At 39.0% G+C, this 57671-nt stretch carries 51 protein-coding genes, 11 tRNA genes and 3 rRNA genes (2 of these 65 running past the window's edge); 57 read left to right on the forward strand and 8 right to left on the reverse strand.

The window, feature by feature from the left end; genetic code table 11:
• Positions 1 to 529 carry the 3' portion of a KinB-signaling pathway activation protein gene (locus tag NST66_RS26610; protein ID WP_028412721.1) on the forward strand. 92 nt of this gene lie to the left of the window's left edge, so 529 of the gene's 621 nt are visible here — the last part of the coding sequence; the start codon falls outside the window, past its left edge; the stop codon is at positions 527 to 529.
• 44 nt (positions 530 to 573) lie between these two features.
• On the opposite strand, the gene pdaB is transcribed toward NST66_RS26610, so the two are convergent.
• Complete coding sequence (gene pdaB, locus NST66_RS26615; protein ID WP_098627195.1) at positions 574 to 1338, reverse strand: polysaccharide deacetylase family sporulation protein PdaB; 765 nt, start codon at positions 1336 to 1338, stop codon at positions 574 to 576.
• Between the two features lie 591 nt (positions 1339 to 1929).
• On the opposite strand from pdaB, the gene NST66_RS26620 reads away from it, so the two are divergent.
• The 13 genes from NST66_RS26620 to rocF all read left to right on the forward strand — a co-directional run bounded on the left by NST66_RS26620 (position 1930) and on the right by rocF (position 8704).
• Positions 1930 to 3481: ribosomal RNA gene (locus NST66_RS26620) — 16S ribosomal RNA — on the forward strand.
• Positions 3482 to 3706: 225 nt separating this feature from the next.
• Positions 3707 to 6642 (forward strand): 23S ribosomal RNA (locus NST66_RS26625).
• 109 nt (positions 6643 to 6751) lie between these two features.
• A 5S ribosomal RNA gene (rrf, locus tag NST66_RS26630) occupies positions 6752 to 6867 on the forward strand.
• Together the 16S, 23S and 5S rRNA genes with 9 tRNA genes alongside form the textbook arrangement of a ribosomal RNA operon.
• 9 nt (positions 6868 to 6876) lie before the next feature.
• Positions 6877 to 6951 (forward strand) — tRNA-Asn (locus tag NST66_RS26635).
• A 3-nt stretch (positions 6952 to 6954) separates the two neighbouring features.
• A tRNA-Glu gene (locus NST66_RS26640) sits at positions 6955 to 7029 on the forward strand.
• Between the two features lie 23 nt (positions 7030 to 7052).
• Positions 7053 to 7128 (forward strand) — tRNA-Val (locus NST66_RS26645).
• Positions 7129 to 7132: 4 nt separating this feature from the next.
• A tRNA-Thr gene (locus NST66_RS26650) sits at positions 7133 to 7208 on the forward strand.
• Between the two features lie 8 nt (positions 7209 to 7216).
• Positions 7217 to 7300: transfer RNA gene (locus NST66_RS26655), tRNA-Tyr, on the forward strand.
• Between the two features lie 7 nt (positions 7301 to 7307).
• Positions 7308 to 7382, forward strand: a tRNA-Gln gene (locus tag NST66_RS26660).
• A 4-nt stretch (positions 7383 to 7386) separates the two neighbouring features.
• Positions 7387 to 7459, forward strand: a tRNA-Lys gene (locus NST66_RS26665).
• Positions 7460 to 7468: 9 nt separating this feature from the next.
• Positions 7469 to 7543 (forward strand) — tRNA-Gly (locus NST66_RS26670).
• 22 nt (positions 7544 to 7565) lie between these two features.
• Positions 7566 to 7641 (forward strand) — tRNA-Ala (locus NST66_RS26675).
• A gap of 163 nt (positions 7642 to 7804) precedes the next feature.
• Positions 7805 to 8704 carry an arginase gene (rocF, locus tag NST66_RS26680; RefSeq protein ID WP_028411907.1) on the forward strand — a complete coding sequence of 300 codons (900 nt, stop codon included), beginning with the start codon at positions 7805 to 7807 and terminating at the stop codon, positions 8702 to 8704.
• An 83-nt stretch (positions 8705 to 8787) separates the two neighbouring features.
• On the opposite strand, the gene NST66_RS26685 is transcribed toward rocF, so the two are convergent.
• Positions 8788 to 8949 (reverse strand): aspartyl-phosphate phosphatase Spo0E family protein, encoded by a 162-nt coding sequence (locus tag NST66_RS26685; protein WP_013054968.1) that lies wholly within the window; start codon positions 8947 to 8949, stop codon positions 8788 to 8790.
• A 163-nt stretch (positions 8950 to 9112) separates the two neighbouring features.
• Between NST66_RS26685 and sigW the strand changes: the two genes are divergently transcribed.
• The 12 genes from sigW to NST66_RS26745 all read left to right on the forward strand — a co-directional run bounded on the left by sigW (position 9113) and on the right by NST66_RS26745 (position 25729).
• Positions 9113 to 9676: an RNA polymerase sigma factor SigW gene (gene sigW, locus NST66_RS26690; RefSeq protein ID WP_013054969.1), complete on the forward strand. Its 564-nt coding sequence runs from the start codon at positions 9113 to 9115 to the stop codon at positions 9674 to 9676.
• Between the two features lie 14 nt (positions 9677 to 9690).
• Positions 9691 to 10296 (forward strand): anti-sigma factor family protein, encoded by a 606-nt coding sequence (locus tag NST66_RS26695; RefSeq protein WP_013081391.1) that lies wholly within the window; start codon positions 9691 to 9693, stop codon positions 10294 to 10296.
• A 191-nt stretch (positions 10297 to 10487) separates the two neighbouring features.
• Entirely contained in the window at positions 10488 to 11309 is an 822-nt protein-coding gene (gene cdaA / locus NST66_RS26700) for a diadenylate cyclase CdaA (RefSeq protein ID WP_013054971.1), read from the forward strand.
• The gene (locus tag NST66_RS26705) at positions 11302 to 12858 is read left to right on the forward strand and encodes a CdaR family protein (RefSeq protein WP_028411906.1); all 1557 of its coding nucleotides are present in this window, start codon (positions 11302 to 11304) and stop codon (positions 12856 to 12858) included. The genes cdaA and NST66_RS26705 overlap by 8 nt, the downstream gene beginning before the upstream one ends.
• 28 nt (positions 12859 to 12886) lie before the next feature.
• On the forward strand, positions 12887 to 14233 hold the full coding sequence (gene glmM, locus NST66_RS26710) for a phosphoglucosamine mutase (protein ID WP_028411905.1): 1347 nt from the start codon (positions 12887 to 12889) through the stop codon (positions 14231 to 14233).
• Between the two features lie 430 nt (positions 14234 to 14663).
• On the forward strand, positions 14664 to 16466 hold the full coding sequence (gene glmS / locus NST66_RS26715) for a glutamine--fructose-6-phosphate transaminase (isomerizing) (protein ID WP_028410402.1): 1803 nt from the start codon (positions 14664 to 14666) through the stop codon (positions 16464 to 16466).
• 862 nt (positions 16467 to 17328) lie between these two features.
• Entirely contained in the window at positions 17329 to 18045 is a 717-nt protein-coding gene (locus tag NST66_RS26720) for a YebC/PmpR family DNA-binding transcriptional regulator (protein ID WP_013054976.1), read from the forward strand.
• Positions 18046 to 18203: 158 nt separating this feature from the next.
• Positions 18204 to 19757 (forward strand): SH3 domain-containing protein, encoded by a 1554-nt coding sequence (locus NST66_RS26725; RefSeq protein WP_340843749.1) that lies wholly within the window; start codon positions 18204 to 18206, stop codon positions 19755 to 19757.
• A gap of 160 nt (positions 19758 to 19917) precedes the next feature.
• Entirely contained in the window at positions 19918 to 21810 is a 1893-nt protein-coding gene (locus NST66_RS26730; RefSeq protein ID WP_028411903.1) for a PTS mannitol transporter subunit IICBA, read from the forward strand.
• Between the two features lie 60 nt (positions 21811 to 21870).
• On the forward strand, positions 21871 to 23961 hold the full coding sequence (locus NST66_RS26735; RefSeq protein ID WP_098627247.1) for a BglG family transcription antiterminator: 2091 nt from the start codon (positions 21871 to 21873) through the stop codon (positions 23959 to 23961).
• A 5-nt stretch (positions 23962 to 23966) separates the two neighbouring features.
• Positions 23967 to 25154 carry a mannitol-1-phosphate 5-dehydrogenase gene (locus NST66_RS26740; protein WP_340843750.1) on the forward strand — a complete coding sequence of 396 codons (1188 nt, stop codon included), beginning with the start codon at positions 23967 to 23969 and terminating at the stop codon, positions 25152 to 25154.
• An 89-nt stretch (positions 25155 to 25243) separates the two neighbouring features.
• Entirely contained in the window at positions 25244 to 25729 is a 486-nt protein-coding gene (locus tag NST66_RS26745) for a VOC family protein (protein ID WP_034271333.1), read from the forward strand.
• Positions 25730 to 25765: 36 nt separating this feature from the next.
• Here NST66_RS26745 and NST66_RS26750 read toward each other — a convergent pair whose 3' ends face one another.
• Positions 25766 to 26302: a L,D-transpeptidase gene (locus NST66_RS26750; protein ID WP_033580795.1), complete on the reverse strand. Its 537-nt coding sequence runs from the start codon at positions 26300 to 26302 to the stop codon at positions 25766 to 25768.
• A 277-nt stretch (positions 26303 to 26579) separates the two neighbouring features.
• Here NST66_RS26750 and mscL point away from each other — a divergent pair, with 277 nt between their 5' ends.
• From mscL to NST66_RS26800, 10 genes are all read left to right on the forward strand, one after another.
• Positions 26580 to 26975 carry a large conductance mechanosensitive channel protein MscL gene (gene mscL, locus NST66_RS26755; RefSeq protein WP_028411898.1) on the forward strand — a complete coding sequence of 132 codons (396 nt, stop codon included), beginning with the start codon at positions 26580 to 26582 and terminating at the stop codon, positions 26973 to 26975.
• A gap of 195 nt (positions 26976 to 27170) precedes the next feature.
• On the forward strand, positions 27171 to 29240 hold the full coding sequence (locus NST66_RS26760; protein WP_098627249.1) for an LTA synthase family protein: 2070 nt from the start codon (positions 27171 to 27173) through the stop codon (positions 29238 to 29240).
• 195 nt (positions 29241 to 29435) lie between these two features.
• Positions 29436 to 29978 (forward strand): helix-turn-helix domain-containing protein, encoded by a 543-nt coding sequence (locus NST66_RS26765; RefSeq protein WP_028411896.1) that lies wholly within the window; start codon positions 29436 to 29438, stop codon positions 29976 to 29978.
• Positions 29979 to 29998: 20 nt separating this feature from the next.
• Positions 29999 to 31108: an ABC transporter ATP-binding protein gene (locus NST66_RS26770; RefSeq protein ID WP_028411895.1), complete on the forward strand. Its 1110-nt coding sequence runs from the start codon at positions 29999 to 30001 to the stop codon at positions 31106 to 31108.
• Positions 31098 to 31898 (forward strand): ABC transporter permease, encoded by an 801-nt coding sequence (locus NST66_RS26775; RefSeq protein ID WP_028411894.1) that lies wholly within the window; start codon positions 31098 to 31100, stop codon positions 31896 to 31898. Before NST66_RS26770 ends, NST66_RS26775 begins: the two co-directional genes overlap by 11 nt.
• A gap of 1 nt (position 31899) precedes the next feature.
• Positions 31900 to 32706, forward strand: a complete 807-nt coding sequence (locus NST66_RS26780) for an ABC transporter permease (protein WP_028411893.1) — start codon at positions 31900 to 31902, stop codon at positions 32704 to 32706.
• Entirely contained in the window at positions 32703 to 33776 is a 1074-nt protein-coding gene (locus NST66_RS26785; protein ID WP_028411892.1) for an ABC transporter substrate-binding protein, read from the forward strand. The genes NST66_RS26780 and NST66_RS26785 overlap by 4 nt, the downstream gene beginning before the upstream one ends.
• Positions 33777 to 33994: 218 nt before the next feature.
• The gene (locus NST66_RS26790; RefSeq protein WP_154992511.1) at positions 33995 to 35107 is read left to right on the forward strand and encodes an acyltransferase; all 1113 of its coding nucleotides are present in this window, start codon (positions 33995 to 33997) and stop codon (positions 35105 to 35107) included.
• Positions 35108 to 35252: 145 nt separating this feature from the next.
• Positions 35253 to 35930, forward strand: a complete 678-nt coding sequence (locus tag NST66_RS26795) for a response regulator transcription factor (protein WP_028411890.1) — start codon at positions 35253 to 35255, stop codon at positions 35928 to 35930.
• Positions 35923 to 37158 (forward strand): sensor histidine kinase, encoded by a 1236-nt coding sequence (locus tag NST66_RS26800; protein WP_033580797.1) that lies wholly within the window; start codon positions 35923 to 35925, stop codon positions 37156 to 37158. The genes NST66_RS26795 and NST66_RS26800 overlap by 8 nt, the downstream gene beginning before the upstream one ends.
• A gap of 16 nt (positions 37159 to 37174) precedes the next feature.
• Here NST66_RS26800 and NST66_RS26805 read toward each other — a convergent pair whose 3' ends face one another.
• The 3 genes from NST66_RS26805 to NST66_RS26815 are packed head-to-tail and all read right to left on the reverse strand — an operon-like array spanning position 37175 to position 39502.
• A complete protein-coding gene (locus NST66_RS26805; RefSeq protein WP_228123023.1) occupies positions 37175 to 38065 on the reverse strand; it encodes an RnfABCDGE type electron transport complex subunit D in 891 nt (296 codons plus the stop codon).
• Positions 38046 to 38975 carry an FAD:protein FMN transferase gene (locus NST66_RS26810; RefSeq protein WP_230624707.1) on the reverse strand — a complete coding sequence of 310 codons (930 nt, stop codon included), beginning with the start codon at positions 38973 to 38975 and terminating at the stop codon, positions 38046 to 38048. The genes NST66_RS26805 and NST66_RS26810 overlap by 20 nt, the downstream gene beginning before the upstream one ends.
• Positions 38976 to 38989: 14 nt before the next feature.
• Positions 38990 to 39502, reverse strand: coding sequence for an FMN-binding protein (locus tag NST66_RS26815; protein ID WP_033580799.1), 513 nt, complete (start codon positions 39500 to 39502; stop codon positions 38990 to 38992).
• Positions 39503 to 39795: 293 nt separating this feature from the next.
• Here NST66_RS26815 and NST66_RS26820 point away from each other — a divergent pair, with 293 nt between their 5' ends.
• From NST66_RS26820 to uvsE, 4 genes are all read left to right on the forward strand, one after another.
• Positions 39796 to 40878, forward strand: a complete 1083-nt coding sequence (locus tag NST66_RS26820; RefSeq protein ID WP_013054995.1) for a D-alanine--D-alanine ligase — start codon at positions 39796 to 39798, stop codon at positions 40876 to 40878.
• Positions 40879 to 40975: 97 nt separating this feature from the next.
• On the forward strand, positions 40976 to 42358 hold the full coding sequence (locus NST66_RS26825) for a UDP-N-acetylmuramoyl-tripeptide--D-alanyl-D-alanine ligase (protein WP_033580800.1): 1383 nt from the start codon (positions 40976 to 40978) through the stop codon (positions 42356 to 42358).
• Positions 42359 to 42554: 196 nt separating this feature from the next.
• On the forward strand, positions 42555 to 44066 hold the full coding sequence (locus NST66_RS26830) for a DEAD/DEAH box helicase (protein ID WP_028411884.1): 1512 nt from the start codon (positions 42555 to 42557) through the stop codon (positions 44064 to 44066).
• A 94-nt stretch (positions 44067 to 44160) separates the two neighbouring features.
• Positions 44161 to 45132 carry a UV DNA damage repair endonuclease UvsE gene (uvsE, locus tag NST66_RS26835; protein ID WP_033580801.1) on the forward strand — a complete coding sequence of 324 codons (972 nt, stop codon included), beginning with the start codon at positions 44161 to 44163 and terminating at the stop codon, positions 45130 to 45132.
• A gap of 8 nt (positions 45133 to 45140) precedes the next feature.
• On the opposite strand, the gene NST66_RS26840 is transcribed toward uvsE, so the two are convergent.
• Positions 45141 to 45743, reverse strand: coding sequence for a rhomboid family intramembrane serine protease (locus NST66_RS26840; protein ID WP_028411882.1), 603 nt, complete (start codon positions 45741 to 45743; stop codon positions 45141 to 45143).
• A gap of 64 nt (positions 45744 to 45807) precedes the next feature.
• Between NST66_RS26840 and acpS the strand changes: the two genes are divergently transcribed.
• The 14 genes from acpS (at position 45808) to NST66_RS26910 (ending at position 56711) form a co-directional block, all read left to right on the forward strand.
• The gene (gene acpS / locus NST66_RS26845; protein ID WP_028411881.1) at positions 45808 to 46173 is read left to right on the forward strand and encodes a holo-ACP synthase; all 366 of its coding nucleotides are present in this window, start codon (positions 45808 to 45810) and stop codon (positions 46171 to 46173) included.
• A 58-nt stretch (positions 46174 to 46231) separates the two neighbouring features.
• The gene (locus NST66_RS26850; RefSeq protein ID WP_033580802.1) at positions 46232 to 47290 is read left to right on the forward strand and encodes a LolA family protein; all 1059 of its coding nucleotides are present in this window, start codon (positions 46232 to 46234) and stop codon (positions 47288 to 47290) included.
• 113 nt (positions 47291 to 47403) lie between these two features.
• Positions 47404 to 48594, forward strand: a complete 1191-nt coding sequence (alr, locus tag NST66_RS26855) for an alanine racemase (RefSeq protein WP_033580803.1) — start codon at positions 47404 to 47406, stop codon at positions 48592 to 48594.
• 200 nt (positions 48595 to 48794) lie between these two features.
• Positions 48795 to 49076: a CopG family ribbon-helix-helix protein gene (locus NST66_RS26860; RefSeq protein WP_013055003.1), complete on the forward strand. Its 282-nt coding sequence runs from the start codon at positions 48795 to 48797 to the stop codon at positions 49074 to 49076.
• A gap of 4 nt (positions 49077 to 49080) precedes the next feature.
• Positions 49081 to 49431 (forward strand): type II toxin-antitoxin system endoribonuclease NdoA, encoded by a 351-nt coding sequence (gene ndoA, locus NST66_RS26865; RefSeq protein ID WP_013055004.1) that lies wholly within the window; start codon positions 49081 to 49083, stop codon positions 49429 to 49431.
• Positions 49432 to 49588: 157 nt separating this feature from the next.
• Positions 49589 to 50425 (forward strand): RsbT co-antagonist protein RsbRA, encoded by an 837-nt coding sequence (locus NST66_RS26870; protein ID WP_013055005.1) that lies wholly within the window; start codon positions 49589 to 49591, stop codon positions 50423 to 50425.
• A 2-nt stretch (positions 50426 to 50427) separates the two neighbouring features.
• Entirely contained in the window at positions 50428 to 50784 is a 357-nt protein-coding gene (locus NST66_RS26875; protein ID WP_013055006.1) for an STAS domain-containing protein, read from the forward strand.
• Between the two features lie 3 nt (positions 50785 to 50787).
• Positions 50788 to 51189, forward strand: coding sequence for an anti-sigma regulatory factor (locus NST66_RS26880; protein ID WP_013055007.1), 402 nt, complete (start codon positions 50788 to 50790; stop codon positions 51187 to 51189).
• 13 nt (positions 51190 to 51202) lie between these two features.
• Positions 51203 to 52213: a PP2C family protein-serine/threonine phosphatase gene (locus NST66_RS26885; protein ID WP_013055008.1), complete on the forward strand. Its 1011-nt coding sequence runs from the start codon at positions 51203 to 51205 to the stop codon at positions 52211 to 52213.
• A 59-nt stretch (positions 52214 to 52272) separates the two neighbouring features.
• Positions 52273 to 52605 carry an anti-sigma factor antagonist gene (locus NST66_RS26890; protein WP_013055009.1) on the forward strand — a complete coding sequence of 111 codons (333 nt, stop codon included), beginning with the start codon at positions 52273 to 52275 and terminating at the stop codon, positions 52603 to 52605.
• Positions 52602 to 53087 (forward strand): anti-sigma B factor RsbW, encoded by a 486-nt coding sequence (gene rsbW, locus NST66_RS26895; protein ID WP_025753516.1) that lies wholly within the window; start codon positions 52602 to 52604, stop codon positions 53085 to 53087. The genes NST66_RS26890 and rsbW overlap by 4 nt, the downstream gene beginning before the upstream one ends.
• Entirely contained in the window at positions 53053 to 53847 is a 795-nt protein-coding gene (gene sigB / locus NST66_RS26900; RefSeq protein WP_013055011.1) for an RNA polymerase sigma factor SigB, read from the forward strand. Before rsbW ends, sigB begins: the two co-directional genes overlap by 35 nt.
• Positions 53847 to 54452, forward strand: a complete 606-nt coding sequence (locus NST66_RS26905; RefSeq protein ID WP_033580804.1) for a PP2C family serine/threonine-protein phosphatase — start codon at positions 53847 to 53849, stop codon at positions 54450 to 54452. The genes sigB and NST66_RS26905 overlap by 1 nt, the downstream gene beginning before the upstream one ends.
• Before the next feature lie 84 nt (positions 54453 to 54536).
• Positions 54537 to 56711: a Tex family protein gene (locus tag NST66_RS26910; protein ID WP_251440926.1), complete on the forward strand. Its 2175-nt coding sequence runs from the start codon at positions 54537 to 54539 to the stop codon at positions 56709 to 56711.
• Positions 56712 to 56768: 57 nt separating this feature from the next.
• Here NST66_RS26910 and cmpA read toward each other — a convergent pair whose 3' ends face one another.
• A complete protein-coding gene (gene cmpA, locus NST66_RS26915; RefSeq protein WP_013055014.1) occupies positions 56769 to 56885 on the reverse strand; it encodes a cortex morphogenetic protein CmpA in 117 nt (38 codons plus the stop codon).
• Between the two features lie 109 nt (positions 56886 to 56994).
• Here cmpA and NST66_RS26920 point away from each other — a divergent pair, with 109 nt between their 5' ends.
• From NST66_RS26920 to NST66_RS26930, 3 genes are all read left to right on the forward strand, one after another.
• Complete coding sequence (locus tag NST66_RS26920; protein ID WP_028411875.1) at positions 56995 to 57444, forward strand: SprT family protein; 450 nt, start codon at positions 56995 to 56997, stop codon at positions 57442 to 57444.
• Between the two features lie 134 nt (positions 57445 to 57578).
• Positions 57579 to 57653: transfer RNA gene (locus tag NST66_RS26925), tRNA-Asn, on the forward strand.
• Between the two features lie 3 nt (positions 57654 to 57656).
• A tRNA-Ser gene (locus NST66_RS26930) sits at positions 57657 to 57671 on the forward strand; it runs 76 nt beyond the window's last position.

Raw genomic sequence — 57671 nt, forward strand, 5'->3', positions numbered from 1 at the left:
GGAATACGGTCACTTATTTCAACAAGGAAAGATAGGAGAAATTGTTGCTGTTTTAACATGGCTCGTAGGCGTAGGGTTTATTTTTAGTTTAATTAGCCAAATGGGGTTCTTTGCATATTTAACTATTCACCGATTTGGGCTGGGAATTTTTAAATCTGCATCTCTTTGGAAATCGGTTCAAATTGTATTTGTTTTATTTGTATTATTTGACGTTGCTTATTTTCGATATAAGTTCTTTCAACAAGCGGGAGAAGGCATAGGTAAGTATATTTTGTTAAGCGTTTTCTTGTTAGCGGTGGGGTTGTTAGTGGCGTATGCAAAGAAAAAGCAGACGAATAAAGAGGCTTTTGTACCAGCGCTGTTTTTTATGATTGTTGTAACGACAATTGAATGGTTCCCAGCGCTGCGAACGAATGAAGAAAGCTGGCTTTACCTTATGTTGTTTCCACTTCTAATTTGTAATATGTATCAACTTCTTATTTTGCCGAAACTTCTTACGCACGCAAGAATAGCAAAAGCAGACAAATAGTATATTTGTCTGCTTTTGCTTTCCATATACAGTGGGAATAAATCTTAGCGGATATCTTTTACTTGGGTTTTTGAATTTGAAATTAATGTTGAAATACTTACGTTTGAGACTTTTTTATTTTGTAATGAATCCTTGATATATGGAATAGCCTTTGCTGTTTGTTGAGCGGAGTCAGACGCGTGCAGCAATATAATATCTCCCCCGTCTAAAGGCTTTGTAACATTCGAGACAATTTTTTCAACCCCTGGATTTGTCCAGTCTTTAGAATCAATGCTCCAGTGAACAGTAGTATATCCTATATCTGCTGTTAATTTTAAGATGTCTTTATTAAATTGCCCGTTAGGAGGACGAAGAAGGTGAACATCTTTAAGGCCTAGAGAATCAAAGACTTTCTTTGATTTTGCAAGATCCTGTCTAATCTCATTAGGTTTTAGGCTTGTATAAGAAGTATAGTCATAGCCCATTGTGCCAATTTCGTGACCTTCTTTCTTAATGCGCTCTACAATATCTGGGTGACGTTCAGCCCATGAAGCAGATAAAAAGAAAGTAGCATGTTCAATATGCTGTCTTTTTAGTTCATTCAGAATGGGAATAGCTCTTTCATCTCCCCAGCTGATGTTAAAGGTCAGAGCAACTTCCGGATTTTTATCATCCGCCTTATAAACAGCTCTTGGACCGTTATCCGTTGAAAACACGGGAAAGTGAAACGTCTGCTGAGCATAGAGAAAAAAACTTGTAAAAAACGCAGCAACTACGATAAGCATGGTCTGTTTGATTCTTTTGGCTCGAATAGTATAAAACATATTCATTTTGTCACCTCATTTAATAAGTAGTACTTGTCTAATTTGTATGCGTTTTGTCTACAATTAATAACAGGTAAGGAAAAGAACAACTGATTTTATTTTGATGTGTGAGAATCAATGTCGCAAAAAGCAGGTGAATCAATGAAAATTTGTTTATTTAATCAGGTGGAGTGTTTAGAGTTAGAAGCACTACTTAGAGAAGAAATAAAGAGATCAAACGTTGCTTTTCAACAAAGTTTGAATCATGTAGTTCTTGAACGAAACATTCAAGAAAAGTATCAAATCCTTTCAAAGATCTTGCTAAGATTCGGCGAAAGCAGGGAAGTAAATAAGATTTTTTGATAAAACGAAAAAAACTTTTCAAAAAGTGTTGACTTTTATATAGTACAGATGTTAAATTATTAAATGTCGCTGATGAGTGATTGGAAAACAATCGCAATTCATCAGAAATAAAATATTAAAAAGTTGTTGACAAATGAAAGACAACTTGTTAATATAAGAAAGTCGCTCAAGAGCGGCGGTTGAACTTTGAAAACTGAACAAAGCGACAAACGTCAACGTTAATTTTTATTTTTTAAAATGAGCAAGTCAAACATTTCTTCGGAGAGTTTGATCCTGGCTCAGGATGAACGCTGGCGGCGTGCCTAATACATGCAAGTCGAGCGAACTGATTAGAAGCTTGCTTCTATGACGTTAGCGGCGGACGGGTGAGTAACACGTGGGCAACCTGCCTGTAAGACTGGGATAACTTCGGGAAACCGAAGCTAATACCGGATAGGATCTTCTCCTTCATGGGAGATGATTGAAAGATGGTTTCGGCTATCACTTACAGATGGGCCCGCGGTGCATTAGCTAGTTGGTGAGGTAACGGCTCACCAAGGCAACGATGCATAGCCGACCTGAGAGGGTGATCGGCCACACTGGGACTGAGACACGGCCCAGACTCCTACGGGAGGCAGCAGTAGGGAATCTTCCGCAATGGACGAAAGTCTGACGGAGCAACGCCGCGTGAGTGATGAAGGCTTTCGGGTCGTAAAACTCTGTTGTTAGGGAAGAACAAGTACAAGAGTAACTGCTTGTACCTTGACGGTACCTAACCAGAAAGCCACGGCTAACTACGTGCCAGCAGCCGCGGTAATACGTAGGTGGCAAGCGTTATCCGGAATTATTGGGCGTAAAGCGCGCGCAGGCGGTTTCTTAAGTCTGATGTGAAAGCCCACGGCTCAACCGTGGAGGGTCATTGGAAACTGGGGAACTTGAGTGCAGAAGAGAAAAGCGGAATTCCACGTGTAGCGGTGAAATGCGTAGAGATGTGGAGGAACACCAGTGGCGAAGGCGGCTTTTTGGTCTGTAACTGACGCTGAGGCGCGAAAGCGTGGGGAGCAAACAGGATTAGATACCCTGGTAGTCCACGCCGTAAACGATGAGTGCTAAGTGTTAGAGGGTTTCCGCCCTTTAGTGCTGCAGCTAACGCATTAAGCACTCCGCCTGGGGAGTACGGTCGCAAGACTGAAACTCAAAGGAATTGACGGGGGCCCGCACAAGCGGTGGAGCATGTGGTTTAATTCGAAGCAACGCGAAGAACCTTACCAGGTCTTGACATCCTCTGACAACTCTAGAGATAGAGCGTTCCCCTTCGGGGGACAGAGTGACAGGTGGTGCATGGTTGTCGTCAGCTCGTGTCGTGAGATGTTGGGTTAAGTCCCGCAACGAGCGCAACCCTTGATCTTAGTTGCCAGCATTTAGTTGGGCACTCTAAGGTGACTGCCGGTGACAAACCGGAGGAAGGTGGGGATGACGTCAAATCATCATGCCCCTTATGACCTGGGCTACACACGTGCTACAATGGATGGTACAAAGGGCTGCAAGACCGCGAGGTCAAGCCAATCCCATAAAACCATTCTCAGTTCGGATTGTAGGCTGCAACTCGCCTACATGAAGCTGGAATCGCTAGTAATCGCGGATCAGCATGCCGCGGTGAATACGTTCCCGGGCCTTGTACACACCGCCCGTCACACCACGAGAGTTTGTAACACCCGAAGTCGGTGGAGTAACCGTAAGGAGCTAGCCGCCTAAGGTGGGACAGATGATTGGGGTGAAGTCGTAACAAGGTAGCCGTATCGGAAGGTGCGGCTGGATCACCTCCTTTCTAAGGATTTTTACATGACGTACGTTTTGACACTTTGTTCAGTTTTGAGAGTTCAATCTCTCAATTATAGAAAGCACACTACTTTCTTCTTATTAGATAAGAAGAATTTTGGTTGCGATTGTTCTTTGAAAACTAGATAACAGTAATTGCTGAGGAAAAGTGAAACTTTTCTTTAATCAAACCAATAAATAACACAACTTTATGTTGTACCATTTATTCGCTAATGGTTAAGTTAGAAAGGGCGCACGGTGAATGCCTTGGCACTAGGAGCCGATGAAGGACGGGACTAACACCGATATGCTTCGGGGAGCTGTAAGTGAGCTTTGATCCGGAGATTTCCGAATGGGGAAACCCACTGTTCGTAATGGAACAGTATCTTTATCTGAATACATAGGATATTGAAGGCAGACCCGGGGAACTGAAACATCTAAGTACCCGGAGGAAGAGAAAGCAAATGCGATTTCCTGAGTAGCGGCGAGCGAAACGGAATTAGCCCAAACCAAGAGGCTTGCCTCTTGGGGTTGTAGGACACTCTATACGGAGTTACAAAGGAACGAAGTAAATGAAGCGACCTGGAAAGGTCCGTCGAAGAAGGTAACAACCCTGTAGTTGAAACTTCGTTCCCTCTTGAGTGGATCCTGAGTACGGCGGAACACGTGAAATTCCGTCGGAAGCTGGGAGGACCATCTCCCAAGGCTAAATACTACCTAGTGACCGATAGTGAACCAGTACCGTGAGGGAAAGGTGAAAAGCACCCCGGAAGGGGAGTGAAAGAGATCCTGAAACCGTGTGCCTACAAGTAGTCAGAGCCCGTTAATGGGTGATGGCGTGCCTTTTGTAGAATGAACCGGCGAGTTACGATCCCATGCAAGGTTAAGCTGATAAGGCGGAGCCGTAGCGAAAGCGAGTCTGAATAGGGCGTTTAGTATGTGGTTGTAGACCCGAAACCAGGTGATCTACCCATGTCCAGGGTGAAGTTCAGGTAACACTGAATGGAGGCCCGAACCCACGCACGTTGAAAAGTGCGGGGATGAGGTGTGGGTAGCGGAGAAATTCCAATCGAACCTGGAGATAGCTGGTTCTCTCCGAAATAGCTTTAGGGCTAGCCTCATGTTGTAAGAGTCTTGGAGGTAGAGCACTGATTGGACTAGGGGCCCCCAACGGGTTACCGAATTCAGTCAAACTCCGAATGCCAAAGACTTATCCATGGGAGTCAGACTGCGAGTGATAAGATCCGTAGTCAAAAGGGAAACAGCCCAGACCACCAGCTAAGGTCCCCAAGTATACGTTAAGTGGAAAAGGATGTGGAGTTGCTTAGACAACCAGGATGTTGGCTTAGAAGCAGCCACCATTTAAAGAGTGCGTAATAGCTCACTGGTCGAGTGACTCTGCGCCGAAAATGTACCGGGGCTAAACGTATCACCGAAGCTGTGGATTGACATCTTTGATGTCAGTGGTAGGAGAGCGTTCTAAGTGCAGCGAAGTCAGACCGTAAGGACTGGTGGAGCGCTTAGAAGTGAGAATGCCGGTATGAGTAGCGAAAGACAAGTGAGAATCTTGTCCACCGAATGCCTAAGGTTTCCTGAGGAAGGCTCGTCCGCTCAGGGTTAGTCGGGACCTAAGCCGAGGCTGAAAAGCGTAGGCGATGGCCAACAGGTTGATATTCCTGTACCACCTCCCCGCCGTTTGAGTAATGGGGGGACGCAGTAGGATAGGGTAAGCGCGCTGCTGGATATGCGCGTTCAAGCAGTTAGGCTGATGAGTAGGCAAATCCGCTCATCATAAAGGCTGAGCTGTGATGACGAGGGAATTATAGTACCGAAGTTCCTGATTCCACACTGCCAAGAAAAGCCTCTAGCGAGGCGGGAGGTGCCCGTACCGCAAACCGACACAGGTAGGCGAGGAGAGAATCCTAAGGTGATCGAGAGAACTCTCGTTAAGGAACTCGGCAAAATGACCCCGTAACTTCGGGAGAAGGGGTGCTCTGGTAGGGTGTATAGCCCGAGAGAGCCGCAGTGAATAGGCCCAGGCGACTGTTTAGCAAAAACACAGGTCTCTGCGAAGCCGCAAGGCGAAGTATAGGGGCTGACGCCTGCCCGGTGCTGGAAGGTTAAGAGGAGGGGTTATCCTTTGGGAGAAGCTCTGAATCGAAGCCCCAGTAAACGGCGGCCGTAACTATAACGGTCCTAAGGTAGCGAAATTCCTTGTCGGGTAAGTTCCGACCCGCACGAAAGGCGTAACGATCTGGGCACTGTCTCAACGAGAGACTCGGTGAAATTATAGTACCTGTGAAGATGCAGGTTACCCGCGACAGGACGGAAAGACCCCGTGGAGCTTTACTGTAGCCTGATATTGAATTTTGGTACAGCTTGTACAGGATAGGTAGGAGCCTGAGAAGCCGGAGCGCTAGCTTCGGTGGAGGCGTCGGTGGGATACTACCCTGGCTGTATTGAAATTCTAACCCGCGGCCCTGATCGGGCCGGGAGACAGTGTCAGGTGGGCAGTTTGACTGGGGCGGTCGCCTCCTAAAATGTAACGGAGGCGCCCAAAGGTTCCCTCAGAATGGTTGGAAATCATTCGTAGAGTGTAAAGGCACAAGGGAGCTTGACTGCGAGACCTACAAGTCGAGCAGGGACGAAAGTCGGGCTTAGTGATCCGGTGGTTCCGCATGGAAGGGCCATCGCTCAACGGATAAAAGCTACCCCGGGGATAACAGGCTTATCTCCCCCAAGAGTCCACATCGACGGGGAGGTTTGGCACCTCGATGTCGGCTCATCGCATCCTGGGGCTGTAGTCGGTCCCAAGGGTTGGGCTGTTCGCCCATTAAAGCGGTACGCGAGCTGGGTTCAGAACGTCGTGAGACAGTTCGGTCCCTATCCGTCGTGGGCGTAGGAAATTTGAGAGGAGCTGTCCTTAGTACGAGAGGACCGGGATGGACACACCGCTGGTGTACCAGTTGTCTTGCCAAAGGCATCGCTGGGTAGCTATGTGTGGACGGGATAAGTGCTGAAAGCATCTAAGCATGAAGCCCCCCTCAAGATGAGATTTCCCATAGCGCAAGCTAGTAAGATCCCTGAAAGATGATCAGGTTGATAGGTCAGAGGTGGAAGCGTGGCGACATGTGTAGCTGACTGATACTAATCGATCGAGGACTTAACCAAACTTTAAAAGCGTAAGCTTTACTCAGCAACCTGTTACCTAGTTTTGAGAGAACAAAACTTTTTCAAAAAAGTCTTGCTTTCTTTATCAAATCATGTATAATATAATTTGTCTGGTGGCGATAGCGAAGAGGTCACACCCGTTCCCATACCGAACACGGAAGTTAAGCTCTTTAGCGCCGATGGTAGTTGGGACTTTGTCCCTGTGAGAGTAGGACGTTGCCAGGCTATTATTATTCCACAGTAGCTCAGTGGTAGAGCTATCGGCTGTTAACCGATCGGTCGTAGGTTCGAGTCCTACCTGTGGAGCCAACTGGCCCGTTGGTCAAGCGGTTAAGACACCGCCCTTTCACGGCGGTAACACGGGTTCGAATCCCGTACGGGTCACCATTTATTTTTATCTACATAATAGTGGAGGATTAGCTCAGCTGGGAGAGCACCTGCCTTACAAGCAGGGGGTCGGCGGTTCGATCCCGTCATCCTCCACCACCGTGCCGGTGTAGCTCAACTGGTAGAGCAACTGACTTGTAATCAGTAGGTTGGGGGTTCAAGTCCTCTTGCCGGCACCATTTATATCGGAGGGGTAGCGAAGTGGCTAAACGCGGCGGACTGTAAATCCGCTCCTTCGGGTTCGGCAGTTCGAATCTGCCCCCCTCCACCATTTTTATTGGGCTATCGCCAAGCGGTAAGGCAACGGATTTTGATTCCGTCATGCGTTGGTTCGAATCCAGCTAGCCCAGCCATAGAGAGCCATTAGCTCAGTTGGTAGAGCATCTGACTTTTAATCAGAGGGTCGAAGGTTCGAGTCCTTCATGGCTCATTTTAATAAGCGGAAGTAGTTCAGTGGTAGAACACCACCTTGCCAAGGTGGGGGTCGCGAGTTCGAACCTCGTCTTCCGCTCCATTTCTATATAAAAAAACATATTGGGGCCTTAGCTCAGCTGGGAGAGCGCCTGCCTTGCACGCAGGAGGTCAGCGGTTCGATCCCGCTAGGCTCCACCATACATATAAACGTACAACCTTTAAGCAATTTGCTTAAAGGTTTTTTTGTGTAGTTTCTACAAATTAGAATTGTATATATATTCAAAAAAGTGTCGAGTTGAGCCATCGCTCATTTAGCCGTTACAATAAGAGAGTAGCAACATTTGTGATGGGGGGACATATTATGAATAAGCTTTCAATTATTGGAGTACCAATGGATTTAGGTCAAACTCGCCGAGGGGTCGATATGGGGCCAAGTGCGATACGATATGCAGGTGTTATGGAACGCATCGAGAATATTGGATATAGTGTAGAAGATAAAGGGAATATTGAAATTGCCTTAGCTGAACGAGTACATAGTGATGAAAATACAAACTTAAAGAATTTAAAAGCTGTAGCGGATGCTAGCGAAAGACTTGCTCAGACCGTAAGTGATGTTATTACAAATAAAAGGTTTCCTTTAGTGCTAGGGGGAGATCACAGCATCGCTATCGGAACACTAGCAGGAGTAAGTCGTCATTATAAAAATTTGGGCGTAATTTGGTATGATGCACACGGAGATTTAAATACAGCAGATACGTCTCCTTCCGGAAATATTCACGGTATGCCATTGGCGGCAAGTATAGGTATAGGAGACGAAGCATTGACTCGAATTGGTGGCTATGCCCCTAAAGTCAAGCCCGAGAATATTGTGATTATCGGAGCCCGTTCTTTAGATGAAGGAGAAAAAGAGCTAATAAAGGAAAAAGGAATTAAAGTGTATACGATGCATGAGATAGATCGAATGGGTATGACAAAAGTAATGGAAGAAACAATTTTATATTTGCGTGATAAAACAGATGGCGTTCATCTATCACTCGATTTAGATGGACTGGATCCACATGATGCACCTGGAGTAGGAACGCCAGTTATCGGTGGAATAAGCTACAGAGAAAGTCATTTAGCTATGGAGATGTTGGCAGAATCTCAGCTAATCACTTCTGCCGAGTTTGTGGAAGTGAATCCTATTTTAGATGAGCGGAATAAAACAGCTACCGTAGCTGTTGCATTAATGGGCTCACTTTTAGGAGAAAAATTAGTATAAAACATTATTGCCTACCAAAAGGTACATGAAACATATGTGAAGGTAAAAAAAAAGAAGCTCTTAGTTCAGATTCTAGAGCTTCTTTATATAGAGAAAAACTTTTCATATTCATTTAATAGACCATCTAGCTCTGAGCTTACTCTCACCACTGTTAGTGATGATAAAGGATTTTCTGCTGCAAGAGTGACCATGTTATTTCTACATTCTTCAATTTGATTCAAAAGGTTTTCTTTTGTATGAGTCAAGCTTTCCACTCCTCTTCTTTTCATCTATACTAATTACATAACCTACGTACGATCTTTTTAAACGTATTTGACAAATTTTGTTAAAATAATTAAGCATAAGTGAAACTTTATGATAAAGTACACGTATATATACTATCCCGCAATGGGCGGAGGTAACCGTTACATGGATTTATTATTAAAAAGAAAAATAAAAAAAGTAAAAAAAGGTGACCAGGATGCGTTTGCTGACATAGTAGAATATCACAAGGATAAACTTTTTCATCTATGTTATCGAATGCTAGGAAACCGGGAAGAAGCGCAAGACGCTGCACAAGAAGCGTTTATTCGAGCCTATGTAAATATTCATAGCTATGACACGAGTAAAAAGTTTTCCACCTGGCTATATCGAATTGCTACAAATCTTTGTATTGATCGAATTCGTAAAAAAAAGCCAGACTATTATTTAGATGCAGAAGTAGCCGGGACCGACGGGTTAAATATGTACTCTCAAATAGCTGCCGATCAGGCCTTACCAGAGGAAGAGCTAGAGCAAGTAGAATTGCAAGAATTCATTCAGTCGGAAATATTAAAGCTACCTGAGAAATATCGAACTGTCATTGTCCTAAAATATATAGATGAGCTGTCGTTAAAAGAAATCAGCGATATTTTAGACCTGCCTCTTGGTACGGTAAAGACTAGAATTCACAGAGGACGTGAAGCTTTAAGAAATCGACTTCGCCACTTGTAAGGAGTGAACTAAGAATGAAATGTCCAAAAATGTATGTAAACCTCATTCATGAGCATTTAGATGGAGATATTACAAAAGAAAATGAACTGTTATTAAAAGAGCATTTGCACCAATGCAAAGGTTGTCAGCAGCATATGCATCAGTTAAAAAGAACGATTGCATTTGTGCAAAGCACTTCTCATATAGAATTACCTATGAACTTTACAGCAGGTGTTATGGCCGGGTTACCACGTGAGAAGAATCGAATTCGAATGAATAGATGGTTTACAAACCATCCGATTCTTAGTGCAGCTGCTGTATTTGTGTTGTTAATGTCCGGCACGGTGTTTTCAGCTTGGGAAACGGATGAAGACTTTTCTGTTTCAAAGCAGCCGAACCTGGTCATTCACGATAAAACAGTCGTTGTACCAAAAGGTGAGACCGTCAAAGGTGATATTACTGTGAGAAATGGCGATATTAAAATTGAAGGAAAAGTAGATGGAAACGTTACTGTTATACATGGTGATAAGTATCTAGCTTCTGCAGGAGAAGTGACAGGCAATATTGAAGAGTTAGACAAGATTTTTGACTGGGTATGGTATAACGTCAAAACTCATGCCAAGCAAGCTGTTGACTTTTAATAGTTAAACATAAAACCGTCCGCTTATCTTGTTAGAGAGGAACAGTGGACGGTTTTATTTATATAAAAAGAAGGCTACATTATATAGGAACAAGGATTTAAAAATAAGATGTAATTTACAGTGTAATTTTGTTTTATGGTATAATAAAACGGTTATGTTATCTTTATTACATATATAGAGGAAGTGAGAAGATGCCTATTGGAGACCTGCCAATCCTCTCATATTTAGGAAAAATTGTTGATGTTCTCCTGGTATGGTTCGTCATATATAAATTAATTATGGTCATAAGAGGTACAAAAGCAGTACAGCTTTTAAAAGGAATCACGGTAATTTTAGTTGTCCGCTTTATAAGTAACTTCCTTGGACTAAATACGTTGCAATGGTTAATGGACCAAGCGTTAACGTATGGATTTTTAGCTATTATTATTATCTTCCAGCCAGAGCTGCGCCGAGCGCTTGAACAGCTTGGGAGAGGACGTTTGTTTTCACGCAGTAATTTGCCTGAAGAAGATGAACGTACCGTTACGATTGAGGCGATTATAAAAGCAACGCATTATATGGCTAAAAGACGCATAGGTGCATTGATCTCAATTGAAAGAGAGACGGGTATGGGTGATTATATTGAAACAGGTATACCGCTCAACTCTAATATTTCTTCTGAATTATTAATCAACTTATTTATACCGAATACACCACTTCATGATGGAGCGGTTATTTTACAGCGGGATCAAGTAGCCGCTGCAGCATGTTACTTACCTTTATCTGAAAGTCCTTTTATTTCAAAAGAATTAGGTACTCGCCATCGTGCTGCTGTAGGAATAAGTGAAGTAACAGATAGTGTGACTGTCATTGTATCTGAAGAAACTGGAGGCATTTCCGTTACCAAAAACGGTGAATTGTATCGTGAATTGACCATTGATACATTAAGAGAAATGCTAGAAAAAGAATTAGTCACAACTTCTAAAGCAACTTCTTCCACTCGTTGGCAATGGAGGTTGAAGAAGAATGGATAAATTGATGAATCGATCGTGGGTTATGAAAATTATCGCGTTGCTGTTAGCCTTCATGTTATATTTATCTGTTAATTTAGATGATGGTGCCAGTTCATCAAATAAAATTCTGAACCGAAGCAGTTCTGCCAACACTGGAGTAGAAACATTAACAGATGTTCCGGTTCAAGTATCCTACAATGAGAAGAACAGAATTGTAAGAGGTGTTCCGGATACGGTCATTATGACACTGGAAGGTCCTAAAAATATTTTGGCTCAAACAAAGCTACAAAAAGATTATCAAGCTTATATTGACCTTGATAATTTAAGCTTAGGGCAGCATAGAGTCAAGGTTCAGTATCGAAATATCTCTGATAATTTAAACGTAGTGGTTAAGCCTGATATTGTAAATGTAACAATTGAAGAACGCGATTCAAAACAGTTTTCAGTAGAGGCAAGCTATGATAAAAATAAGGTCAAAAATGGGTATGAAGCAGGGGAAGCAACCGTTAGCCCAAGAGCCGTCACGGTAACGGGCGCATCAAGTCAATTAGACCAAGTTGCTTATGTAAAAGCTATTATTGATTTAGATAATGCTTCAAAAACAGTGACGAAACAAGCAACTGTTGTCGCATTAGACAAGAATTTAAATAAATTGAATGTAACAGTTCAACCAGAAACGGTCAATGTAACAATCCCGGTGAAAAATATTAGTAAAAAAGTGCCGATCGATGTGATTCAAGAAGGCACGCCAGGCGACGGTGTCAACATTACGAAGCTAGAGCCTAAAACAGATACCGTGAAAATTATCGGTCCATCTGATTCTTTAGAAAAAATCGATAAAATTGATAATATTCCAGTCGATGTTACCGGTATTACGAAATCTAAAGATATTAAGGTGAATGTCCCTGTTCCAGACGGAATAGATAGTGTAAGTCCTAAACAAATTACCGTTCATGTGGAAGTAGACAAACAAGGTGATGAGAAAGACGCAGAAGAAACGGACGCAAGTGCAGCTGAGACTAAGTCATTTAAGAATTTGCCGGTTTCTTTAACTGGTCAATCCTCAAAGTACACGTATGAACTGCTTTCTCCTACTTCAGTAGATGCGGATGTAAAAGGACCAAAATCTGATTTAGATAAGTTAACGAAAAGCGGCATTAGCTTGTCAGCGAATGTAGGGAATTTATCTGCTGGAGAGCACACGGTTCCTATTATAATAAATAGTCCTGACTCTGTTACATCAACACTATCGACTAAACAGGCAAAAGTTCGTGTAACAGCGAAAAAACAATCAGGGACAAATGATGAGCAAACGGATAAAGAAACAAGTGGAAGCACGAGCGATAAAGAAACAAAGCCAGACACGGGAACTGGATCAGGATCAGGAACAAATCCTGGGACGGGAAATTCAGGTGATTCAACTGATAAACCAAGCGAAGAGACTGATACACCTGAAGACAATACAGATACACCAACAGATAATACAGAAACTGGTGACGATAGTAGTAATCAAAGTGATGAAAATTCTACACCCGTAGATGGACAGACAGATAATACATCAGGAAACTAAATGTTTTGACATGAAGGAGAGAAAATTAATGGGTAAGTATTTTGGAACAGACGGAGTACGAGGAGTTGCCAATAGTGAATTAACTCCTGAGCTTGCTTTTAAAATTGGACGCTTAGGTGGTTACGTTCTAACAAAAGATGCAGAGCGACCAAAGGTATTAATCGGACGCGATACACGCGTTTCTGGTCATATGTTAGAAGGAGCGCTTGTTGCAGGCTTGCTTTCAATTGGTGCAGAAGTTATGCGATTAGGCGTTATTTCAACTCCAGGGGTAGCGTATTTAACAAAAGCACTTGGCGCACAAGCAGGAGTCATGATCTCTGCTTCACATAACCCAGTTCAAGATAACGGAATTAAATTCTTTGGTCCAGATGGATTTAAACTGTCAGATGCACAAGAGAATGAAATTGAAGCGTTAATGGATAGTGAAACAGATCAATTACCAAGACCTGTTGGGGGAGATTTGGGTCAGGTAAATGACTACTTCGAAGGTGGACAAAAATATCTTCAATACTTAAAACAAACGGTTGATGAAGACTTCTCAGGTATTCATGTTGCATTAGACTGTGCGCACGGAGCAACGTCGTCGTTAGCAGCACATTTATTTGCAGATTTAGATGCGGATATCTCTACAATGGGGGCATCACCAAACGGATTAAACATCAATGACGGTGTAGGATCTACACATCCGGAAGCATTAAGTGCCTTCTTAAAAGAAAAAGGAGCGGATGTTGGGTTAGCATTTGATGGAGACGGAGATCGTTTAATCGCAATCGATGAAAAAGGCGAGATTGTAGACGGTGATCAAATCATGTTCATTTGTGCAAAATACTTATATGAACAAGGACGTTTAAAGAAAAATACGCTTGTTTCTACTGTTATGAGTAACTTAGGCTTCTATAAAGCACTAGAAGCTAGCGGAATTGAAAGTGCACAAACGGGTGTAGGCGACCGTTATGTAGTAGAAGAAATGAAAGCTAATCAATATAACCTAGGTGGAGAACAGTCAGGTCATATTATTTTCTTAGATTACAACACAACAGGTGACGGTATGCTTTCAGCTATTCAGCTTGTAAACATTATGCAAGCAACGAAAAAGCCTTTATCAGAATTAGCAGCTGAAATGAAAAAATATCCTCAGCTTCTTGTAAATGTAAAAGTAACAGATAAGCATCATGTTACAGATAACGAGAAGGTAAAAGTGGTTATTGAAGAAGTGGAAAAAGAAATGAACGGTAATGGCCGAGTACTTGTACGCCCTTCAGGAACAGAGCCGTTAGTACGTGTTATGGTTGAAGCACAAACACAAGAAGAATGTGAAACTTATGTAACGCGTATCGTAGAAGTAGTAAAAGAAGAAATGGGCTTAGAGTAATTCATTAATTATATGCATAAGCGGTGACGTTTCAAGCTGCTTATGCATATTTTTATATTGTTGAGAAAAATTCTTGGAAATTATCTAATGCTAAAGGCTGTTTTTACAGATAGTAAAGAAGATAATTGACGTTTTCTCACTTCTTATTGTAATATTAAATCTGTTCGTCTCTTAATTTATGTAAAGGAGTGAACAATCTATTTTAAAAGTGAATACAAAGCGCCTGAACTAAGTAAAGGGACGGAAACGACTTAGTTGACGAGGAGGAGGTTTATCGAAGTATCGGCGGATGCCTCCCGGTTGTTGATTATCACGGCCGAAAACTTGATGTGAAAAACAATGAGGTGACTTATTGGACAAAAGCATTGAGATGATAATCATTGATGATGAAAAGAGACTCTCTTTTCATACATGAAGGAGGATTTTATCTATGTGCGGAATTGTAGGATATATTGGAACAGAAGATTCGAAAGAAATTTTATTACGTGGTCTTGAAAAGTTAGAATATCGTGGCTATGACTCAGCGGGTATTGCAGTTGTTAACAATGAAGGCGTACACGTATTCAAAGAAAAAGGCCGTATTGCAGAATTGCGTCAGGCAGTAGATCACAGTGTTGTAGCACCAGCAGGTATCGGTCATACGCGTTGGGCAACTCATGGTGTACCAAGCCAAGAAAATGCTCACCCGCATCAAAGTACATCTGGACGCTTCACACTTGTGCATAACGGTGTAATTGAAAACTATGCTATTTTGAAACGTGAATATTTACAAGATGTAACGTTCAAAAGCGAAACGGATACAGAAGTAATCGTTCAGTTAATTGAAAAAATCGCAGCAGAAGGCTTAGATGTAGAAGAAGCGTTCCGTAAGACAGTAAGCTTGCTTCACGGTTCTTATGCACTAGCTCTTGTTGATAACGAAGATAAAAATACAATCTACGTAGCTAAAAACAAAAGCCCGCTTCTTGTAGGTGTTGGCGAAGGATTTAACGTTGTAGCGAGTGATGCTATGGCAATGCTTCAAGTAACAGATCAGTACGTAGAATTAATGGATAAAGAAACAGTAATTGTGACAAAAGAAGGCGTAACAATTAAAACGCTTGATGGTGAAGTGGTAGAAAGAGCACCTTATACAGCAGAGCTTGATGCAAGTGATATTGAAAAAGGTACGTACCCTCACTATATGTTAAAAGAAATTGATGAGCAGCCTTTAGTTGTTCGTAAAATCATTCAAGAGTACCAAAATGAGAACAATGAACTGCACATTGATGCAGACATTTTAGGAGCGATGGATGAAGCAGACCGCATCTATATCGTAGCATGTGGAACAAGCTATCATGCAGGCCTAGTAGGTAAACAATTCATTGAAACGTGGGCGAAGGTTCCAGTAGAAGTGCACGTAGCAAGTGAATTCTCTTATAACATGCCGCTTTTATCTGAAAAGCCATTGTTTATCTTTATCTCTCAAAGTGGAGAAACAGCTGACAGCCGTGCAGTATTAGTTCAAATTAAAGAACTAGGTTACAAAGCGTTAACAATCACAAACGTTCCGGGATCAACATTATCTCGTGAATCTGATTATACGTTATTACTTCATGCAGGTCCGGAAATTGCTGTAGCATCAACAAAAGCTTATACAGCTCAATTAGCAGTGCTGTCAATTCTAGCGGCTGTAACAGCAAAAACACGCGGCATTGAATTAGAATTTGATTTAGTTCAAGAGTTAGCAATCGTAGCAAACACAATGGAAGTACTTTGCGACGACAAAGAAGAAATGGAAAGCATTGCTCTTCAATTCTTAGCAACAACTCGCAACGCATTCTTTATTGGACGTTCTGTTGATTATTATGTAGGTTTAGAAGGTGCGTTAAAACTAAAAGAAATCTCTTACATCCAAGCAGAAGGATTTGCTGGAGGAGAGCTTAAGCACGGAACAATCGCTTTAATTGAAAACAATACGCCAATTATTGCATTAGCAACACAAGAACATGTAAACTTAAGCATCCGTGGTAACGTAAAAGAAGTAGTAGCACGTGGAGCTAATCCTTGTATCATTTCAATGAAAGGATTAGAAACAGAAGAAGATCGCTACGTGATTCCGAAAGTTCATGAAACACTTTCACCACTAGCAGCGGTTATTCCTTTACAATTAATCTCTTACTACGCTGCATTGCACCGCGATTGCGATGTAGATAAACCACGTAACTTAGCAAAATCAGTTACTGTAGAATAATAAGGTTCTAGACACCCTTCTATTTATAGAAGGGTGTTTTTGTATATAATTCTCATTGAGCTAAAAAATATATTTGCTTGCTCAATTTATTTTATATAATAGAGTAGGTAAATGAACGAAACTCACTTATAAAAAAGGAAGTGAAAAGTATTAGTGGAGTAGCTCAAAGTATCAAGTACGTGTTGCGAGGCATCTTTTTTGTCTTGTATTTTCCCTTTTATTTTGTATTTCAAATTTTGTGTAAGCTATGGATATATTTTATCGCTAAGCCCCTCATATGGATAGGAACAAGAATTATTCAACCTGTCATTGATTTCATTTGGAGATACATTATACGTTTCTTGTTCGTTTATCCTATTTCTTGGCTATGGAGTGTCCTCATCTATCCTTTTATTCTCTTCGTTTGGAAACGATGTTTTTTGCCTATAACTAGATTTATATGGAAGTACGTTTTATACCCTGTGTTGTATCTAGTTTGTTACCCTTGTTATCTTTTCTGGAAATATGTTGTGCTGCCATTTTACAATGAAATTGTTATTCCTGTGGTTTCATTTTGTCAGCGTATATTCCTCTGTTTCTGGAAAGGAGTTAAGTGGATCGTAATTCATATGATCTACTATCCCCTACGGTGGATTTGGATGAGATGTATATACAAACCGCTTAAAAATGTATATACAAAAATCATTCAGCCGGTTATCAAATGGTTTTCTCATTTATTTAGTTAATGAAATATACCAAAAGATTGCTTTTCTTTTTTAAGTATTAAACTCGAAAGGTAAGAGGGAATTGATGTATAATAAAAACGGATATATCATTGCCTATTTATTTTATTAGATTCAATTTTGAAAGAGAGTGAAACAATATGGGCCGTAAGTGGAACAATATTAAAGAAAAGAAAGCGTCAAAAGATGCTAATACAAGTCGTATATATGCCAAGTTTGGCCGTGAGATTTATGTGGCTGCAAAACAAGGTGAGCCAGATCCAGAATCAAACCAAGCGTTAAAAGTTGTATTAGAACGCGCGAAAACATACAATGTGCCAAAAGCAATTATTGACCGTGCCATTGAAAAAGCAAAGGGCGGTTCAGAAGAAAATTACGATAATCTTCGTTACGAAGGTTTTGGACCAAATGGCTCAATGGTTATCGTAGATGCTCTTACGAATAACGTAAACAGAACAGCTTCAGACGTGCGTGCTGCCTTTGGTAAAAACGGCGGTAATATGGGAGTAAGCGGATCAGTAGCGTATATGTTTGATCCAACAGCTGTTATTGGTGTAGAAGGTAAAGATGAAGAAGAGACGCTAGAACTGTTAATGGAAGCAGATGTAGACGTGCGTGACATTTTAGAAGAAGAAGATTCTGTAATTGTTTATGCTGATCCGGATCAATTCCATGCGGTACAAAAAGCGTTCAACGATGCTGGTATTACGGAATTTACAGTAGCTGAGCAAACGATGCTTGCTCAAAATGATGTAACTCTTCCTGAAGATGCACAAGCTCAGTTTGAAAAAATGATTGATGCATTAGAGGACTTAGAAGATGTGCAGCAAGTATATCACAACGTTGATTTAGGATAATAGTGAAAGAGGCAGACCTATCAAAGAGGTCTGTCTTTTTTTATAGGCCGTGTGAAAAGCATCTATTGACCCTTTCCCTTCGTTTGGAATATGGTAAGATAATGAATTAAGAATAGAAAATAGTAGAATTTTATAAGGAATAAATGGAGGGAAAGCAGTTGAAAAAATTAATGGTGGGGATGGCGTTAACAGCTACGCTTGCAACGGCTGTAACGCCTGGCTTTGGCTCAATTGGGGGAAATCAAGAAAAGGCATATGCAGCAACAGTTACATATAAAGTAACGGCAAGCAAGCTAAATGTGAGAAGCGGAGCGGGAACGAATTACGGGATTATCGGCAGCGTAGTAAAAGATCAAACACTATCTGTGGTAAGCAAAAGCGGAAGCTGGTACAAAATTAACTATAACGGCCGCACAGGCTATGTAAGCAGCGATTATGTACAGTCATCAGGAACAACAGCGCCACCAGCAGAAAGCACAACGTATACAGTAACGGCAAGCACGCTGAATGTAAGAAGCGGAGCGGGCACCAATTATGCATCCATAGGAAGTGTGACAAAAGGCCAGAAGCTGTCTGTGATGAGCAAAAGCGGAAGCTGGTACAAAATTAACTACAACGGCCGCACGGGCTACGTAAGCAGCGATTATGTACAAGCATCGGGAACAACAACGGCCCCAACAACGCCACCAGCAGAAAGCACAACGTACACAGTAACGGCAAGCACGCTGAATGTAAGAAGCGGAGCGGGCACCAATTATGCATCCATAGGAAGTGTGACAAAAGGCCAGAAGCTGTCTGTGGTGAGCAAAAGCGGAAGCTGGTACAAAATTAACTACAACGGCCGCACGGGCTACGTAAGCAGCGATTATGTACAAGCATCGGGAACAACAACGGCCCCAACAACGCCACCAGCAGAAAGCACAACGTACACAGTAACGGCGAGCACGCTGAACGTAAGAAGCGGAGCAGGCACCAACTATGCATCTATAGGAAGTGTGACAAAAGGCCAGAAGCTGTCTGTGGTGAGCAAAAGCGGAAGCTGGTACAAAATTAACTATAACGGCCGCACAGGCTATGTAAGCAGTGACTATGTACAGGCTTCAGCTACAGCGTCTCCAAAGCTCGTAGTCGATTCTTTTAAAACGTTAGGCAACGCTCAGCAAGTCATCTTGGTTACAGCAGATAACTACGATACGAAGTTTGCTAAAATTCAAACATTTGAAAAAGTTGATGGAAAATGGAAGCAAGTTTTAACTGCGAACGGTGTACTTGGACAAAAAGGATTCGCTTTAGCGAAAAAAGAAGGAGATATGGAGTCTCCGACAGGGAAATATACAATTGGCACAGCATTCGGACGCTATGCAAATCCTGGAACTAAGCTTCCATATCGAAAGATTACATCAAATGATGTGTGGGTAGACGATTCAAAAAGCTCTCTGTATAATACGTGGCAGCAAAAGCCAGCGAATGGCCGCTGGACGAGCGCTGAGAACATGGATATCCCGGCTTATGATTATGGGTTTGTCATTAATTATAATGAATCTAGAACCCCAGGAAAGGGAAGTGCAATCTTCTTTCATGTAGGAACAAATTATACAGCAGGATGTACGGCCACTTCTAAAGAACAAGTTGTCTCTATTTTAAAATGGTTAAATCCAGAGAAAAATCCAGTTATTATTCAATCTCCTGTAAGTGAATTAGATAAATATTAAGTTAGAAAGCAGCTGAATTCGTGTAATTCAGCTGCTTTTTTATGTAATTAAAAGCTTTGTCCGTCTGTGGTACGACAAAGTTAGTTTTCCTATTCATTGAATGAAAGCGTTTAATCTCTTACGATTAAAGTATCATCACGTAGAGAAAGGAAGAGAGCAAATGGCTCAATCTAATATAAAAGTAGCTGTACAAAAATTTGGGAACTTTCTAAGTTCAATGGTTATGCCAAATATCGGAGCATTTATTGCATGGGGACTTATTACTGCTTTATTTATTCCAACAGGCTTTTTTCCAAATGAAAGCCTTGCCAAACTAGTGGATCCAATGGTCAAGTATTTGCTTCCGCTGCTAATCGGCTACACAGGAGGAAAGCTTGTACACGATCAGCGCGGAGGCGTTGTAGGTGCTATCGCGACCATGGGCGTCATTGTTGGATCTGATATTCCGATGTTTCTAGGCGCTATGATTATGGGGCCGCTGGGCGGTTATATCATCAAGAAGTTTGACCAGTTTATTGAAGGTAAAGTCAAAACAGGATTTGAGATGTTAATTAATAATTTCTCAGCAGGTATTCTTGGAGGAATTCTAGCGATTCTAGCCTTTTTAGGAGTTAGCCCAGCTGTGGACGGATTTACAGGTGCACTTGTAGTGGGTGTAGATTGGATGGTTGCACATGGCCTTCTTCCTCTTACAAGTATTTTAATTGAACCAGCTAAAATTTTATTCTTAAACAATGCCATTAATCACGGCATTTTATCTCCGATTGGAGCAGAACAAATTCGAACAAACGGACAGTCCATTCTATTGTTATTAGAAACAAATCCTGGTCCGGGATTAGGAATTCTGTTAGCGTATTGCTTCTTTGGAAAAGGAACAGCAAAACAGTCAGCACCGGGAGCGGCCATCATTCATTTTATTGGCGGAATTCACGAAATTTACTTCCCTTACGTTTTAATGCGTCCTCTTCTAATCATTGCGGCTATTTTAGGAGGAATGAGCGGAGTATTTACATTTGTTCTTTTAGGAGGAGGCTTACAAGCCGTTGCTTCACCAGGAAGTATTTTGGCTATTTTAGCTGCTACACCAGGTAATGCAGGCAGCTATGTTGCAAATATCTCAGGTGTTCTTGTTGCAGCCGTCGTATCGTTTATTGTAGGTTCGTTAATTTTAAAAACGGGCAAGCAAACAGAAGATTTGGACGAAGCAGCTCGCAAAATGCAAGAGATGAAGGGCAAGAAGAGCTCTGTAGCAGGAAGCTTTACAAAACAGCAAGGCGACGTACCAGCAAGCGTTCAAAAAATTGTTTTTGCCTGTGACGCAGGTATGGGATCGAGTGCAATGGGCGCCTCTCTTCTTCGCAAGAAAGTTAAACAAGCAGATTTAAATATTTCGGTAACAAATACAGCTATCAGTAATATTCCAAGTGATGCTCAAATCGTTATTACACAGGAAGAGCTAACGCCAAGAGCTCAAAACAAAGTTCCAGATGCGTATCATATCTCGGTGGATAACTTTCTATCTAGCCCGGAATATGACAAACTAATTGATCAACTAAAAAATGATCATACTACTTCTAAGGCGGAAGAAGAAAAGAACGTATCTGCAGAAAACTATACAGATAGTAATGATGGTTTATTAAAAGAAGAAAACGTTTTCTTGAATCAGCACTTTTCTTCTAAGGAAGAAGCAATTCGATTTGCAGGAAGTGTGTTAGTAAAAGGCGGATATGTAGAAGAAAACTATGTTGAAGCGATGATTGAGCGAGACAATATGACTTCTACTTATATGGGAAATGACGTAGCGATTCCGCACGGTACCGAAGAAGCGAAAAAGAACGTTTTAAGATCAGGTTTTACAGTAATTCAAGTTCCAGAAGGCGTTGATTTTGATGGTGAGAAAGTTCGTTTGATTTTCGGAATTGCCGGAAAAGACGGCACCCATTTAGAAATTTTATCTGGTATCGCGATTACATGTTCTGATATGAACAATATTGAAAAGATGGTTCATGCCAAATCAGCTAAAGAATTAATGGCTATTATTCAAAGTAACTAACGGGATAGAAAGGCATGAAGATGCCTTTTTATCCTTTGTTTATAAATAAGAAAAGAGTTGATGTTCTTGTTTATTACTTCAAGAGAAAAATCAATCATTGAGTTAATTATTAAAACGGCAGGAAAGCATACAGCACTTACACTTGCTACTTTTTTGAATGTAAGTGTAAGAACCGTTCACCGAGATTTGAAGGCAATTGAATCAACACTTGAAAAATTTGATTTAAAGCTGATTCGTACACAAGATGAAGGACTAATGATTGAAGGTAAAAATGAACAAATTTTTCGTCTTATCCAAGAGCTGATGAAGATTAAAACGACGGATCAGTCTCCACAGGAAAGAAAATTAATTCTTTTAATTCTTCTTCTAGAAGAAGGAGATTCATTTAAATTACAAACACTGGCTAAAGACTTAGAAGTAAGTATTACTACACTAACTGCTTATCTAGATGAATTAACAGAGTGGTTAACCACATTTGACGTTTTCCTTCATCGAAAGAGAGGGGTCGGAGTAGAGGTTCAAGCTACTGAAGCCAATAAACGGAACGCATTAGCCAATTATTTTCTTGTCCACTTTAATGAAGAGTTAATTGAATGTTTGTTTCTAGTAGAAAATCATCAGCATACGGATGAAACGATTTTGCATTATTTTTATCCGAATTATTTAGCAGAAGTAGACCGAATTGTACATCAAGCGATTAATCAGCATCATTCTAAGCTGGCTGACAGCGATTATATAGGGCTCATTGTTCATATTTGCATTATGATACAGCGAACGAAAAAGCAAATGTATCTAGAAGACGACGGCGGCCAAACGGAAGAGCTGGCGAGTGAACTGTTCTTAATGAAGGATATTTGCCGCGAAATTGAACGGGTATTTTCTCTTTCTTTCACGGAAAAAGATATTCATTTCTTAGCAGTACGGCTACGTGCAGCTAAGTTCCAAACTACTAGAGACGTATATTACGACAGCGTAGTGGTTGGGCAGATTATTAAGAATATGATTTCTCATGTTTCTGTTCAGCTTAACACCGACTTGACCGGTGATTTTTCCCTTTACCAAGGGCTGCTTGCTCATATGGAACCGGCAATTTTTCGTCTTAAGCAAAAAATGGAGCTTTTTAATCCATTAACGGAAGAGATTAAGAAAAAGTACCCTGTTTTATTTATGGCTGTGAGAAACAGTATCGATCAAGAGCTGCCGGATTTAGTTTTTCCAGATGATGAAGTGGCATATCTTGTTTTGCATTTCGGTTCAACGCTAGTGCTAAAAGAAGAAGTCATGGAAATTCAGGCACTGATTGTCTGTCCAACTGGAATCGGCACTTCGAAAATGTTAGCTAGCCGTATTCGTAAAGAGATTCCGGAGATTAATTCAGTTGTCATTAAATCGGTAAAAGAAATCAAAGAAGCGGCGCTTGAAGGGTATGACGTAGTGATTTCAACAGTAAGACTTCCTTTTTTAAATGTCGATTACATTTTAGTCAATCCACTCTTAACCGAAGAGGATATTCAGTCCGTTCAGAATTTTTTACAGAAAAACATTCAAAAGTTAACCAAAGATAAGGGCTATCGTTCGTTCCAATATAAAAATAAGACCGTCTCTACACAAAAACCGTCTTTTGAGGAAACGATGAAGCAAATTAAAGATGTGCATGGAAGTATCGAATCAATTCTTCAAAACCTTAGAATGTATCGATTTTCGGATGCAGTGAGTCATGATCAAGTGATTTCGCACGTAGTAAAAGCAGCTGAAAAAGAACGTTTAATAACCAATGCCAGCTGCGTTATTGATCAGCTTAAGGAACGAGAAAACAAAGGCGGTTTAGGTATTCCGCAAACGAGTATGGCACTGTTCCATTGCCGTGAACATCACGTGAAAGAGCTGATTTTTCAAGTTTCACATTTAGAACAGCCTTGCACAGTTAAAGGTATGGACGGAACAAACATGCAGGCGCGTAACCTTCTATTAATGCTAGCACCTGAGGAGTTAAGTGAAGTACAGCAAGAAATCTTAAGTTTAATTAGTACAAGTTTAATTGAAGATCATGAAGCAATGATGGTTTTTTCGTCTTCGAACGAAGAGATAATTCGCAAAAGGCTAGAGGATACGTTTCATGAGTACCTTCGAAATAATTTGATAAAGGAATGATTTTTGTGAAACAAGCAGTTCATTTTGGAGCAGGTAATATTGGGCGAGGATTTATTGGGGCATTATTTTCTCAAAGCAACTATCACGTTACATTCGTAGATATTGCTGAAAAGATTATTAATCAGTTAAACACAGATGAAGGGTATAACGTAATAACAGCCGCAGAGCACCCAGAGACATTAGCTGTTCAAAACGTAATAACAGCCGCAGAGCACCCAGAGACATTAGCTGTTCAAAACGTATCTGGTTTAAATAATCTGACGCAAGAACAAGCAGTCATTAAAGCGATTAAAGAAGCAACGTACATTACGACAGCCATCGGACCGAACGTTCTGCCTCGCATTGCTCCTTTAATTGCTAAAGGTTTGGCTGAGCGTGTGAAAACAAGCGACGAAAAGGTATATATTATTGCATGTGAAAATCAAATCTCTGCGACAGATTTATTAAAAGGCTATATTTTTGATGCGCTGGATGAAGAGACAAAAGCTCATATGGTAAATAAGGTCTTTTTCTTCAATTCAGCTGTAGATCGTATCGTACCTCTTCAACACAACCAAGGTTCGCTTGATGTTTTAGTAGAATCCTATTATGAATGGGTAGTAGAGGCACCTGAAAATATTCCTTTTGTAGAAGGAATGACGATTGTGCCTGACCTTGCTCCTTTTATTGAAAGAAAGCTATTTACAGTAAATACAGGACATGCGGTGATTGCATATTTTGGTTATTTAAAAGGAAAAGAAACGATTGATCAAACGTTAAGAGATTCAGATATTTACCAACAAGTACAGCAAACGCTACGAGAAACAGGAGACTATCTAATTAAAAGATATGACTTAGATAGAGAGGAACACGAAGCCTACATCGTAAAAATTATTGAGCGTTTTAAGAATCCTCATTTAAATGATTCAGTTAAACGGGTAGGAAGAGCGCCAATTCGCAAACTTGGACCTCAGGATCGTTTGATTCGTCCAGCGCTAGAAGCAAAAAAAGCGGGCCTTTCTTATACCCACTTAGCGAAGGCCATCGCTGCTGCGCTTCTATTTGACCCGCAAGAAGATAAAGAGGCTATGAAGCTTCAAGCGAATATTCATGAGTATGGTATTGAGTATGTGTTAAAAGAGGTCAGTGGGTTAGAGGCAAGTAATAATTTAACAAAAGAAATCATTGCTCAATATAATGCTTTAAAATCGTAAATGACTCTAATACGTGTAAACAGTCCATTTTAAATGGGCTGTTTTTCTTTTTGTAGAAAGGGAATGTTTGTGTATAGGAGGATGATAAAATGGTAGCTATTACTCACGTTGGATTAGCTGTACCTGATGTAGAAGAAGCCGTCCAGTGGTATGGGAAAGTTTTAGGTTTTAAGCTGATTGCCGGTCCTTATACGTTTAATGCGGAGGAAGAAAAAGCTGAAAATATGACTCAAGATTTACTAGGGTCTCATATTAAAAAAATGAAAAATGCTCACATGACAGCTGATAACCAGGTAGGCATTGAACTGTTTGAATTTAATAAGCCGCAAATGCCTCTTGTATTAAAAGACAGCGATGAGCAGTATCAAAGTTATTTTCACATGTGTTTAATAGTCGATGACGTGGAAAAATTAGCGGATAAAATCGAACAATCAGGCGGTAAAAAGCGTAGCCAAGTATGGAATACAAGACCTGGAAAACCTTATTACTTAATTTATTGCGAAGATCCGTTTGGGAATATTATTGAGCTATATTCACATAGTACGGAGCTCATGTATGGGAATAAAGAAGAATAAAAGCTTATCCACATTTTTTGGATAAGCTTTTATTTTTCACAGCTGTCCGTAGCCATATACCTTTGCCAGCTCTTCGAAGGTTTTTGATGAATACGTAATAGTTACAGATGTTCCTACTGCTACTTTATCGAATAGTTCTTCCACATCCGCATTGTGCATCCGTACGCAGCCGTGGCTTACATATTTGCCAATGCTAGCTTCTGAGTTATTCCCATGAATACCGTATGTGTCGCCGGTTGTTCCGTTTGCATTAAGCCCTAGCCAGCGAGAGCCAAGAGGATTATTAGGAGCGCCTCCTGCAATGTGCCCTGTATAGTAAGGGCGATTTTTAATTTTGTTAACAATCTTGAAAAAGCCTACCGGCGTATCGCTCCATGTTTTTCCCGTAGCTACTGAATACGTCTTTTCTAACTTTCCGTTATGAAAATAAGCAAGCTGATTTGTTTTTTTATTAATAATAATTAAATCTTCACTTGCTGTGTTTTCACTTGCGTCCGCCGTGCTTGCTGTATAAGAAATACTGATAATAGCTGCGAGACACAAAGCCGCTGCTCGCAGTAGAATTTTTCTCACGTTCTAGCCATCTCCTCTATTGTTCGATTACATATTTGATGAATTACATGCTATTAGTGTATAAAAGAAAAATGGACTGAACATGAACCTTACCTGAATGAAAACTGAAAGTGCGTTTTTACATGCGAATATAAAGTGAAAATATGGGCAGAAATACAACTAAAGGTCTGGTACATATCTCATGAAAAAGAGAAAAATGAAAATGCACCTTGTCTGTTTAATTTAGGATGTATTATCATGAAAGTTTGAAATGAAGGGCAGGAGGTGGAATAAACAGATGCTTAAAGAATTTAAAGAGTTTGCTTTGCGAGGAAATGTATTAGATTTAGCTGTCGGTGTTATTATTGGAGCTGCATTTGGAAAAATTGTCACGTCTCTTGTAAATGATATTATTATGCCGCTGATTGGTTTGTTGTTAGCAGGGATAGACTTTAAAGATTTATCCTTTACGGTTGGAGATGCTACGGTATTATATGGATCTTTTATTCAAACAATTGTTGATTTCTTAATTGTTGCATTCTCGATTTTCTTATTTATTCGTTTCTTTAATCGTTTTAAGAGAAAAGAAGAAGAGAAAGTAGAGGAAGAAGTGGCTGTTCTGTCAAAAGAAGAAGAGATCTTAACAGAAATTCGTGATCTGCTAAAAGCAGAAGCAGTGAAAGAGCGTTCATAACAGCAATTTTTACATACGTATAAAACGGCTAAGAGGCCCGTCTTTTCATAAGAAAAGCGGGCTTTTTTTGTGTGAAATTTCTCGGGAAATGTTAGTGGTATGATCATGGGAAAATTAGGCGTGAAAGCGAGAGAGATAGGAATGTTAAAATCATATTAAAAGTGTTAAGATATTGTAAATAGGAGGCTTAAGGTTATGTTTAAACATTTGTATCGTTCTTTGCCAATGCTGGTGGCGTATGGGCTGCTTAGCGTTTTTTTATACAGTGTTGTTATGCTTAATATATCAAATGACACAAAGATATTGTTTGACTGGGCCCAAATCCATACAGCTGGGTTCGTCGTATTAATAGGGGGATGCTCACTTGTCTTATGGACGCTCACTTTCTATTTGTTGCTTCGATTTAATCAGATAGAGAGAATACAAGGTTCGCAGTGGTACGCCATTTTTACGGCAATTGTGTTTTCAATTGCGGTAGCAGCCGTTTCTGCTATGGTTTTTGTTATCTATCATATTGATATACATAATCCAGGCAAAACAATAGAGTGGGTGCAAGCATACCCTGAACGCTATCTTTTTACGGTCTTTTTACTTTCGCTGTTAACACTAGCGATCATTATGCTAGTAGGGGAAGCTTATTTAGGGGCTGGAATTACCTTTGTTCTGTATTTTATTTTAGCTCTTGTAAACTATTATAAAAAAATCTTTCGAAATGAACCATTGTTCCCGAACGATTTTATTCAGGCAAGTCAGTTAAAAGAAGTTATTCCGATGATTAAAGATTCGATTTCAATTCCTATTGTCATAGGAGTTATTGGATCTATTGTCGTACTGATCGCTCTTTGGTTTTTCTTGCCGAAAATTAAAATTCGATGGTTTCTTCGAATTATTATGATTCTGCCGCTTATCTTTTTAATGAAATCATTTTTATTCTTTGAACACTCGTTTGCTCAAAAATATTATGATCAATATGCTGCGCTGATGCCTTGGAATCAGCAAAATAATTATTACTATAATGGACCTGTTATTGGCATGATTTCAAATGTTAAAACAGATGTGCTGCAAGAGCCGGATGACTACTCACAGGAAGTAATGGCCAAAGTGGCAAAACGCATTCAGTCAAAGGAAGAGAAAACACAAGAAAGCAGGACTGAAGTCAAGCCAAACGTTGTGTTTGTAATGAATGAAACGTTTTGGGACCCAACAAAGCTTAACGTGACGTTCTCTGAAGATCCAATGAAAAATACAAGGGAGCTTCAAAAGAAATATCCTTCTGGGTGGTCTTTAAGTCCTTCATTTGGCGGGGAGACAGCTAATGTAGAGTTTGAAGCATTGACGAGCTACTCTTTGTCTTTCTTTAACCCTGGAGGTCTTCCTTATCAGCATGTATTGAGTAAAAAAGAATATCCGTCTTTTGTTTCTTATTTAGAAAAACAAGGCTATGCTACAACAGCTATGCATCCAAACAGCGGCATGCTTTATATGAGACAAAATGTGTATCCAAATTTGGGATTTGATCAAGTGAAGTTTATTGATCAAATGAAGCATACTCAAAAAGATAACAAAGAATTTGTTTCTGATGAAGCTGTAGTTGATGAAGTACTCGATACGCTTCGTCAGTCGAAAAAGCCTGCATTTGTGCATGCTGTAACGATTGCAAATCATCTTCCTTATTCTGCGGATAAGTATAATGGTCAGGAAACAATTAAAGTAACCGGTAAAGGGTTATCACCAGAAATGCAAAAGGAAATTGAAATTTATGCTGAAGGAATCAAACGTTCAGATGCTGCTTTAAAACGATTGAACGATGAAATTCAAAAGTTGGACGAGCCGACCATTGTAGTATTTTGGGGAGATCATTTGCCAGCACTTGGACAAAACCTTCAAGCTTACAAAGAAACGGGTTTTGGAAACGAGAAAACGCAGCAAACATCTCAAAAATTTTATGAGACGCCGCTCTTATTTTTATCTAATTATGATACAAAAATAGATAAAAATCTTGGTACGATGAGTCCTATTTATATTGCTCCGACACTTGTTCAATCTCTTGGTTACAAAAGTAATCTGTTCTACGATCAGCTGAATCAAATGAAAACAGAAGTGCCGGCTTTTCGTTCAAATATGTATATAAACTCAAAAGGAAAGCTAGTGGATGAGCCGGCAGCGCTCTCTAATAAAGCTGCAAAAGACCTTCAAGATTACCATGAAGTTGAGTTTGATACATTATCCGGGAAACAGTATGAAACGCATAGGTTGTATAAATAAAAATAAAAACTCCTTTTAAATAAAAGGAGTTTTTATTTTTTAAGTGTTTAAGGTTGTACTAAAAAATAATTCATGTATAATATTTTAAGGTTAAAAGTAAACTTTAAGTTAAGTAAAACAAAACTTGAGTTTGGAACAGCATGAACAATTATTCATGCTGTTTGCTAATTTTAAATACAGTTGAGGATCGAGAGTATGGAAATAGGAAAGAAAATTAAGAATTTACGATTAAAAAAAGGCTTAACACAAGAAGAGCTAGGAGAACGTACTGATTTAAGCAAAGGCTATATTTCGCAGCTAGAGCGCGATTTAAGTTCGCCGTCTTTAGAAACATTTTTTAGTATTTTGGAAGTGCTGGGGTGCGAACCGAAAGAATTCTTCGAAATTGATACGCATGTTCAAAAGGTTGTATATAAAGAGGAAGACTACACGAGTTATTGCGAAGATGAAAAAGGTTACCATATTCAGTGGCTTGTACATGAATCAAATGAAAAAGAAATGGAGCCAATTCGTCTTATTCTTCATGAAAAAGGTGCATTTAAGAGATTTGAACCTTCTCTTTCAGAAACGTTTGGCTACATTTTGCGCGGGTGTGTGAAGGTGAAGCTTGGAGGCAGAATATATGAGGCTAAACAAGGGGAAACCATCTATTTTCAAGCTTCTGAAGAACATCAGATTTTAAATGCTCATGACGGAATAACAGAGTTAATTATCGTGGCGACAGAGTCTTATTTATAGAACAAAAGAGGTGAAGTGAAATGACATCTACGAATACAATTATTCAATTTGAAAATGTGACCAAGCAATATGATAATGATTCAGTTGTATTGGATCATGTAAGCTTTGAAATTGAAAAAGGGAAGTTTTATACCCTTTTAGGTCCATCGGGATGTGGAAAGACAACGATTTTACGATTAATTGCAGGCTTTACGGAGGCCTCGAGCGGAACGATTTATTTTAATGGAAAAAGAATTAATGATGTCCCGGCTAACAAACGTCAGGTTAATACGGTTTTTCAAGACTACGCGCTTTTCCCGCATTTGAATGTATTTGAAAATGTAGCATTTGGTCTTCGAATCAAGAAGATGAAAAATGCTGATATTGGGATAAAAGTTAAAGAAGCCCTTCGCTTTGTTAACCTAGAAGGATATGAAAAGAGAGAAATAAAGGAAATGTCGGGCGGTCAAAGACAGCGCGTAGCCATTGCACGAGCAATTGTAAATCAGCCCGAAGTCATTCTGCTGGACGAGCCGCTTTCAGCTCTTGATCTAAAATTGCGTACGGAAATGCAATACGAGTTAAGAGAATTACAGCGCCGTCTAGGTATTACGTTCATTTTTGTTACGCACGATCAAGAAGAAGCGCTTGCGATGTCCGATGAAATCTTTGTTTTGAATAAAGGAAGAATTCAGCAGAGCGGGGAACCTACAGATATTTATGATGAGCCAATTAATCGTTTTGTTGCCGATTTTATTGGTGAATCAAATATTGTACCAGGTAAAATGATTGCTGACTTTTTAGTGGAGTTTGGCGGCCAGCAATTTGAATGTGTCGATCAAGGGTTAAACCGAAATGAGCAGGTTGAAATTGTGATTCGCCCTGAAGATTTAGCCATTACAAGCTCCGATCAAGGAAAGCTGCAGGTTCGTGTAGATTCACAGCTGTTTAGAGGAGTCCATTATGAAATTTTAGGCTATGACCATGCAGGGAATGAGTGGCTCGTCCACTCTACAAAAAAGGCAACGGTTGGCGAAGAAATTGGTTTATATTTTGAACCTGAAGCTATTCACGTTATGCGATTTAATGAAACGGAAGAAGAATTCGATAAGCGACTCGAAGGTTATGAAGAGGATTACCATGCAAACTAAATCAAGAAATATTTATTTAGTCCCGTATGTGTTATGGATTTTGCTTTTTGTAGTTGCTCCCATTGTATTAGTTGTCTATTATTCTTTTTTCAGCATTGATAATGAGCTGACGCTTGAAAACTATAAGAAATTTTTTACCCCTGTTTATTTACAGATGACGCTGAGCTCATTTTGGTATGCCTTTTTAATTACGTTATTTTCCTTGGTTTTTTCTTATCCAACAGCTTATTTACTAACGAAGCTTAAGCATAAGCAGCTTTGGCTTCTACTGATTATTTTACCGACGTGGATTAACCTATTATTAAAAGCTTATGCTTTTTTAGGCATATTCGGCACGTACGGTACGGTTAATAAATTTACTGAATTTCTGGGATTTGGTACTCATCAAATTTTATTTACTGACTTTAGTTTTGTATTTGTATCAGTGTATATTTTTATCCCCTTTATGATTTTGCCGATCTTTAACTCTTTAGAAGAACTTAATCCCTCGCTTATCTACGCTTCGCGAGACTTGGGGGCATCTTCATGGGTGACATTTAAGCGCGTGGTATTTCCGCTAACGCTAGAAGGGGTTAAATCAGGTTGTCAGGCTGTTTTTATTCCAGCACTGTCACTCTTTATGATTACGCGTTTAATTGCTGGAAACCGCGTCATTACACTGGGAACGGCGATTGAACAACATTTTTTAGTGACGCAGGATTGGGGCATGGGAGCCACAATTGCTGTCTTTTTAATTATTGCGATGGCCGTTATGATGCTCATAACAGGCACTGGAAAGAGAGGTGTGTAAAATGAAGAGAAAGTGGAAGTTCAGCCACCTTTATTTATTTTTTGTCTTTTTCATTTTATACGCGCCCATTTTTTATTTAATGTATTACTCTTTTAACAGCGGAGGAAACATGCGAGAGTTTGAAGGGTTTACGTTAGATTGGTACAAAGAAGTGTTTCAAGACACACGTTTGCTCATTATTGTCTTGAATACCTTAATTATTGCTCTATTGTCTTCGGTTATTTCAACGATTATTGGCGTGATAGGAGCACTTGCTATCGTATACGTGAAGCGCAGACGTGTTCAAAATACACTGTTAACATTTAATAATGTGTTAATTGTGAGTCCAGATGTTATTATTGGCGCATCTTTTTTAATTCTATTTACCATTATCGGTGTAAAGCTCGGGTTTATATCGGTATTATTAGCGCATATTGCATTCAGTGTACCGATTGTGGTCATCATGGTTCTGCCTAAGCTGCAGGAAATGAGTCCGACACTGCTCGATGCAGCCCGTGATTTGGGAGCAAGTCGCTTTGAAGTACTTTCGAAAGTGGTATTGCCATTTATTCGTCCGGGTATCTTTGCAGGCTTTTTTATGGCTTTAACTTACTCTTTGGATGACTTTGCGGTTACGTTCTTTGTGACCGGGAATGGTTTTTCCACGCTTTCAGTAGAAATTTACTCGTTAGCAAGAAGAGGGGTCTCGCTGAAAATCAATGCTCTTTCTACTCTTATTTTCATGTTTACCGTGCTGATTGTAATTGGTTATTACTTTATCAGTCAGCGATATAGCAATAAAGCGAAAGGGGTGGCGACTGGAAAATGAAGCAATTAGCAAAGCCGTTTATCTTCATCGTCATCCTTTCTTTCGTTCTTATGTATGTGGTTCATCATTTGAACAATGCCGAAGGATACTCTGGAGGAGATACGCTGACCGTCTATAATTGGGGAGATTATATTGATCCTGATTTAGTGAATCAGTTTGAAAAAGAAACCGGAATTAAAGTCATTTATCAGACCTTTGATTCGAATGAAGCAATGATGACAAAAATTGAACAAGGCGGTACGACATTTGATATTGCTGTTCCTTCTGAATACGCGATTAGCAAGATGCGTGAAGAAAATTTACTATTGCCAATTGATCATTCGAAGCTGCCTAATTTAAAATACATTAATCCGCGTTTTTTAGACCTATCTTTTGATCCTGGCAATAAGTACTCTATTCCTTATTTTTGGGGAACTGTGGGTATTGTTTATAACTCTGATATGATTCATGGTAAGAAGATAAAGAGTTGGAATGATTTATGGGATCCTAAGCTAAAAAATCAAATTTTACTTGCAGATGGTGCTAGAGAAGTGATGGGAATGGGGCTAAACAGCTTAAATTATTCATTAAATGATACGAATAAAGCTCATCTTCAAGAAGCAAAAAGAAAGCTTGATACATTAACACCAAACGTAAAAGCCATTGTAGGAGACGAGATTAAGATGCTCCTAGCAAATGAAGAAGCGGCAGTTGGCGTTGTTTGGTCAGGTGATGCTTCTGAAATTATGAGTGAAAACGATAAGCTGAATTACGTTGTTCCAGAAGAAGGTTCGAATTTATGGTTCGATAACATGGTTATTCCAAAAACGGCTAAAAACGTAGAAGGTGCACATAAATTCATGAATTTTATGCTAGATCCTAAACACGCTGCTCAAAATGCAGAATATGTAGGGTATTCTACGCCTAATAAAAAAGCGTTAGATTATTTGCCGAAAGAAGTAGCGAAAGATGAACGTTTTTATCCGGATGAAGAACTAACCAATAAGCTTGAAGTATATAATAACTTAGGCAAACGAATGCTTGCTTATTACAATGAATTATTTTTAGAATTCAAAATGCACCGTAAATAAAAGGTACTTAGTTAGGCCTTTATACTCAAGTTCTTTATTGTTTTTGTAAATTCAGTTGCGTGATAGCAAGAGGAAAGATAAAATACAAACGAGTAAAGCTAATAACATTTATTTTATGTTATTAGCTTTTTTATTTGTAAAACGGGAAAGATAAGAAAAAATTGAATGTTCTATTATTCATCTAGAATGTATATTTCACATTATATAGGAGAGAAAAAGTGAAGCAAAAACAAAAGCAGCATATTCAATCCATTTATTTTTTACGATTATTCGCTATGATGATGGTTGTGCTCGTACATGTAACAGCAGCGTATGCAACGGTACTGCCATTTGCAAGTGAAGCTTATCAGAAATATCATTTCCTTAACCGAATTGTTCGAATTGAAGCAGGGATCTTCATTGTGATCACAGGTTTAGTTTTCTTTTATAGTTACATTAACAAGCCGTTAACAAAGACTTTATGGAAAACGTATTATGCTCGAAGAGTGACATATATTTTAGTTCCCTATGTTATTTGGGCACTTATTTATGAATTTTATTCGTACTATGTGGGAGCAACAGAATTAAATGCAGCTGATATTGTGAAACGTATTTTACGCGGAGAGTCCTACTATCAGCTTCATTTTATCTTTTTAATTGTACAAGTGTATCTCGTGCTGCCGATTTTTGTATGGCTAGCACAAAAAGTAACCATTTTTAAAAAATACATGTGGCTGTTTGGTATTATCATTCAGCTTGGTTATTTAATGCTTAACAATACGTATCATATCACTTCATTTAATTTATTTTTAAATACAATGGCTACGTTTTTACTCGGCGGTTGGATTGGTATTTATTATCGCGAACAAGTGGATAAAAAGTACAGTCGTTCAAATATTGTATTATTTCTGGTGACGCTCGGATCGGGAATAGCTATTTCACTGTTAAATTATCATTTATACACAATGAAGACAATTCACATTTCAGGCTTTACGTATGAGGCTGTTAATACGCTTTATTTGGTCGTGGGAAGTTATTTCTTCTTCCGAATTGCAGAGATATTAGCTGAAAAGCTTTCTGTGAAGTCCGTGACGGTCGTTAAAAATATTGCCATGTACTCGTTTGGATTTTACTTGATTCATCCAATGGTTTTAAACTTTGTGGCAAAAGCAGTACCAATACAAGGCAACTATATGTTTCACGTGGAAATCTTGGCACGTTATATTTTGACATTAGCGGGCTGTTACCTCATTATTTGGGGATGTCATCGTCTTTTACCGTTTGCTAGCTTTTTGTTTGGTAAACTGCCAAAAGAAGCGGTGTTCATTTACCGACGTCCTGATCATAAATAGCGTTTAGTTAAAAGTTATGCCTGCTTGCAGGCATAACTTTTTTTATAAAGTATAAGAGATGATAACGCGCTAGTTTTAAAATATTTTTAAAAGTGACATGCTAAGATAATGATTATTTAGGTAATCACAAAAGGGGGAATTTGATATGCGTGTACTTGTGGTAGAAGATGATGCTTCATTATTACACGGTATCGTAGAAGGCTTAAAAGAAGAAGGATATGAAGTTGATTGTGCGTCTGATGGAGATGAAGGTTTGTTTTTAGCAGAGCAGAATATTTATGATGCCTTAATTTTAGATATTATGCTGCCGGGTATGACAGGGCTTGACATACTAAAAAAACTAAGAAAACAAAAGGTGTTGACCAAAGTTATTTTTCTTACTGCAAAAGATAGTGTAGAAGATCGAGTGAAAGGACTCGACTATGGAGCCGATGATTATTTGGTTAAGCCTTTTGCCATGGCTGAACTTTTTGCGAGGTTAAGGGTAATGCTTAGGGACTTGCAGGCAGAAGAAGGTATGATTTCATATGGTCCCATTTCTATACGAGAAGCCAATCATGAAGTAGTGATTAATGGAAGTGTCCTCACGTTAACGATTAAAGAATTTCAGCTTTTGGAATATTTTATTCGAAATAAAGAACAAATCCTTATTCGAGATCAAATTTTTAATCGGGTATGGGGTTTTACATCCGATGTAGGAGTGGGCGTAGTTGATGTTTATGTTCACCATTTAAGAAAGAAGCTTCAGCCTTTTAATTGTGACAATTATGTACGTACAGTCAGAGGCGTAGGCTTTATGTTAAAAGGGGAAGAGCATGTTTAAAAAGACGAGAATCAGGCTTGTGTTATTTAACACAATGGTGCTGATGGTTATCTTGAGCATTTTTAGTGTGGTTTTATATTTTTACATGCAGCATCTTATTTTTTTAAACCCGGACAATCGGCTAAGTGAGATGAGCGAGCAGGTTAAAAAAAGAAATTTACATGAAATTCAGGAAAACAATGAGAGAGAAACAGAACGTCGCGTTGCGTTTTTACTTTGGAGCAGTGATAAAAAATTAATCAAAATTACACCTAAAAAAGGGTTATATACAAACGATATTGACGACTTTAAGCCTGCGCTCTCAGAAGGGAAAATCAAAACGTCGCAAGAGGTAAACGGTCATGCTTATCGAGTGATGAATGTGAAAAATGAAGGATATATAAAAGATCAAGACGTTTCAACAATTCAACTTGTCTTAAACGTAGATCCAGAAACTCAAACCTTAGAGCACCTTGCTTTTCTTCTTGTCATTTCAGCTTTTATTGGACTGCTTCTTTCCCTTGTAGCTGGCTTGTTTTTAGCCAATCGAGCGCTTGTACCTATTCAAAAATCTTGGAACAAACAAGTCGAATTTATTGCAGATGCTTCCCATGAGTTAAGGACGCCTCTTTCCGTGATGCAAACGCATCTCGAGCTATTGTTTAGACGACCAAATCATACGATTGAGCAAGAAAGCGAAAACATTTATCAAAGCTTAAACGAAGTAAAGCGGATGACGAAGCTGGTGGGCAACTTACTAACACTCGCTAGATCTGATTCAAGTGCACAGCTGCTAAACAAAACGGTCTTTAATATGGGTGAGCTAGTTGATAAAGTAGCTAATCAGTTTGAGCCTATATTTGAACTAAAGGAGCTGCATTTCACAAGGGAAATTGAATCGTTAATGTTCGGAGGAGATCAAGAACGACTTCATCAGCTATGTATGATTTTGTTAGACAACGCTTTTAAGTACACCCCACCTGGAGAAAGCATTCATATTAGTCTAAAGAAACATCATCACTCTATGACGCTAATTGTCAAAGACACAGGCATTGGAATTGAAGCGAAAGATCTTCCGTATGTGTTTGATCGCTTTTATCGAAGTGATAAGAGTCGGGCGCGTGCCGAAGGAGGATCCGGTTTAGGGCTCGCGATTGCCAAATGGATTGTACAAGCTCATGACGGAGAAATTAAGGTTTTTAGTCAAAAAAACGTGGGTACGGAATTTTATGTGAAAATTCCGCTATGAAAAAAGCTGCCTGTCATTAGGCAGCTTTTTTTGTCACTTTTTTGTTTGCAGTCTTCCATGCTTTCCATGCATTAGCAAGTAACAGGCCGATTAATAAATAGGCAAGGCCGCCAAAAACTAAGTAATCTACGGCGCTAATCGCCCCTGCAAGCATCCCAAATTTTATTTGGTCTTTATACTTCGCAGGAGAAGTTGGCGGATCCGTCACCATAAAGAAGGCTAAAAATAAAGCGGAATTAACAAAAGGAGCTCGTAAAGCATCCGCTACATCACCTACTCCTATTAATGACATAATCGTAAAAATAGCAAAATACACGCCTAAAAACGCAAATACTTGAGGGAATTTATTTACTTTGCTCGTCACAAGGTACCCTGTCACAAACACGAATACAATGAGCCAGACGGGTAGTAAAGATAAGCTTCCCCACCAGCTTTGGCCGCTTGAAAAGACAATAAGTGAAAAGAGAAGACCAAAAGCGGCAGGGTTAAAAATAGGCTTCTTTTTTACTTTTACTAAGTGCTTCGATAAAATAGCAACAGCTACAGTGCAAAATGTGACCCAAGCAGGTGTAGAGGTGCTGAGCACTAAGGCAATAATTAATCCAGTAATAATTCCGCCGTCAGGAAGCTGAATTTTCTTTTTATAAGCAAAAGAAAATCCTAAATCTAAGGCGGCCGCCGAGCATACGGCGAGTAGTAGGTGTCCTAATCCTTGAAAGGCAGAAGAGTTGAATTCACCTAATAAGGTTAAAAGCAGCAGCATAGCCATCACGTATCTTTTAGGTGTTTTAACTAGCTGCCCCCACCGACTTATTTCTTTTGGTTTGTTTTCATCTACAATAATATAACCTTTGGGTGTACTAATATATTTAACACCGCTTCTTCGTTCAGAACGTGTGGTCATCATTCATTAATTCCTCCATATCTGATGTGAAAAAAGGAGTGAAACTAGAATCGAAGAGTACGCCGCGTACGTCGGCATCATTCAATAAATTTACTCCTTTTTCCGCTCCTAAAATAAAAGCTGATGTAGATAATGCATCGGCCAGCATGGCAGAAGGAGCAATAGCTGTACAACTCATTAGACTGCTTCTAGTAGATGGAGATAAGGGATTAACCAAATGATGCATGAATGGTTGCGTCTTATTTTTTCTAGCATAATTTCCTGATGTGCAGACAGCCGTATCTGTTACACGCAAGGTCAGTAATGACTGCGTTTGAATCTGAGGGTGCTGAATCCCGACTTTCCACAAATCTCCGTGTTGATTGAGTCCTTTAACTAGGATGTCTCCTCCGGCATTAATCATAAAATGCTGATAAGGAAGGGAGTGGGCAGCCAAATCAATAGCTAATCCTTTGGCGACCGCTCCAAGATCTATAATCATCGGTTTTTGTAAGAGAACCGTTTTTTTATGTGTATTCAATACGATGTCTTTATAACTTCCAGAATCGACTGCTTCGTTCACTTGTACGGGCTTTCCATCTAAATAATGTTCGTTAAAACCACGTTTTTCTAATTGTTTTCCTACCGTTGGGTCAAAGATTCCATGCGTTTCATCTGCTACTAAGATAGCGAAATGAAGGGCTTCAAATAATAGGGGGCTAACAGCAACAGGTTCTTTGATATGTCTAATTAGCTTCATAACTTCGCTTTTGGCATCAAATCGACTGCATGTCGTTTCGACGGTCTTAAAAATAGTAAATGCCTTTGAGATATGGTGAAGGACATTTGCTTCCTCCGATTGGGGAGCAATTACTTGAATGGACACGGTTGTTCCCATACATAAGACAGAGCGACTATACGTTTTTATGGACATCATGCGTTTCTCCTTTATGCATTCATTGCTTGCTGAAGGGCGTCATCCACGGCATTTTGAAAATCTTCTGTGCTAAGCGTTGCTCCGCTCACGACGTCGACATCTGAGCTTTGTCTTTGTACGACTTGAGACGGAAGATCCTCAATGTAACTCTCAGAATAGTGAGTATCCGCTTCTGTAATTTCAACTGTATCAATTCGGTCGTTTTTAATGGTCACAGATACGTAAACAGTTCCGATACGGTTGCTTCCTTGACCAGAATACGTTCCATCTTTGTATTTTGTTTTAGGAGCAGAACTTTCGGTACTCGCTGATGAAGGGTGCTTATTAGAAGAAGCGATATCTTCTCCCCAGTTATCATTAACAATCGTTTGATTGTCTGTCTGATCTCTCGTTTTTTTCTGATGATGAGCCGGTGTGACTTGAACAGCTTGCGCGTCAGATAGAGTGTTTATATAACCAGTTGCATAAATACTTCCAATGGCTACGCTGCATGCAGCAATCATCGTTTTTCCCATTTTACTCATATTTGTTGAACCTCCTGATTTATACCAGAACTATAGTTTCGATTATTGATGGTGATCTTTAGCATAAATAAACTTTATAAATAAACTTTTAAAAAAGATTTAAAATCAAAAAAGTTTTTTCAAAAATAAATGATTCAAGTGAAAAGGTCATTTTAAATAATGAAAGGAGAAGCTGGAATTTCTTTCACAAGCCTAGCTATTTTGACATACGTAATAATAGTTAATATTTCTGTTTACTATCTAAACGTGCATGATAAAATAGAAAAGATGAATATGTGTTAGGAGGAACATCAGTGAAAATTAAGCTTGGCCTTTTATACGGAGGAAAATCCGCTGAACATAAAGTATCTTTACAAACAGCTCTAGCAGTTTCAAAAGCAATTAATCACGATAAATATGAAGTGCATCCAATTTACATTACAGAAACAGGAAAATGGATTCGCGGCACACAGCTGACTGGTCCGCTTGAAACAGTTGCTCAATTAGAAATTCAAGATAACGGAACAGCTATTTCACCAGTTTCATTGAATACAGAAATGTTTGCATTAACAGATTCAAAAACAGATGATCAACTAGATGTTATTTTCCCACTTCTTCATGGTCCAAATGGAGAAGATGGTACGGTACAAGGATTATTAGAATTATTGAATATTCCTTATGTTGGAAACGGCGTATTAGCTTCAGCAGCTGGTATGGATAAAGTTGTAATGAAGCAGCTGTTTGCACAGGCAGGTCTGCCTCAAGTGGAGTACGTATCGTTTATCCGCCGCGAGTGGGAAGCAGATCGAACGGCTGCTTATGAAAAAGTAGAAACACTTGGATACCCTTGCTTTGTTAAACCAGCAAACTTAGGTTCAAGTGTTGGGATTAGCAAATGTGATAACCGCGAAGAGTTAGAAGCGGCATTTGTTGAAGCTTTCTTATTTGATCGAAAAATCATTGTAGAAGCAGCAGCAGTTGGTCGTGAAGTTGAAATTGGTGTGTTAGGGAATGATGAAGCAGCTTGTTCAGTAGTTGGAGAAATCTTACCTAAAAAAGCGTTTTACGATTACAAAGCAAAATATGAAGACGGCGATACAGGTCTTATTATTCCAGCTGAAATTACAGAAGAACAGCATCAAGAAATGTCAGCACTAGCAATCAAAGCATTTAAAGCAATTGATGGATCTGGTCTTGTACGTGCAGATTTCTTCTTAACATCAGAAGGTAAATTCATTATTAATGAAGTGAATACGATGCCTGGTTTTACACCTTTCAGTATGTTCCCGTTATTGTGGAAACACGCAGGTGTTGAATATCCAGATTTAATTGAAAAACTTGTATCACTAGCAATTGAACGTCATACCGAAAAGCAGCAAATTAAACACACAATGTAACTCACACAACACTATTCATCATGAATAGTGTTTCTGTGTTTAGTTTCAATTAAATAGTATCCATAGTTTACTTTATATCGAGAGGAGCAAACCAACAATGATTAAACGTACGCTTAAACAGCTAGCTGCAATGATTCCAGGAAGTGTATTTCATAGCGGGAACGAAGCAACTGTAATTGAGGGAGTCTCAATTGATACGAGAACTATTCAGCAAGGCAATTTATATATCCCAATTAAAGGGGAACGTTTTAACGGGCATGTATTTGTCGATAAAGCAATTGAAAACGGAGCGGTCGCTACTCTGTGGAACAAAGATGAAGAAAACCCACCGACAGACATTAGCGTTATTTTAGTCGATGATACGCTAGAAGCTCTTCAGCAATTAGCGAAATCCTATCGTCACGAGTTAGATATTAAAGTAGTGGGCATTACAGGAAGTAACGGAAAAACAACGGCAAAAGACATGGTGAAAGCTGTGCTTGATACAACTTACCGTGTTCTGAAAACAGATGGAAACTTTAATAATCATATTGGCATGCCGCTTACTATTTTGCGTTTAGATGAAACTCATGATATTGCCGTTTTAGAAATGGGCATGAGCAGCCGAGGAGAGATTGAGTTTCTTTCTAATTTAGCGGAGCCTGATGTGGCCATTATTACAAATATCGGAGAATCGCACCTTCAAGACTTAGGAAGTCGTGATGGAATTGCGGAGGCAAAATTAGAAATTACAAGCGGCTTAGCACCAACAGGTCAGCTTGTCTATAATGGTGATGAGCCACTTTTAACGTCGCGCGTAGTTAATCCAGCATTTGAAACGGTGACATTTGGCAGCTCAGAACAAAACGATTTGTATCCAAGTGCTATTTCAGCCGAAGAGTTAGGAACAACATTCACTGTTTCACGTGAAACAACATATTCATTCTTTATCCCGGTATTAGGTAAACATAATGTTCACAATGCGCTTTCTGCTATTGCGGTAGGTCATTATTTTGGACTAGACAACGAAACAATCGCTAAGGGATTAAAAGAATTAAAGCTAACAAATATGCGTATGGAGCTTGTAAAACGAACAGATGGCCTGACCTTCATTAACGACGCATATAACGCAAGTCCAACGTCCGTTAAAGCTGCTATCACGTTGATGCATGATTTAGAAGGCTATAAGCAAAAAATTCTTGTTCTTGGGGATATGCTTGAATTAGGCGATCAGGAAAAAGAGTTCCACAAAGAAGTGGGAGAGTTTATTCAAGCAGAAAAAATTGATTATGTTCTAACATACGGTCCTTTATCTGTTGAAATTGAGCAAGGAGCAAAAAATAATTTTGCAGAAGATAAGGTAATACACTTTGAGGAGAAAGATGAGCTTGTTGAAAAATTAACAGCGATTACAACAAGAGAAGATGTGGTTTTAGTGAAAGCATCTCGAGGGATGAAGCTTGAGGAAGTTATCTCAAAAATGATGCATAAATTACCGTGATATTAAAAAGAGTATAAGTAAGCTCTATTGCAAACGGAAAGCCATAGTGTTATGATGTAGTCTGAGTGTCTTGAGGCGCTTATACTCTAAACGTTGAATTTATTGAAGTAGTCGTTTAGAGCATTTTCCGTTTCCTCGGAGAATGCTTTTTTTTGTAAAATATAGATAGTCTAAATATAAAAGGAGTTTGAAAAACTTGGCATTATTTCAAGATTTAGGATTAAGTCAACAGCTTAACAAAGCTGTGAGTAAAATGGGTTTTGAAGAAGCAACACCAATTCAATCAGAAACTATCCCATTAGCACTAGAAGGTCACGATTTGATCGGACAAGCACAAACAGGAACAGGGAAAACAGCGGCATTTGGTATTCCTCTTATTGAAAAAGTTGATGTAAACGTAGATGCAATTCAAGGGTTAATTATTGCTCCTACTCGTGAACTTGCTGTACAGGTATCTGAAGAACTTTACAAAATTGGTCAAACAAAGCGCGTACGCGTGCTATCAATTTATGGTGGTCAAGATATCAGTCGTCAAATTCGTGCATTGAAAAAGCACCCTCATATCATCGTAGGGACACCAGGACGTATGCTAGATCATATTAATCGTCGTACACTTCGTCTACAAGACGTTCATACAGTTATTTTAGATGAAGCAGATGAAATGTTAAACATGGGATTCATCGAAGACATTGAAAAAATCTTATCAAACGTACCTGAGAACCACCAAACACTTTTATTCTCAGCAACAATGCCTACTCCAATCCGTCGCATTGCTGAAAAATTCATGAACGAACCAAAAGTGGTAAAAGTAAAAGCAAAAGAAGTAACGATGCCAAACATTACGCAGTATTATTTAGAAGTACAAGAAAAGCGTAAATTTGATATCCTTACTCGTCTTTTAGATATGCAATCACCTGAATTAGCTATCATCTTTGGTCGTACAAAGCGCCGTGTTGATGAGTTATCAGAAGCATTAAATATGCGTGGTTATTCTGCACAAGGTATCCATGGTGACTTGACACAATCGAAACGTCTATCTGTACTACGTCAATTTAAAGAAGGTTCTATTGATGTATTAGTTGCGACAGACGTAGCTGCACGCGGACTTGATATTTCTGGTGTTACTCATGTATACAACTTTGATATCCCTCAAGATCCGGAGAGCTATGTACACCGTATCGGACGTACAGGACGTGCTGGTAAAATGGGTGCTGCTATGACATTTGTAACGCCAAGAGAAACTGGACAGTTACACAATATTGAGCGTACAACAAAACGTAAAATGGAGCGTATGACTGCTCCAACGCTTGATGAAGCAATGGAAGGTCAACAGCGTATTGCAGCTGACAAATTAACGGAATCTGTGACACAAGGCAACTTATCTTACTACAAACAGTTGGCAGAAGAGTTACTTGAAGAGCACGATTCAGTTTCATTAGTGGCAGCGGCAATCAAATTATTTACAAAAGAACCAAATGAATCACCAATTCAATTAACTGCTGAACCACCGGTAATTGCAAAAGGTGATAAAAACAAACGTGGAAATGGCGGAGGTCGTTCACGTTCTAACTCTAAAAACTACTCACAGCAAAATCGTCGTGGAAACTCAAAGCGTTTTGGTGACAAGCGTCGCGGTGGAAGCAACGGCAGTGATAATAGAAATCGCAATAGCAGCAGTAATCGTAAAGATTCTCGCAGCAAAGCGTAAAATAAAAACGAGCCTTAACAGGCTCGTTTTTTTATGTGTTAATTGCTATTTTATTGGTGCACACTATGAGTAAAATAAAATGGGGTGTTCACTGATGTCGACCATTGTTCGGTTAGGTTATGTGGCGATGAGCGTTCATTTGGAAAATAGTTCTCCTTCTCAAACAATGACTTTTGCACAATTTCAGCGTGTGAAAGACCATGAAGCGGCCATTCGCAAGCTCGAACGTATTGCAATATCCAACTTAGAAAACTGCTTACGGTTATTAAAACATAATGCGTGGAGTGAAATTGAGTTTTTTCGATTCAGTTCTAAGTTAATTCCATTAGCTAACCATGAGGCACTAAAAGAGTGGAACTACATAGCTCCTTTAAAAGATGCTCTTCAGCGTATTTCTGTATTTTTGAAGGAACATCCAATGCGAGTAGATTTTCACCCGGATCATTTTGTTGTTTTAAACTCAACGGATAAAGAGGTTTTTAAGCATTCTATCCAAACTCTTCGTATGCATCAAAAGTTGCTGAAAGGAATGGATATTCCGCTTCAAAATCGCTGTGTTCTACATGTTGGAGGAGCTTATAATGATAAAGAAAAAGCACTGGAGCAGTTTATTCATAATTGGGGGCTTGTACCTCAATCCCTTCAGCAAATGATTATGTTGGAAAACGACGATACAACCTTTCATATAAAAGACGTCTTGTATTTATGTGAAAAACTAAATGTCCCAATCATTTTTGATCTTCATCATCATCAGGCGAACAACGATGAAACTTCATGGCAAGAGCATTGGGACCGTATCATTAGAACATGGGAACATGAAACACTTCCTCTAAAAATGCATATATCTAGTCCTAAAAGTGATAAAGAATTTAGAGCCCATGCAGATTATATCGATGTTAATGGGTTTTACAGCTTTTTAAAAGAAGTAAATGGAACGATACCGCAAATTGATTGCATGATTGAAGCTAAGAAAAAAGATGAAGCGCTCTTTCAGTTAGTAAGAGATTTGAAGACTTATGAAGATGTGGAATTTATTAACTCATCCACTTTTTATATTAAATCCTAAAGCAGGCCTCATATCTGTGGCTTGTTTTTCTGTTTGAACGTAAGAAAAGCGAGAAGAAATCCAGCAATACCTCCAGCGAAATGAGCTGTATTGTTGGTTCCTGGCGTTAGCAGACCTGAAAGTAATCCAATAATTAAAAAGACGACAATGATTTGCTGGTTGCTTTTAGAAAGCATATGCTTTTGTTTTATGACAAGATAGAGGTAAAATCCGAGCAGTCCGAAAATGGCACCGGATGCACCCACATGGCTGTAAAAAGAAGATTGGATTAGAAATGTAACGATATTTCCAAGCAATCCACACGTAAGGTAGAATAGAAGAAACTTATAAGAAGAAAGAATACGCTCAGCGCCTGGTCCTAACAAGAACAATGAAAATGAGTTAAAAAGAAGATGTGAAAAGCTTAGATGTAAAAAGATAGGTGTGAAAAGCCGCCAGTAGTCTCCTTGGGAAATTAAACTATTCACACCAATAAGCTGATGTATAAAAGATTCTGCAAGGTGTGAGGGAAGAGCGGCAAGTAACCATAGCGCAATGTGGATGCAGATAAGCGTGAAGGTAACAGGATAAAAACGTTTAAATTCAGCTGCATTTTCTGTGCGTACGAACATATTTGTCACTCCTTTTTATAAAGGCATTTTTATATACTATTCTGTAAGAGAGGATTAAATGAAAATGATTATAGGAACTGGAATTGATATTACAGAGTTAGAGCGGATTGAAAAAATGGTGCAGCGTCAAAGCGCTTTTATTACTCGGATTTTAACAAAAAATGAAAGAGAACGCTATGAAAAGCTATCAAGCCGACGTAAGGTCGAATTTTTAGCAGGAAGATTTGCTGTGAAGGAAGCATATTCGAAAGCTCTTGGAACAGGAATAGGAAAAGATTTCAGCTTCCAAGATATCGAAATCGTGAATGATGAAAGAGGGAAACCCCACATTGTTACAAAACAACCACTGGAAGCGTCTGTACACGTATCTATTTCCCACAGTGCACACTATGCGATTGCTCAAGTAATTATTGAACGCTTGTCAAGCTAGTCTGCATATTCACTATTTCTTGTTCATATATTCATAGTGTGGATAGGGGAGACAAGATATGTTCTTGCTTCTCCGTTTAGCTGTGAATATACGAAATAAAGGAGTTGGGGAAATGCATAAAAAATGGATTGGCTTATTTGTTTGCGCCTTTTTTCTCTTAGCCTTATCAGCATGCGGTGAAAAAAGTCAGCAGGATGTAACAGATGCATTGGATGCCAAGGTACAAGAAATGGCGGGGTATAAATCAGATGCTAAGATGACATTGAATACAGGGAAAGATGCTCAAGTATACGATGTAGAGATTTGGCATAGTAAGCCTATGTACTATCGAGTGAATTTGAAAAATACAAAGAAAGATCAAAGCCAAATGATTTTGCGTAATGATGAAGGGGTTTTTGTTTTAACGCCTGCCTTAAATAAAAGCTTTCGTTTTCAAAGTGACTGGCCGCAAAATAGCAGTCAAGCTTATTTGTATGAATCCCTTGTCCAAGATATTGTGAAGGATGAAAAGGCAAGTTTTAAATCAACGGATAAACATTATATTTTTGAAACAAAAACGAACTATCAAAATAGCACAATGCTTCCTAAACAAGAAATTACGCTGAACAAAAGTGACTTAGCGCCTGTGTCGGTTAAAATTATGGATACGGATAATAAAGTGTTAATAAAAGTTGATTTCTCTAAGGTGAAATTCGATTCTAAGTTTGATAAAGGGGCTTTTGATACAAAAAGAAACATGACAAGTGCAAAGATTGACATTCCGACATTAGCTCAGCACAAATCATTTAGCGTTCTTTATCCTAAGGACGTTCCAAAAGGTACAAAGCTGTCCAAGGAAAAGAAAATCGAGACGGAAAATGGTGAGAGAGTCGTTTTAATGTACAAAGGAGAAAAGCCGTTTACGCTTGTACAAGAAAAAGCGCAAGTAGCTAAAACAGCAACATCTACAGTTACTGCCGGAGAGCCATTTGATTTAGGTTTTACTGTGGGAGCTTTAACGGATAAAAGTCTATCTTGGACATATAATGGAGTAGACTTTATGCTGGCTTCTGATCAGCTGACACCAGATGAATTGAGTACAGTTGCTAGATCTGTGCAAAGTCAGATGGGAAAATAAGAGAAGCTTACAAGCCTGCATATATGTAGGCTTGTTCTTGCTTAATTTGAATAAAGATCGAGATGAAGTTTGGCTATAGATGTATTATACTAACAGAGGAAAGTACGTTTAGAATGGTTCTGAAAAAAGGAAGTGTCGTAGTAATGGATGCATTTTATAGAGAAACATGGGCAGAAATTGATGTAGAAGCCATTTTTCAAAATGTGAATCATGTAAGAGAACTGATACCGGGGCATAAAACGTTAATGGCCGTAGTAAAAGCGAATGCGTACGGGCATGGAGATAAAGAAGTAGCAGAGATTGCGCTTCAAGCTGGCGCTGATATGCTAGCTGTAGCTTTTTTGGATGAAGCTATTGCTCTTCGAAAAAAAGGAATAAAGGAATCCATTTTAGTATTAGGAGCCGTGCCTCCCTTACACATTCAAACTGCATTGGAGTGGGATGTAACGGTCACTGCTTATAGCAAAGCTTGGATTGAAGAAGCGGCGTCCATTCTAGGTGCAAACAGTCAGTTGCATATGCATTTAAAAATAGATACAGGCATGGGTCGCTTAGGAATTAGAACAAAAGAAGAATTACACGAAACGATGAATATCATCACTTCTCATTCAGGATTCGCGCTGGATGGAGTGTTTACACACTTTGCAACAGCAGACGAGCTAAATTCGTCTTATTTTGAAGAACAATACACATTCTTTGAAGAAATGGTTCGAATTGTGAAAGAACATAATTTTACACCTCCGATGATTCACTGTGCAAATAGCGCAGCTTTGCTTCGTCGTCCGAGCGATATCTTTAATGGCGTACGCTTAGGTATCTCTATGTATGGCTTGAGTCCTTCAGAGGAATTAAAAGAAGTCTTGCCAATTCCGTTAAAACAAGCTTTTTCGCTGCACAGCCGTATTGTGCATGTTAAAAAAGTCAAAAAAGGGAGTCATATCAGTTACGGAGCTACTTATGAAGCTAAAGAAGATGAATGGATTGCTACTATTCCAGTAGGATACGCAGACGGCTGGATTCGTAAATTAAGTAATTTTGAAGTGTTAGTAGATGGAGTTAAAGTGCCAATTGTTGGTAGGATATGCATGGATCAATTGATGATTAAATTGCCTAAAATGTATAAAATGGGTACAAAAGTAACATTTATTGGAAAACAACAAGGTGCTGAAATTACAATTGATGAAGTAGCAAAGCATCTTGAAACAATTAATTATGAAATCCCTTGCATGATTGCAGCAAGGGTTCCGAGGGTTTATACAAGAGATTCTCAGCACATTCATGTTAATAATTATATCTTGCGCTGAATATACATCTTCCTGAGTCAACATAAAAAGCCTGCGAACAAAAGACAATAAAATAATAACTTCCATGCATAAAAGAGGGTATCAATTGACGATAATAGTGTAGAAATTGACAGAATTAACTTTCCATTAAAGCTAATCAATGTTATGATAAGGAAAGATGAGACTATTGGTGTGTGTATTGATGTTGGAGGTGTATGTTTGTGTCTGAAGCGAGCGCAACTACAGAAATCCTAGTAAGATTACCGAAAAATTTAGTATCGGAGCTCGATCTTATGGTTAAACAAGAAAATGGCAACCGAAGTGATTTTATTCACCAAGCAACAAAATTGTACCTTCGTGAGCGAAAAAAACGCCATATTCGCGAATCAATGAGACGTGGATATATGGAGATGGCAAAGATAAACTTAAATATTGCTTCCGAGGCTTTTCTAGCAGAGTATGAAGCTGATCATACTGTGGATCGTTTAGTAAGCGGGGGGTAATGACTTGGTAGTCAAACGTGGCGACGTTTATTTTGCTGACCTATCTCCTGTTGTTGGCTCAGAACAAGGAGGCGTTCGCCCTGTACTTGTCATTCAAAATGATATAGGCAATCGTTTTAGCCCAACTGTTATTGTAGCTGCGATCACTGCTCAAATTCAAAAGGCAAAGTTACCTACGCATGTTGAAATTGATGCAAAGCGCTATGGATTTGAGCGAGATTCAGTTATTTTACTAGAACAAATTCGTACTATTGATAAACAGAGGCTAACAGACAAGATTACCCATTTAGATGATGAAATGATGGACAGAGTGGATGAAGCCTTGCAAATCAGTGTAGGACTTATCGACTTTTAGAATTATACTTCCATTTATGCTAAGTTGCTCCTTTATGAGCAACTTTTTTAATTTGACTAGGAATAATCAGTAAACGTATATTGTAATAAGAAACGTTTTAAAAATGATAATATATATATAGATATAAATGAGTGTATTGACTCACAAGGAGGACCTCATGAATCAAGATTTATTCAATTATATACAAAATCATAAATCAGAAATTTTTGATCGATGGCTAGTGTTAATGAATGATGTGGAAACAGAGCGGATTAAAAACATTGTATCCGAGCAAGTGTACGTAAATGTAAGCTCTGATTTTGTAAATTTACTTTTGGCAAAAGCATTCCGTGATCAGGAAAATTTTGCAGAGGAACTAGAGGAAGTAGTAGGACGAGTTGTGAGTTTAGGATGGCCTCTTGCTTATTTGACACAGGGTGTACGTAACTTGGGTCATGTAGTGGTTGAAGGGTATGTAAACAGTGAACATGTAAAGGCTGATCAAACTCATTCTGAATTATTCTATCGGTTTGACAAGTGGTTAAGCCCTATTTATAACAAAATAGTAGAACAATACTCCAACTCGTGGGAAAATACAGTTATGTTGCAAAAAGTTGCACTTCAAGAATTGTCTGCTCCATTAATACCGGTATTTGATAAAATTACGGTAATGCCGCTTGTGGGAACAATTGACACCGATCGTGCAAAGAAAATTATGGAAAACTTACTGCAAGGTGTCGTAAAGCACCGATCAGAGGTCGTATTAATAGATATTACCGGAGTACCAGTAGTGGATACGATGGTTGCCCATCATATCATTCAAGCTGCTGAAGCCGTACGTTTGGTTGGAGCCAAGTGTTTGTTAGTAGGAATTCGTCCGGAAATTGCTCAGACTATTGTGAACTTAGGTATTAACTTAAATGAAATTATTACGAAAAACTCATTAAAAAAAGGTGTAGAGTTTGCGTTAGAAATGACTGAGCGGAAAATAGTTGATATAGAATCGGAGGAATAAACGTGAGAATACCCATTTTGAAATTGTACGACTACTTATTGGTATCCATTCAATGGGAGCTGGATGATCAAACGGCTATTCAATTCCAAGAAGACTTGCTAAGTAAAATTCATCAAACTGGAGCAAAAGGAGTGGTAATCGATTTAACTTCAATTGATATGATCGATTCATTCATCGCAAAAGTGTTAGGTGACGTGGTTAGCATGTCTAATTTGATGGGGGCCAGAGTAGTATTAACAGGTATCCAGCCTGCAGTAGCTATTACACTTGTTGAGTTAGGGATTGGCCTAAACGATGTTCTTACTGCACTCGATTTAGAAAAAGGTCTTGAGAAACTCCAATCGGAATTGGGGGATTAGTATATGGAATTCCAATCCAGCGTAAAAATCGTAACAGAATGGGACATCGTAGCGGCACGCCAATTAGGTAGAAATGTGTCGAAAGAGCTAGGGTTTGGAACAGTTGACCAAGCTCGTATTACAACCGCCATTTCTGAATTAGCTCGTAATATTTACCTATATGCGGGTAAGGGTCAAATCTATATTGAGAAATTAAATCGTGGAGGAAAAAACGGTCTTCTTGTCGTAGCAACAGATGAAGGGCCAGGTATCCCCGACGTTCGCAAAGTAATGGAAGATGGATACTCAACATCGGGTGGACTAGGAGCTGGGCTTCCTGGGGTAAAACGATTGATGGATGAGTTTGACATCGAAACAAATGTCGGAGAAGGTACTGAGATTAAAGCAGTTAAGTGGCTCCGGTAGGAGGAAATAGATAATGTCTTTTGATAAAGAGATGAGAGATTTATACAAAGATATTTTGGGGAACTATATCCAAACACAAAATGAACAAATTTTGTATCAAGGACAAAAACTAAGTAGAAAATCTTTAGAGAATGAAATATCGCCAGAAGATATTGTGAGCATTCATAAAGAAGTGATTGAAGAAATTTATTCTGATATTCCAGAAAAAGTGCTGCATTCTCTGGACTTTTTACTTGAGGTAATGATTAGCTACGGTCTTGCTCTTCGTGAGCATCAAACATTAAAAAATAAGCAGCGGGAACTTCGTTCTGAAATCGAAGTTGCCGCTAACGTCCAGCAGACGCTGTTAGGGACAAAGGTTCCGGCTAGTTCAACTTTAGAAATTGGCGCGATTAGCGTACCTGCTAAACAGATGAACGGAGATTATTTTCACTTTGTAGAAGAAGAGCACGGTGGGTTAAGTATTGCCATTGCCGATGTGATCGGAAAAGGAATTCCAGCTGCAATGTGTATGTCTATGATCAAGTATGCAATGGACAGCTTACCGGACTCAAGAAAAAATCCAAGTTACGTATTGGAGAACTTGAATAATATTGTAGAGAGAAACGTAGATCCAAGTATGTTTATTACGATGTTCTACGGAAGTTATAATCCCGAGACAAACTTATTTGATTATGCATCTGCAGGGCATGAGCCAGGCTTTTATTATGATGCCAAAGCTGATTCATTTGAAGATTTGGAAGCAAAAGGACTCGTGCTAGGAGTCGATCGCCATGTGAAATATCTTCAGTACGAGCAGCAGCTTTCAAAAGGCGATATGATTGTTCTGTTAACAGATGGTGTAACAGAATGCAGAACTGAAGAAGGATTTATCGAAAGATTGGACATCATAAAATTAATTCGAAAATACATGCATTTGTCTCCTCAAGAAATTGTAGAATCTGTATATAAAGAGCTGGAAAAATTACAGCATTTTCAATTGAGAGATGACTTTACATTGATTATTTTGAAGAGTTTAGTTTAAGTATTCTAAATAAGGGTACAGAAAAGATAGCACAAAATTAGAGGGGGTCTACTAATACGATGAATTTAAAAATAGATATACAAAAGGACGGTCAAGCATATCGTATTAAGCTGGCTGGAGAGATTGACGCATATACAGCACCTAAGCTAAAAGAAAAGTTCATGGAAATTACTGAACATACTGAACCGGAAATTATAGTCGATTTAACCGATGTATCATACATGGATAGTACAGGACTAGGTGTATTTATTGCATTGTTAAAAGCCAATAAGAAAAATAACGGCTCTTTGAAATTTGTTGGTGTATCAGAGCGCATCAAGCGCTTATTTGATATTACGGGCCTCACAGACATTTTAAACGTGAATTCACAAGTAGAAGGTGGCGTAAAATGAAACAGCCTTATGACTTTGTTGAGATGAAGATTCCTGCTAAGCCAGACTATGTAGCGATTATTCGACTGACGCTGTCTGGTGTAGCGAACCGGATGGGTTTTTCTTATGATGAAATTGAAGATATGAAAATTGCTGTGAGTGAGGCATGTACAAATGCCGTACAGCATGCTTACAAGAGTGAAGAAAATGGTGAAGTGAGAGTAGGTTTTGGTTTATTTGATGACCGTTTAGAAATCATGGTGGTCGATAAAGGCGAAAGCTTTAATTTTGAAGAGCTTAAGGAACATATAGGACCTTATGAAACATCAAAAGAAGTTGAATTTCTTCCTGAAGGTGGACTTGGTTTATATTTAATTGAAACACTAATGGACGAAGTGAAAATGGTCAATTCAAAAGGTGTAACGCTAATGATGACTAAGTATGTGCAAAGAGAGCAGGTGGAGAGTGATGAAAACACAGTCTCAACCTATGAAATTAACTAAAGAACAGGTTCAGGAACGAATTGAGCGCTTTCAAAAAACGCAGGATGAAGAAGCACAAAGTGATCTAGTAGTACATTACAAGAACCTTGTTGAATCTATTGCACGTCGTTATTCAAAAGGCAGAAGCTTACATGAAGATATTGTGCAGGTAGGGATGCTAGGACTGTTAGGAGCTATTAGAAGGTATGATGCTTCATTTGGAAGAAGTTTTGAATCGTTTGCTGTTCCTACAATCATTGGAGAGATTAAGCGATTTTTACGCGATAAAACGTGGAGTGTTCACGTACCGCGCCGCATCAAAGAATTAGGTCCTAAAATTAAAGCAGCTGTCGAAGAGCTAACAACCCGTTTACAGCGATCTCCTCAAGTAAAAGAAATTGCTGATCATATCGGAGTGACAGAGGAAGAAATTTTAGAAACGATGGAGATGGGGCAAAGTTATCAAGCGTTGTCTGTTGATCATTCTATTGAAGCAGACTCTGATGGAAGTACTGTTACAATCCTTGATTTAGTAGGTGAACAAGAGTCGGGTTATGAGAAAACTGATCAGCGCTTAGTGTTAGAAAAGATTCTTCATGTATTAAGCGATAGAGAAAAAGAAGTAATTCGCTATACATTTATTGAAAATCTGAGTCAAAAAGATGCCGGTGAGAAATTAGGGATTTCTCAAATGCATGTATCTCGACTGCAAAGAAGAGCTCTTGATAAGCTAAGGACTGCAGCTCGCTCAGATTCTAACGATTCGGAGTATATGTCGTGATGACAGTAGACCCGAATACAAAGTCGATTCAAACTCATATATATCAAGAGCCAAAGCAAGGGAACGTGTGTTGTGGAGATAGTTACTATGTCAAAGAAACGGATGATTATTTTCTATGTGCAGTGGCAGATGGATTAGGAAGCGGTGAACAAGCCAGAGCCGCTTCTGTAGCTGTTACGGATGTAGCGAAAGCTCATCATCATCTAGATGTAGATGAGATCATTTCTAAGTGCAACAAGGCTACTCGACATACAAGAGGCGCAGCAGTAGCTATTTTGAAAATTGATAAAAAACATAACGAATTTCATTACACAAATGTAGGTAATATCCGCTTTTATCTGTATTCTCCGGAGGGGAAATTAACGTACCCTCTGCCAATTCAAGGTTTTTTATCAGGGAAAATTCAAAAGTTCCGCACACAAACCTTCCCATATGACTCCGGTTCTAAATTTTTGATTCATACAGATGGCTTAGAATTAAAAGAGATTAAATCTGTTTTTGCTAACTCGATGAATGTCGATCAATTGTCGACACGCCTACAGGCAGCAATTCGATCTCATAATGACGATATTACGTATATCGCTGGTCATCTTCCAACTGCATAGCCTTTCTTTTTAGCTCACATGTGTTATTGCATGTGAGTTTTGTTACAATAGAGACAAAGTTTCATTTAGGTAGGAGGATAAGCTGTGTCTGTTGCAACGAAATTAGATAATCAAATTGTTCAACGTGTAAGTAAAGAGGTAGAGATTTCACACAAGCAAGTACAAAACGTAATTGCTTTAGTAGAAGATGGTAATACAGTTCCCTTTATTGCTCGATATAGAAAAGAACAAACTGGTGCTTTGGATGAAGTCCAAATCCGGAATATTTTAGATTCCTGGAACTACTTAATGAATTTAGAGGAGCGTAAAGAGGAAGTTCACCGATTAATTGAAGAGCAAGGGAAATTAACTGAGGAACTGTCTGCTCAAATTCATCAAGCGAAGAAATTGCAGCAAGTAGAAGATTTATACCGCCCTTTTAAGCAAAAACGACGTACAAAAGCAACTGTAGCAAAAGAAAAAGGTCTTGAACCATTAGCACAGTGGCTACTAAGTTTCCCGAATTCTGACGTAAACATTGAAGCGCAAACATACATAAATGAAGAAGCAGGAGTTCAATCTTCTGACGAAGCTATTCAGGGAGCCCTAGACATTGTAGCGGAACAAATTTCTGACGAAGCATCTTACCGTCAGTGGATTCGTACGACCACTGTAAAAGATGGCATAATTGTTACTTCAGTCAAAGATCCGGAAAAAGATGAAAAAAATATCTATGAAATGTACTATGAATATACAGAAGCGGTAAAGCGAATCGTTCCTCATCGTATTTTAGCTATGAATAGAGGAGAAAAAGACGGTATTTTAAAAGTGAGTATTGACGCGCCTACAGATCGTATTCTTTCATATTTACATAAAGAAGTAATCAAGAAAAGGGATTCTTCAGCTGAAGGTTATATCATCTCAGCTATAGAAGATGCTTATAAACGCTTAATAGAACCATCTATTGAACGCGAAATTCGTAAAGACCTATCAGAAAAAGCGGAAGAAAGAGCCATTCACATCTTTTCTGAAAACTTACGAAAACTTCTTCTCCAACCTCCATTGAAAGGGAAAGTGGTATTAGGAGTAGATCCAGCTTTTCGAACAGGCTGCAAATTAGCTGTAGTAGATGAAACAGGCAAGGTATTAAAAATTGATGTTATTTATCCACATCCTCCTGTGAGAAAAGCAGCTGAAGCACAAAATAAATTAAAGAAAATGTTCGCTGAATACCCTATTGAAGTAGTGGCAATTGGAAATGGAACGGCATCTCGCGAAACGGAGCAATTTGTAGCGGATGTTCTTAAAGAAATTGAAAACCCAGTTTATTATTTGATTGTGAATGAAGCGGGAGCAAGCGTATATTCGGCTTCTGATGTTGCTAGAGAAGAATTCCCTGATTTTCAAGTAGAAGAGCGAAGCGCTGTATCGATTGCCAGAAGGCTGCAAGATCCGCTGGCTGAGCTTGTGAAAATCGATCCTAAGTCGGTAGGAGTAGGGCAATATCAGCATGATGTGTCTCAAAAGCAATTAAATGATTCACTGACTTTTATTGTAGAGACAGTAGTAAACCAAGTAGGAGTGAATGCAAACACGGCTTCTGCTTCGCTTCTACAATACGTTGCTGGTCTAAATAAGACAGTTGCTCAAAACATTGTAAAATATCGGGATGAAAACGGAAAATTCTCTAACCGAAAACAGTTGAAGAAAATTCCGCGTCTAGGGGCTAAAACATATGAGCAGTGTATTGGGTTTTTACGTATTATAGAAGGTGAAGAACCTTTAGACAGAACGGGTATCCATCCTGAAACATATGGAGACGTTAAAAAGCTTTTAAAGAAAGCGGAAGTGAAAGAGACTGAACTTGGAACGGAGAAAGTAAAAGAAGCATTAAAACATATTTCTTTACCCGAAATATCAGAAGAACTAAGTATAGGGGAGCTTACTTTAAAAGACATTATAGAAGCGCTCGTAAGACCGGAAAGAGATCCTCGTGATGAACTGCCAAAACCTTTGCTCCGTCAGGATATTTTGAAGCTAGAGGATCTAGCAAAAGGTATTCAGCTTGAAGGAACGGTGCGAAACGTCGTAGACTTCGGAGCGTTCATCGATATAGGAGTTAAGCAAGACGGTCTAGTCCATATTTCTAAATTAACGAATCGGTACGTTAAGCATCCCCTCGATGTCGTTTCAGTAGGAGATTTGGTGAATGTGTGGGTAGAAGACGTAGATATGAAAAAAGGAAGAGTTGCACTGACGATGATTCCGCCCCATCAATAATAAAATTGCCTTTTCAGATTTTCTGAAAAGGCAATTTTATTTGTAAAAAGAAGTGATTTAAGAAGCGGAATTATTTTTTTGATAAAAAAACCAACATTGGTTGAGCAATTTTATTTGTGCACGGTCTTTTTCAGAATAAGCGCGCCTCATTTGTTTTTGTAGCCACATTGGCATAAGGACAATCACTCCTTTTCATTTATGATAAGGTGAATAGTGAGTATGTAATGAAGTGTATGCCCAAAGAGCTAGTCAGGTGATTTCATACAGTAGAGGAGTATATAAGATGAATGATAAGGATTTACAAATACTTGTAGAAGAAATTTCATTGAAGCTGTTTCACAAACCATTTCGTCATGAAGCCACTTTTAATTCTCGGTTACGTACGACAGGCGGAAGGTATTTGTTACGTACATCTAATATAGAAGTAAACTACAAATACTTTGAACAATATGGCACACAAGAAATAGTAGAAATTATTAAACATGAGCTCTGTCACTATCATTTGCATATTGAGGGGAAAGGGTATAAGCATGGAGATCAAGACTTTAAAAGGTTAATGAAAGAAGTAGACGCACCTCGATTTTGTCAGGCATTGAAAAAAGAAAGTGATGGAAAGAAAAAAGAGCACATATATGTATGTATGCAGTGTGATCAAAAATATGTTCGAAAAAGAAAAGTGAACACAGTTAAATATGTTTGTGGGAAGTGTAAAGGTAAATTAAAAAAAATGTAGAAGATGCTTGACTAAAATAGATTCATTATGGTAAATTAATAAAGCCGTCTCAAATAAACGGCAAAGAAATTACAAAAACTTATTGACATTACATATAATGTCGATTACAATGTAAGAAGTCTGATAAATATTATTCCACAGTAGCTCAGTGGTAGAGCTATCGGCTGTTAACCGATCGGTCGTAGGTTCGAGTCCTACCTGTGGAGCCATATGGAGAAGTACTCAAG

This window comes from Priestia sp. FSL W8-0524, from assembly GCF_038005965.1.
GTDB classification, from domain to species: Bacteria; Bacillota; Bacilli; order Bacillales; family Bacillaceae_H; genus Priestia; species Priestia zanthoxyli.

Excerpts from the sequence above, each read along its gene's own strand:
- NST66_RS26905 (WP_033580804.1), top strand. The coding sequence starts at position 53,847 with ATGACAGTAGACCCGAATACAAAGTCGATTCAAACTCATATATATCAA.
- NST66_RS26885 (WP_013055008.1), top strand. The coding sequence starts at position 51,203 with ATGTCTTTTGATAAAGAGATGAGAGATTTATACAAAGATATTTTGGGG.
- NST66_RS26890 (WP_013055009.1), top strand. The coding sequence starts at position 52,273 with ATGAATTTAAAAATAGATATACAAAAGGACGGTCAAGCATATCGTATT.
- NST66_RS26775 (WP_028411894.1), top strand. The coding sequence starts at position 31,098 with ATGCAAACTAAATCAAGAAATATTTATTTAGTCCCGTATGTGTTATGG.
- mscL (WP_028411898.1), top strand. The coding sequence starts at position 26,580 with ATGCTTAAAGAATTTAAAGAGTTTGCTTTGCGAGGAAATGTATTAGAT.
- pdaB (WP_098627195.1), bottom strand. The coding sequence starts at position 1,338 with ATGAATATGTTTTATACTATTCGAGCCAAAAGAATCAAACAGACCATG.
- NST66_RS26805 (WP_228123023.1), bottom strand. The coding sequence starts at position 38,065 with ATGATGACCACACGTTCTGAACGAAGAAGCGGTGTTAAATATATTAGT.
- NST66_RS26695 (WP_013081391.1), top strand. The coding sequence starts at position 9,691 with ATGAAATGTCCAAAAATGTATGTAAACCTCATTCATGAGCATTTAGAT.
- glmS (WP_028410402.1), top strand. The coding sequence starts at position 14,664 with ATGTGCGGAATTGTAGGATATATTGGAACAGAAGATTCGAAAGAAATT.
- glmM (WP_028411905.1), top strand. The coding sequence starts at position 12,887 with ATGGGTAAGTATTTTGGAACAGACGGAGTACGAGGAGTTGCCAATAGT.
- rocF (WP_028411907.1), top strand. The coding sequence starts at position 7,805 with ATGAATAAGCTTTCAATTATTGGAGTACCAATGGATTTAGGTCAAACT.
- NST66_RS26735 (WP_098627247.1), top strand. The coding sequence starts at position 21,871 with ATGTTCTTGTTTATTACTTCAAGAGAAAAATCAATCATTGAGTTAATT.
- uvsE (WP_033580801.1), top strand. The coding sequence starts at position 44,161 with ATGTCGACCATTGTTCGGTTAGGTTATGTGGCGATGAGCGTTCATTTG.
- NST66_RS26770 (WP_028411895.1), top strand. The coding sequence starts at position 29,999 with ATGACATCTACGAATACAATTATTCAATTTGAAAATGTGACCAAGCAA.
- NST66_RS26920 (WP_028411875.1), top strand. The coding sequence starts at position 56,995 with ATGAATGATAAGGATTTACAAATACTTGTAGAAGAAATTTCATTGAAG.
- NST66_RS26705 (WP_028411906.1), top strand. The coding sequence starts at position 11,302 with ATGGATAAATTGATGAATCGATCGTGGGTTATGAAAATTATCGCGTTG.
- NST66_RS26765 (WP_028411896.1), top strand. The coding sequence starts at position 29,436 with ATGGAAATAGGAAAGAAAATTAAGAATTTACGATTAAAAAAAGGCTTA.
- alr (WP_033580803.1), top strand. The coding sequence starts at position 47,404 with ATGGTTCTGAAAAAAGGAAGTGTCGTAGTAATGGATGCATTTTATAGA.
- NST66_RS26720 (WP_013054976.1), top strand. The coding sequence starts at position 17,329 with ATGGGCCGTAAGTGGAACAATATTAAAGAAAAGAAAGCGTCAAAAGAT.
- NST66_RS26840 (WP_028411882.1), bottom strand. The coding sequence starts at position 45,743 with ATGTTCGTACGCACAGAAAATGCAGCTGAATTTAAACGTTTTTATCCT.
- NST66_RS26785 (WP_028411892.1), top strand. The coding sequence starts at position 32,703 with ATGAAGCAATTAGCAAAGCCGTTTATCTTCATCGTCATCCTTTCTTTC.
- rsbW (WP_025753516.1), top strand. The coding sequence starts at position 52,602 with ATGAAACAGCCTTATGACTTTGTTGAGATGAAGATTCCTGCTAAGCCA.
- NST66_RS26825 (WP_033580800.1), top strand. The coding sequence starts at position 40,976 with ATGATTAAACGTACGCTTAAACAGCTAGCTGCAATGATTCCAGGAAGT.
- cmpA (WP_013055014.1), bottom strand. The coding sequence starts at position 56,885 with ATGCCAATGTGGCTACAAAAACAAATGAGGCGCGCTTATTCTGAAAAA.
- sigW (WP_013054969.1), top strand. The coding sequence starts at position 9,113 with ATGGATTTATTATTAAAAAGAAAAATAAAAAAAGTAAAAAAAGGTGAC.
- acpS (WP_028411881.1), top strand. The coding sequence starts at position 45,808 with ATGATTATAGGAACTGGAATTGATATTACAGAGTTAGAGCGGATTGAA.
- NST66_RS26795 (WP_028411890.1), top strand. The coding sequence starts at position 35,253 with ATGCGTGTACTTGTGGTAGAAGATGATGCTTCATTATTACACGGTATC.
- NST66_RS26800 (WP_033580797.1), top strand. The coding sequence starts at position 35,923 with ATGTTTAAAAAGACGAGAATCAGGCTTGTGTTATTTAACACAATGGTG.
- NST66_RS26850 (WP_033580802.1), top strand. The coding sequence starts at position 46,232 with ATGTTCTTGCTTCTCCGTTTAGCTGTGAATATACGAAATAAAGGAGTT.
- NST66_RS26760 (WP_098627249.1), top strand. The coding sequence starts at position 27,171 with ATGTTTAAACATTTGTATCGTTCTTTGCCAATGCTGGTGGCGTATGGG.
- cdaA (WP_013054971.1), top strand. The coding sequence starts at position 10,488 with ATGCCTATTGGAGACCTGCCAATCCTCTCATATTTAGGAAAAATTGTT.
- NST66_RS26870 (WP_013055005.1), top strand. The coding sequence starts at position 49,589 with ATGAATCAAGATTTATTCAATTATATACAAAATCATAAATCAGAAATT.
- NST66_RS26745 (WP_034271333.1), top strand. The coding sequence starts at position 25,244 with ATGGTAGCTATTACTCACGTTGGATTAGCTGTACCTGATGTAGAAGAA.
- NST66_RS26880 (WP_013055007.1), top strand. The coding sequence starts at position 50,788 with ATGGAATTCCAATCCAGCGTAAAAATCGTAACAGAATGGGACATCGTA.
- NST66_RS26815 (WP_033580799.1), bottom strand. The coding sequence starts at position 39,502 with ATGAGTAAAATGGGAAAAACGATGATTGCTGCATGCAGCGTAGCCATT.
- NST66_RS26810 (WP_230624707.1), bottom strand. The coding sequence starts at position 38,975 with ATGTCCATAAAAACGTATAGTCGCTCTGTCTTATGTATGGGAACAACC.
- NST66_RS26730 (WP_028411903.1), top strand. The coding sequence starts at position 19,918 with ATGGCTCAATCTAATATAAAAGTAGCTGTACAAAAATTTGGGAACTTT.
- NST66_RS26780 (WP_028411893.1), top strand. The coding sequence starts at position 31,900 with ATGAAGAGAAAGTGGAAGTTCAGCCACCTTTATTTATTTTTTGTCTTT.
- sigB (WP_013055011.1), top strand. The coding sequence starts at position 53,053 with ATGAAAACACAGTCTCAACCTATGAAATTAACTAAAGAACAGGTTCAG.